General features: G+C 68.3%; 41 protein-coding genes, 1 tRNA gene, 1 pseudogene and 1 riboswitch (1 of these 44 only partly in view). Of the genes and pseudogenes, 14 read left to right on the forward strand and 29 right to left on the reverse strand.

The genetic code is table 11. The features are described from left to right. The 3 genes from LWW96_RS12210 to LWW96_RS12220 all read right to left on the reverse strand — a co-directional run. On the reverse strand, positions 1–127 hold the start of the coding sequence (locus tag LWW96_RS12210; protein ID WP_291487345.1) for a hypothetical protein. Its footprint begins 407 nt before the window's first position; the window shows 127 of its 534 coding nt (coding positions 1–127); it begins with the start codon at positions 125–127; the stop codon falls past the left edge of the window. A gap of 293 nt (positions 128–420) precedes the next feature. Beyond that, positions 421–1,380 carry a chemotaxis protein gene (locus tag LWW96_RS12215; RefSeq protein ID WP_291487347.1) on the reverse strand — a complete coding sequence of 320 codons (960 nt, stop codon included), beginning with the start codon at positions 1,378–1,380 and terminating at the stop codon, positions 421–423. Positions 1,381–1,548: 168 nt separating this feature from the next. Further along, positions 1,549–2,451 (reverse strand): LysR family transcriptional regulator, encoded by a 903-nt coding sequence (locus LWW96_RS12220; protein WP_291487349.1) that lies wholly within the window; start codon positions 2,449–2,451, stop codon positions 1,549–1,551. Positions 2,452–2,564: 113 nt separating this feature from the next. Between LWW96_RS12220 and LWW96_RS12225 the strand changes: the two genes are divergently transcribed. Continuing rightward, on the forward strand, positions 2,565–3,206 hold the full coding sequence (locus tag LWW96_RS12225; RefSeq protein WP_291487351.1) for an NAD(P)-dependent oxidoreductase: 642 nt from the start codon (positions 2,565–2,567) through the stop codon (positions 3,204–3,206). A gap of 12 nt (positions 3,207–3,218) precedes the next feature. On the opposite strand, the pseudogene LWW96_RS22215 reads toward LWW96_RS12225, so the two are convergent. From LWW96_RS22215 to LWW96_RS12250, 6 genes and pseudogenes are all read right to left on the reverse strand, one after another. After that, positions 3,219–3,302, reverse strand: a pseudogene (locus LWW96_RS22215) (hypothetical protein); the annotation flags it as partial. Between the two features lie 15 nt (positions 3,303–3,317). Then, the gene (locus LWW96_RS12230; RefSeq protein WP_291487353.1) at positions 3,318–4,598 is read right to left on the reverse strand and encodes a TRAP transporter large permease subunit; all 1,281 of its coding nucleotides are present in this window, start codon (positions 4,596–4,598) and stop codon (positions 3,318–3,320) included. 34 nt (positions 4,599–4,632) lie between these two features. After that, entirely contained in the window at positions 4,633–5,202 is a 570-nt protein-coding gene (locus LWW96_RS12235) for a TRAP transporter small permease (protein WP_291487355.1), read from the reverse strand. A gap of 26 nt (positions 5,203–5,228) precedes the next feature. After that, a complete protein-coding gene (locus tag LWW96_RS12240) occupies positions 5,229–6,458 on the reverse strand; it encodes a fumarylacetoacetate hydrolase family protein (protein ID WP_291487357.1) in 1,230 nt (409 codons plus the stop codon). 52 nt (positions 6,459–6,510) lie between these two features. Beyond that, a complete protein-coding gene (locus LWW96_RS12245; protein WP_291487359.1) occupies positions 6,511–8,292 on the reverse strand; it encodes an IlvD/Edd family dehydratase in 1,782 nt (593 codons plus the stop codon). 70 nt (positions 8,293–8,362) lie between these two features. After that, a complete protein-coding gene (locus LWW96_RS12250; RefSeq protein WP_291487360.1) occupies positions 8,363–9,379 on the reverse strand; it encodes a TRAP transporter substrate-binding protein in 1,017 nt (338 codons plus the stop codon). 154 nt (positions 9,380–9,533) lie between these two features. On the opposite strand from LWW96_RS12250, the gene LWW96_RS12255 reads away from it, so the two are divergent. The 4 genes from LWW96_RS12255 to LWW96_RS12270 all read left to right on the forward strand — a co-directional run bounded on the left by LWW96_RS12255 (position 9,534) and on the right by LWW96_RS12270 (position 12,880). Further along, positions 9,534–10,493, forward strand: coding sequence for a LysR family transcriptional regulator (locus LWW96_RS12255; RefSeq protein ID WP_291487362.1), 960 nt, complete (start codon positions 9,534–9,536; stop codon positions 10,491–10,493). 97 nt (positions 10,494–10,590) lie between these two features. Beyond that, positions 10,591–11,076 carry a hypothetical protein gene (locus LWW96_RS12260; RefSeq protein WP_291487365.1) on the forward strand — a complete coding sequence of 162 codons (486 nt, stop codon included), beginning with the start codon at positions 10,591–10,593 and terminating at the stop codon, positions 11,074–11,076. Positions 11,077–11,302: 226 nt separating this feature from the next. Next, positions 11,303–11,475: riboswitch (FMN riboswitch) on the forward strand. Between the two features lie 127 nt (positions 11,476–11,602). Further along, positions 11,603–12,151 carry a 6,7-dimethyl-8-ribityllumazine synthase gene (locus LWW96_RS12265; RefSeq protein WP_291487367.1) on the forward strand — a complete coding sequence of 183 codons (549 nt, stop codon included), beginning with the start codon at positions 11,603–11,605 and terminating at the stop codon, positions 12,149–12,151. Positions 12,152–12,427: 276 nt separating this feature from the next. Beyond that, the gene (locus LWW96_RS12270; protein WP_291487369.1) at positions 12,428–12,880 is read left to right on the forward strand and encodes a DUF305 domain-containing protein; all 453 of its coding nucleotides are present in this window, start codon (positions 12,428–12,430) and stop codon (positions 12,878–12,880) included. 85 nt (positions 12,881–12,965) lie between these two features. On the opposite strand, the gene LWW96_RS12275 is transcribed toward LWW96_RS12270, so the two are convergent. Beyond that, positions 12,966–14,237 (reverse strand): CaiB/BaiF CoA-transferase family protein, encoded by a 1,272-nt coding sequence (locus tag LWW96_RS12275; RefSeq protein ID WP_291487371.1) that lies wholly within the window; start codon positions 14,235–14,237, stop codon positions 12,966–12,968. Between the two features lie 219 nt (positions 14,238–14,456). Then, positions 14,457–15,665 carry an acyl-CoA dehydrogenase gene (locus LWW96_RS12280; RefSeq protein WP_291487373.1) on the reverse strand — a complete coding sequence of 403 codons (1,209 nt, stop codon included), beginning with the start codon at positions 15,663–15,665 and terminating at the stop codon, positions 14,457–14,459. Positions 15,666–15,864: 199 nt separating this feature from the next. On the opposite strand from LWW96_RS12280, the gene LWW96_RS12285 reads away from it, so the two are divergent. Both LWW96_RS12285 and LWW96_RS12290 read left to right on the forward strand, forming a co-directional pair. Then, entirely contained in the window at positions 15,865–16,803 is a 939-nt protein-coding gene (locus LWW96_RS12285) for a LysR family transcriptional regulator (RefSeq protein WP_291487375.1), read from the forward strand. Between the two features lie 97 nt (positions 16,804–16,900). Next, the gene (locus LWW96_RS12290) at positions 16,901–17,116 is read left to right on the forward strand and encodes a hypothetical protein (protein WP_291487377.1); all 216 of its coding nucleotides are present in this window, start codon (positions 16,901–16,903) and stop codon (positions 17,114–17,116) included. Between the two features lie 223 nt (positions 17,117–17,339). On the opposite strand, the gene LWW96_RS12295 is transcribed toward LWW96_RS12290, so the two are convergent. Continuing rightward, positions 17,340–17,424: transfer RNA gene (locus tag LWW96_RS12295), tRNA-Leu, on the reverse strand. Between the two features lie 40 nt (positions 17,425–17,464). Between LWW96_RS12295 and cysM the strand changes: the two genes are divergently transcribed. From cysM to LWW96_RS12310, 3 genes are all read left to right on the forward strand, one after another. After that, positions 17,465–18,367, forward strand: a complete 903-nt coding sequence (cysM, locus tag LWW96_RS12300) for a cysteine synthase CysM (RefSeq protein ID WP_291487379.1) — start codon at positions 17,465–17,467, stop codon at positions 18,365–18,367. An 81-nt stretch (positions 18,368–18,448) separates the two neighbouring features. Continuing rightward, on the forward strand, positions 18,449–19,021 hold the full coding sequence (locus LWW96_RS12305) for an NUDIX domain-containing protein (RefSeq protein WP_291487381.1): 573 nt from the start codon (positions 18,449–18,451) through the stop codon (positions 19,019–19,021). Between the two features lie 20 nt (positions 19,022–19,041). Next, the gene (locus tag LWW96_RS12310) at positions 19,042–19,269 is read left to right on the forward strand and encodes a sulfurtransferase TusA family protein (RefSeq protein WP_291487383.1); all 228 of its coding nucleotides are present in this window, start codon (positions 19,042–19,044) and stop codon (positions 19,267–19,269) included. Between the two features lie 144 nt (positions 19,270–19,413). Here LWW96_RS12310 and galU read toward each other — a convergent pair whose 3' ends face one another. Beyond that, on the reverse strand, positions 19,414–20,301 hold the full coding sequence (gene galU / locus LWW96_RS12315; RefSeq protein WP_291487385.1) for a UTP--glucose-1-phosphate uridylyltransferase GalU: 888 nt from the start codon (positions 20,299–20,301) through the stop codon (positions 19,414–19,416). An 89-nt stretch (positions 20,302–20,390) separates the two neighbouring features. Further along, entirely contained in the window at positions 20,391–23,297 is a 2,907-nt protein-coding gene (locus tag LWW96_RS12320) for a valine--tRNA ligase (protein ID WP_291487387.1), read from the reverse strand. A 315-nt stretch (positions 23,298–23,612) separates the two neighbouring features. Here LWW96_RS12320 and LWW96_RS12325 point away from each other — a divergent pair, with 315 nt between their 5' ends. Then, a complete protein-coding gene (locus LWW96_RS12325) occupies positions 23,613–25,343 on the forward strand; it encodes an ATP-binding cassette domain-containing protein (RefSeq protein ID WP_291487389.1) in 1,731 nt (576 codons plus the stop codon). A 149-nt stretch (positions 25,344–25,492) separates the two neighbouring features. Here LWW96_RS12325 and LWW96_RS12330 read toward each other — a convergent pair whose 3' ends face one another. From LWW96_RS12330 to hemC, 7 genes are all read right to left on the reverse strand, one after another. Next, positions 25,493–26,071: a YceI family protein gene (locus LWW96_RS12330; protein WP_291487391.1), complete on the reverse strand. Its 579-nt coding sequence runs from the start codon at positions 26,069–26,071 to the stop codon at positions 25,493–25,495. 134 nt (positions 26,072–26,205) lie between these two features. Further along, positions 26,206–26,781, reverse strand: a complete 576-nt coding sequence (locus LWW96_RS12335) for a YceI family protein (RefSeq protein ID WP_291487393.1) — start codon at positions 26,779–26,781, stop codon at positions 26,206–26,208. Between the two features lie 147 nt (positions 26,782–26,928). Beyond that, complete coding sequence (locus LWW96_RS12340; RefSeq protein ID WP_291487395.1) at positions 26,929–27,510, reverse strand: cytochrome b; 582 nt, start codon at positions 27,508–27,510, stop codon at positions 26,929–26,931. Positions 27,511–27,801: 291 nt separating this feature from the next. Continuing rightward, positions 27,802–29,079 carry a heme biosynthesis HemY N-terminal domain-containing protein gene (locus tag LWW96_RS12345; protein WP_291487397.1) on the reverse strand — a complete coding sequence of 426 codons (1,278 nt, stop codon included), beginning with the start codon at positions 29,077–29,079 and terminating at the stop codon, positions 27,802–27,804. A 13-nt stretch (positions 29,080–29,092) separates the two neighbouring features. Beyond that, on the reverse strand, positions 29,093–30,202 hold the full coding sequence (locus tag LWW96_RS12350) for a uroporphyrinogen-III C-methyltransferase (RefSeq protein ID WP_291487399.1): 1,110 nt from the start codon (positions 30,200–30,202) through the stop codon (positions 29,093–29,095). Continuing rightward, complete coding sequence (locus LWW96_RS12355) at positions 30,199–31,011, reverse strand: uroporphyrinogen-III synthase (RefSeq protein WP_291487401.1); 813 nt, start codon at positions 31,009–31,011, stop codon at positions 30,199–30,201. Before LWW96_RS12355 ends, LWW96_RS12350 begins: the two co-directional genes overlap by 4 nt. 24 nt (positions 31,012–31,035) lie before the next feature. Then, positions 31,036–31,989 (reverse strand): hydroxymethylbilane synthase, encoded by a 954-nt coding sequence (gene hemC / locus LWW96_RS12360; RefSeq protein ID WP_291487403.1) that lies wholly within the window; start codon positions 31,987–31,989, stop codon positions 31,036–31,038. 137 nt (positions 31,990–32,126) lie between these two features. On the opposite strand from hemC, the gene ppc reads away from it, so the two are divergent. Further along, the gene (gene ppc / locus LWW96_RS12365; protein WP_291487405.1) at positions 32,127–34,916 is read left to right on the forward strand and encodes a phosphoenolpyruvate carboxylase; all 2,790 of its coding nucleotides are present in this window, start codon (positions 32,127–32,129) and stop codon (positions 34,914–34,916) included. A 93-nt stretch (positions 34,917–35,009) separates the two neighbouring features. Here ppc and LWW96_RS12370 read toward each other — a convergent pair whose 3' ends face one another. The 3 genes from LWW96_RS12370 to LWW96_RS12380 form a co-directional block, all read right to left on the reverse strand. Continuing rightward, complete coding sequence (locus LWW96_RS12370; protein WP_291487407.1) at positions 35,010–35,438, reverse strand: hypothetical protein; 429 nt, start codon at positions 35,436–35,438, stop codon at positions 35,010–35,012. 104 nt (positions 35,439–35,542) lie between these two features. After that, positions 35,543–36,913 (reverse strand): AI-2E family transporter, encoded by a 1,371-nt coding sequence (locus tag LWW96_RS12375; RefSeq protein WP_291487409.1) that lies wholly within the window; start codon positions 36,911–36,913, stop codon positions 35,543–35,545. Between the two features lie 166 nt (positions 36,914–37,079). Beyond that, positions 37,080–38,315, reverse strand: a complete 1,236-nt coding sequence (locus tag LWW96_RS12380) for a spherulation-specific family 4 protein (protein ID WP_291487411.1) — start codon at positions 38,313–38,315, stop codon at positions 37,080–37,082. 143 nt (positions 38,316–38,458) lie between these two features. On the opposite strand from LWW96_RS12380, the gene LWW96_RS12385 reads away from it, so the two are divergent. Both LWW96_RS12385 and LWW96_RS12390 read left to right on the forward strand, forming a co-directional pair. Beyond that, on the forward strand, positions 38,459–39,205 hold the full coding sequence (locus LWW96_RS12385; RefSeq protein ID WP_291487414.1) for a hypothetical protein: 747 nt from the start codon (positions 38,459–38,461) through the stop codon (positions 39,203–39,205). Next, on the forward strand, positions 39,202–39,798 hold the full coding sequence (locus LWW96_RS12390) for a FlgO family outer membrane protein (RefSeq protein ID WP_291487415.1): 597 nt from the start codon (positions 39,202–39,204) through the stop codon (positions 39,796–39,798). Before LWW96_RS12385 ends, LWW96_RS12390 begins: the two co-directional genes overlap by 4 nt. Positions 39,799–39,999: 201 nt before the next feature. On the opposite strand, the gene flhC is transcribed toward LWW96_RS12390, so the two are convergent. The 5 genes from flhC to LWW96_RS12415 form a co-directional block, all read right to left on the reverse strand. Beyond that, entirely contained in the window at positions 40,000–40,572 is a 573-nt protein-coding gene (gene flhC, locus LWW96_RS12395) for a flagellar transcriptional regulator FlhC (RefSeq protein ID WP_291487417.1), read from the reverse strand. 62 nt (positions 40,573–40,634) lie between these two features. Further along, positions 40,635–40,961, reverse strand: a complete 327-nt coding sequence (gene flhD / locus LWW96_RS12400) for a flagellar transcriptional regulator FlhD (protein WP_056166924.1) — start codon at positions 40,959–40,961, stop codon at positions 40,635–40,637. Between the two features lie 350 nt (positions 40,962–41,311). Next, a complete protein-coding gene (locus LWW96_RS12405) occupies positions 41,312–42,217 on the reverse strand; it encodes a sulfurtransferase (RefSeq protein ID WP_291487422.1) in 906 nt (301 codons plus the stop codon). Between the two features lie 106 nt (positions 42,218–42,323). Continuing rightward, positions 42,324–43,235 (reverse strand): DMT family transporter, encoded by a 912-nt coding sequence (locus tag LWW96_RS12410; protein WP_291487424.1) that lies wholly within the window; start codon positions 43,233–43,235, stop codon positions 42,324–42,326. Positions 43,236–43,534: 299 nt separating this feature from the next. Continuing rightward, positions 43,535–44,125, reverse strand: a 591-nt coding sequence (locus LWW96_RS12415; protein WP_291487426.1) for an RHO alpha subunit C-terminal catalytic domain-containing protein, incomplete at its 5' end; no start/stop codon positions are given.

Here is a 44,125-nt window from a genome sequence, read left to right on the forward strand (position 1 = left end):
AGCCCGGCTGCTCGTACACCTGGTACGGCGCGGGCTCGTAGTAGGCGTCGCCCGGCACGGTGGCGCAACCTGTGACGGCGGTGCCCAGGGCCGCGATGGCGAGAAGGCGGGCGATAAGAGTGTTCATGCGGGTAAGACCTCGGCAGAGCGCGGGCTGTTCCAACCCGTGCGTAAAGCCCGCGAAAAGCACGCCGGCAGGGCGTTACATCTTTCTGGGCAGGCTGGTCTTCACTGTAGCGCCCCACCGGGCGTTTTGGTTGACCTGCAGGCCGATCGCCGCAGTAGGACAGCGCCCCGCGCGCATGCCGAACCGCCCCGTCTGGGGGGCGGCCACGCATGCAAATGCTATTAAATTAATAGCTGCTTGCGCTAGATGGATAAGGCCTGGGTGGCATTTGCAGGCCTGATCCAGCGGCCGGCTTACTTGGGCAGCACGCGGCGGATGGTGTCCGCCAGGTCTTCGGCGACAAACTTGGCCACGTAGCCATCGGCGCCCACGCTGCGCACATGGTCCTCGTTGGCCGAGCCCGACAGGGACGAGTGGATGACCACCGGCAGCCCCTGGAAGCGGGCGTCCTGCTTGATGTTGCGCGTGAGGGTGAAGCCGTCCATCTCGGGCATTTCCAGGTCGGTCAGCACCATGGCCACGCGGTCGAGCACGGTCTTGCCCTCGGCCTCGGCGCTCTTGGCGATGGCGTTGAGGCGGTCCCAGGCTTCCTTGCCGGATTTCACCATCTCGTACGGGGCGTTCAGCACCTTGAGCTCCTGCTCGATCAGCGAGCGGGCCACGAACGAGTCGTCGGCCGCCAGCACGATACAGCCGGGCTTGAGCTTGAGCTTGGCGCCCACCTTTTCCTCGGTGACTTCGTGGCCGTCCGAGGGGGACACCATCTGCAGGATGGCTTCCACATCCAGCACCTGGGCCAGCCGCGACTCGTCGGTGTTGCCATCCAGCCGGGCAATGCTGGTGACCAGCTTGCCCTTCGCGCCGCTGGTCTCGGCCGACAGCACCTGCTTCCAGTCCAGCCGCACGATGTCTTCCACCGATTCCACCGCGAAAGCCTGCGTGGTGCGGGCGTATTCCGTCACCAGCATGATGTTCAGGCCGGTCTGGGGCTTGCAGCCCACGATGGAGGGCAGGTCCAGCACGGGGATCACCTGCCCGCGCAGGTTGACCACCCCCAGCGAGTGGGGCATGGTGCCCGCGATGGGGGTGATGCTGGGCATCGCCACGATCTCGCGGATCTTGAACACGTTGATGCCAAACAGCTCGGACTTGCCCAGGGCGTTGTCCGTACCCAGGCGAAACAGCAGCAGCTCGAACTTGTTGGTGCTGGTGAGATTGGTCCGCTCGTCGATGTCCTGCTGCACTGCTTTCATGGTGAATCCTTCGCGCCTGAAAAAAAGATACGCGTGTTTACAAATTTTAGGTTGAGAACGCCGCGGACAGGGGTCTAAATTTTCAGGCAATACCCGAATCCCGCACTGCAACATGCCCGGCGTGGCGAAGTCGTCACAGCCCGGCTGGGCCGGTTTTGCGGGGTTTCATCAGTCCGTCACGCCCGGCAGCGCGCGCAAATAGCCCTGCAGGGCTGCGATGGCCTGCCGCACCTTGGCGGGCTGTGCATCCCGCTGCGGCGTCACGGCCCAGATGTCCAGCGTGCCGAAAGACCACTCAGGCAGCAGGCGTACCAGCCGCCCGGCCCGCAGCGCGTCGTGCGAATCCATGCTGCCCACCAGCGCCAGCCCCAGGCCGGCCTCGCACATCTGCTGGATGGACAGCTGGTTGTTGCTGGCAATGCGCGGCTCCACCCGCAGCGCGCGCGGCTCGCCAGCGGGGCTGCGCAGGTCGACCAGCAGGCCGCCGCTCTCGCGCGCAAAGCCCAGCCAGCTGTGGGCCAGCAGCGCATCGGGGTCGCGGGGCAGGCCGTGCGCATCCACCCAGCCCGGCGATGCGCACAGGTACCACTGCATGCCGCCCAGCCGCCGCGCGGCCCAGGTGGAATCCGGGAGCCGCCCGTAGCGCACGGCCAGGTCGATGCGGGCGTTGATGAGGTCGATGGGCGCATCGTCCACCAGCAGCCGCAGGCGCAGCGCCGGGTGCGCCGCCAGCAGTTCCCCCAGCGCGGGTGCAATGTGGCGCGCAAAGCCCACGGTGGCGGACAGGCGCAGCTCGCCGCTGGGCGCATCGCGCGAGGCCGCCAGCTCCGCCCGCGCCTGCTCGGCCGCCGCCCACATCGCGGCGCAGCGCGCGTGGTAGCGCTGGCCCGCCTCGGTGAGCGCCAGCTTGCGGGTGGAGCGGTGCAGCAGCGTCACGCCGCCGTCGCGCTCCAGCTGGCGCACGTGCTGGCTCACCGCCGAAGTGCTCATGCCCAGGGCGCGCGCGGCGCCGCTCATCGATCCGTGCTGTACCACGGCGGCCAGCACGGCCATGCGTTTGAGGTCATCCATGGGGTCGATTGTGAAGCACCACTTCAAAGAAAAGGTGTTTTCAGGCCTCTACCGGGCGGTTTGACAAGCTCCTATTCTCACTGCATCGCAACTTCAACCCCAAGGACCTCGGTATGAACATCGCCCTGATTGGCGCCACCGGCTTCGTCGGCTCCGCCGTGCTCAACGAACTGCTGCAACGCGGCCACCGCGTCACGGTGCTGGCCCGCAACCCGGCCAAGCTGGCGCCCCGCGAGGGCCTGACGGTGGTGGCCGCCGACGCACAGGACGCCGCCCAGGTGGCCCGGGCCGCCGCGGGCCACGACGCGGTGGTCAGCGCTTACAACCCTGGCTGGACGGTGCCGGACATCCACGACCAGTTTCTGAAAGGCACGCGCGCCATCATCGACGGCAGCAAGGCCGCCGGAGTGCGCCGCTTCCTGATGGTGGGCGGCGCGGGCAGCCTGTTCGTGGCGCCCGGCGTGCAGCTGGTGGACACGCCCCAGTTCCCGGCCGAATGGAAGCAAGGGGCGCTCGCCGCCCGCGAGGCGCTGAACTGGATCCGCACCGAGAACGCGCTGGACTGGACCTTCCTCTCGCCCCCTATCCTGCTGCAGCCTGGCGAGCGCACGGGCCAGTACCGCCTGGGCGACGAAGCACCGCTGATGAACGGCGAACAGCCCGGCAGCATCAGCGTGGCCGACCTGGCCGTGGCCATCGTGGACGAGCTGGAAACGCCGCGCCACGTGCAAAAGCGCTTCACGGTGGCGAACTGAGGCATTGCTGCTTCACCGGAGTCCCCTGCCGCGCGGCGGAGGACTCCTGTTTTGATAGCTGCTTGCGCTTGCTGCGCAAGCGCTACAGGCCAAAAAGACCTGAAATGCGGGTCAGCCGGTGAACCACCGCATCGGCACCAGCACGATGGACGGGAACAGCACCATCAGGAACATCACCGCAAACTGCGCCACCATGAACGGGATGACGCCCCGCGTCACGTCGTCCATGCGCATCTTGCCCACGCCCGCCACCACGTTCAGAACGGTGCCCACGGGCGGGGTGATGAGCCCGATGGCGTTGTTGATGATGAACAGCACGCCGAAGTAGACCGGGTCGATGCCCGCGGCCTTGACCACCGGCATCAGCACGGGCGTGAGGATGAGGATGGTGGGCGTCATGTCCATGGCCGTGCCCACGGCCATCACCAGCACCATGATGGCGACGAGCAGCAGCGTGGGGTGTTCCATCAGCGGCTTGAGCAGGGCCACCAGTTGGCGCGGAATGTCCGCCACGGTGATGAGCCAGGCACTGACCATGGCGGCCGCCACCAGGAACATGATCACCGCCGTGGTTTTGGCGGCGCTGGTGAACACCTCGGCCAGTTGGCGCCAGTGCAGCTCGCGGTAAACCACCGTGGCAACGAACAGGGCATAGACGGCGGCCACGGCCGCTGCCTCGGTGGGCGTGAAGACGCCCATCTTCAGGCCCACGATCACGATGACCGGCAGGAACAGCGCCCAGGTCGATTCCTTGAGCGCTTGCAGCTTCTCGGCCGTGGAGGCCCTGGGCGGAGGCGTGACGTTTTCGCGCTGGGAGACCCAGTACCAGGTGACCGCGATGGACAGCCCCATCAGCAGCCCGGGCACGATGCCCGCCAAAAACAGCTTGCTGATCGACACGTTGGCCGCCACGCCAAACACCACGAAGCCGATGGAGGGCGGGATGACTGGCGCGATGATGCCGGCCGAAGCAATCAGCCCGCCGGCGCGCGCCTTGTCATGCCCGGCCTTCACCATCATGGGCAGCAGCAGGGCCGCCAATGCCGCGGTATCGGCGACGGCAGAGCCCGACAGTGCCGCCAGCATGCATGCGGCCAGGATGGCCACGAAGCCCAGCCCGCCGCGCCGGTGCCCCACCAGCGTGAGTGCGAGCCTGACGATGCGCTGCGACAGCCCGCCCACATTCATGATCTCGCCCGCCAGCATGAAGAAGGGCACGGCCAGCAGCGGAAAGCTGTCCGCGCCATTGATGACGTTCTGCGCCAGGATCTGGGCATCAAACAGGTCCAGGTGCCACATGAGGGCGACGCCGGACACCAGCAGCGCGTAGGCAATCGGCACGCCGATGGCCATGGCGGCGAGCAGGGAGCCGAGGAAGATGAAGACGGTCATGGGAGCGCGCTCCAGAGGATTGCGATGGGTTGCGTCATGGGCGGGAGGCCGGAGGTGCAGAGGCCGCGTGCGGCAGCTGGCTGCCCACCGCCGCCAGCTCTTCGGATTCGGAGATCTGCACCAGCGCGCTGTCCGGCATCTGCCCCGACACGATGCGCCACAGGTCCAGCGCCAGCAGCAGCCCGGCCGCCACCGCAAACACCACGCCGGACGCGTAGAAGAGGGCCATGGACGCGCCCGTCACCGGCGCATCCACGTCCCAGTTGATGCGCGTCTGCGCCAGCGCGCCGCTGAACAGCAGCCAGGTGCACCACAGCATCAGTAGGTAGCTCAGGGCCAGGCAGATGCGCTGGCCCAGCGGCGGCAGGCGCGCGAGCAAAAAGTCCGTGCCCAGGTGGCCCCGCTCGCGCACCGCCACGATGGCGCCCAGGAAGGTGATCCACACGAACAGCCAGCGCGAGACCTCCTCGCTAATGGCGATGCCCGAGTTGAAGGCATAGCGCAGCACCACATTGCCGAACACCATGGCCACCATCACGGCCAGCGCCAGGGCGATGAGCAGGTTGATCCAGCGGCAGCCGCGGTCGATGAGGGCATTGAGCATCGTTGTCTCCTGTTTTTCTTTTTCACTCAGAGTGCGGTGCCCTGCAGCAGCCCGCGCTGCGCCAGGTTGGCCATGAAGGCGCGCAGGCCAAAGCGCCAGGGTGCTGCCGCCTCGCTGTGCGCCACGCGGTTGTGCAGCCCGCCCAGCCAGGCGCTCTGGATGGATACCAGGTCGCCCACTTGGTGGGTGAAGCCGCCACCGGGCTGGTCGCGGTCTTCAATGGGGGCGAACAGTGTGCCCAGGAACAGCATGAACCCATCCGGGTACTGGTGCGCGGCCAGCGTCTGCGCCACCAGGTCGGTGGGGTCGCGGCTGATGCTGGCCATGGTGTTGATGCCGCGCAGCTCAAAGCCGTCGGCGCCCGCCACGCGCAGGTGCACCGTCTCATTGCGCACCTGCTCCAGCCCGAAGCTGCCGTCGAACAGGCGGATGAACGGGCCCAGGGCGCACGAGGCGTTGTTGTCCTTGGCCTTGCCCAGCAGCAGGGCGCTGCGGCCCTCGATGTCGCGCAGGTTCACGTCGTTGCCCAGCGTGGCGCCCACGATCTGGCCCCGGCTGTTCACGGCCAGCACCACCTCGGGCTCGGGGTTGTTCCAGGCCGAATCGGAGCGGATGCCGATGTCGTCGCCGCAGCCCACCGAGGCCAGCACCGGCGCCTTGGTGAACACCTCGGCGTCGGGGCCGATGCCCACCTCCAGGTATTGCGACCACAGGCCTTTGTCCTGCAGCAGCGCCTTCAGGCGCATGGCCTCGGGCGATCCGGGGCGGATGTCCGCCAGGTTCTCGCCGATGAGGCCGATGACCTGGCTGCGCAGGCCCTGCGCGCGGGTGGCATCGCCGCGCGCCTGTTCCTCGATCACGCGCTCGATCAGGCTGGCCGCAAAGGTCACGCCCGCGGCCTTGACCACCTGCAGGTCGCACGGGGCCAGCAGCCAGGGGCTCGCAGTGTCGCGCGCGCCGGGCTGGCTGTTGGCCAGCAGGTCTTCCACGCTGCACAGGTACTGGCCGGTGGCTGCACGCGCGGCCTCGGCGGGCGCCAGTGTGTCGAGCAAGGTGCTCATGGTGGGGTAATGCGCGCTCAGGTCGAACACACCTTCGGGCCGCAGTGCCACCACGGCGGGACCAGGGACCGCGCCCTGCGGCGCCCATGCGCGGCCCACCAGCGTGCCCTGCAGGCCGTCGTCGGGGAGTACTTGTAAGGCGGCCTGGGGCGCACGGGCCCTTTCGGCAACTGCCGCTGCCGTCATGTTGTTCATGGAGAGTCCTTCAGAAAGTCCGGGCAGGCGTCAGTCGCCCGCCCGTTTGTTGTCAGTGGTTGTGGCGCGGCGTCTTTTCGGAAATGCGCTGGAAGCCCAGCGCAAAGTCCAGCGTGGCGCCATCGGCCAGTTGCCCCGTTTTCTCGCGGTACAGGGCCTCCCACGGCGACTGGCTGGCGGGCACCGGCGGTGCGGGCAGGTCGCGCTTGCGGCGCGCGATTTCTTCGGGGGCGACCAGCGCATCGCAGCGCCCGGTGTTCAGGTCGATGCGGACGGTGTCGCCGCTTTGCAGCCAGGCGAGGCCGCCGCCCACCGCACTCTCGGGCGATGCGTTGAGGATGGACGGGCTGTCCGCCGTGCCCGACTGGCGCCCGTCGCCCAGCGTGGGCAAGGTGTTGATGCCGCGCCGGATCAGCGCGTCGGGCGGCTGCATGTTCACCACTTCGGCCGAGCCCGGCCAGCCGATGGGGCCCGCGCCGCGCATCACCAGGATGCAGCCTTCGTCGATGTTCAGAGCCGGATCGTTGATGCGCGCGTGGTAGTCGTCCGCACCCTCGAACACCACGGCACGGGATTCAAAGATGCCCTCCTGCCCCGGCCGGCTCAGGTAGCGCTGGCGGAAGGCCTCGGAGATGACCGAGGTCTTCATGATCCCGAAGTCGAACAGGTTGCCGCTGAGCACCATAAATCCCGCCTTGTGCATCAGCGGGTTGCTGAAGGGGCGGATCACCTCGCGGTCATGGGTCTCGCGGCCTTGCAGGTTCTCGCCCACCGTCTTGCCGGTCACGCTGGCGCAATCGGCGTGCAGCTTGCCTGCCTGCTGCAGCTCCCACATCAGCGCGGGCACGCCACCAGCGCGGAAGAAGCGCTCGCCCAGGAACTGGCCCGCAGGCTGCATGTTCAGCAGCAGGGGCAGGTCATAGGCGTGGTCGGTCCAGTCTTGTGCATCGAGCTGCACGCCCGCGTGCCGCGCCATGGCCATGATGTGTACCTGCGCGTTGCTGCTGCCGCCAGCCACGCTGACGACCGACAGCGCGTTCAGGAAACTCTCCCGCGTCAGGATGCGCGAGGGGCGCAAATCTTCGTACGCCATCTCCACAATGCGCCGCCCGGTTTCGTAGGCCATCTGGCCACGCTCGCGGTACGGTGCGGGGATGGCGGCGCAGCCCGGCAGCGACAGGCCCAGCGCTTCGGCCACGGCGTTCATGGTGGAGGCCGTGCCCATGGTGTTGCAGTGCCCGGCCGAGGGCGCGCTGTTGCAGGCGCGCTGCAGAAATTCTTCTTCGTCAATCTCGCCCGCCGCGAGCTGACGGCGGCTGCGCCAGATCACGGTGCCCGAGCCCACCAGCTGCCCCTCGTGCCAACCATCCAGCATCGGCCCACCCGAGAGCACGATGGCCGGGATGTCCACCGTGGACGCGGCCATGACGCCCGCGGGCGTGGTCTTGTCGCAGCCCGTGGTCAGCACCACCGCGTCGATGGGGTAGCCGTACAGGATCTCCACCAGGCCCAGGTAGGCGAGGTTGCGGTCCAGCGCGGCCGTGGGGCGGCGGCAGTTTTCAAAGATGGGGTGAACGGGGAACTCCATCGGGATGCCACCCGCATCGCGGATGCCGTCGCGCACGCGGCGCGCCAGGTCCAGGTGGATGCGGTTGCAGGGCGACAGGTCGCTACCCGTTTGCGCAATGCCGATGATGGGCCGGCCCGAGCGCAGTTCTTCGGGCGTGAGCCCGTAGTTCATGAACCGCTCCAGATACAGCGCGGTCATGTCCGAGCGTTCGGGCGCGGCAAACCATTCGCGGGAGCGGAAGGGGCGGCGGGGTGTTTTTGTCATGAGGTCGGGGCGTCGCAATAGAGAGGCCGGGCGCAGCCGGACGCTGCGCCCTGGGGAACGAACCAGTGGCTTACTTCCCCCGCGCCTTCGCCAGCTCGCCCATCAGCTCGCTGGTGGTCTCTTCACCAAACTCCTTGCCGTACTTGGCCAGCACGGGCTGCAGCTTGGTGCGCAGCTTGGCCTGCTCGGCGGCGGGCAGCTCGGTGATCTGCATGCCGGCCTTCTTCAGCTCGCCCAGGGCGGTTTCGCTGAAGGCGCGGATGGTCTTGCGCTCGAACACCGTGGCCTCGCGGGCGGCCTCCTGCACGATCTTCTTCTCGTCGGCCGAGAGGCCGTCCCAGGTCTTCTTGGAGATGAGCAGCACCCAGGCGCTGTACATGTGGCGCGACAGCACCAGGTGCTTTTGCACCTCATAGAACTTGCTGGCCAGGATGGTGGCGGGCGGGTTCTCCTGGCCGTCCACGGCCTTTTGTTCCATGGCGGTGTACAGCTCGGTGAACGGCATGGGCGTGGCGTTGGTGCCCAGCGCGTTGAAGGTGTCCAGGAACAAGGGGCTCTGGATCACGCGCAGCTTCAGGCCCGCCAGATCGTCGGCCGTGTTGATGGGTCGGCGCGAGTTGGTCACATGGCGGAAGCCGTTTTCCCAAAAGCCCAGGCCGATCAGGCCCTTGTCGGGCAGCATGGCCAGCAGCTTCTGGCCGAAGGGGCCATCGAGCACCGCGTCGGCTTCTGCCTCGTTGTTGAAGGTGAGCGGCAGGTTCAGCACGCCAAAGGGCTTGATCAGCGACATCAGCGTGGACGAATCGGGAATCGTCATCTCCAGCGTGCCGCCGCGCAGGGCCGAGGTCATGCTCACGTCGTTGCCCAACGCGCCGCTGGCAAACAGCTTGGCGTTCATCTTGCCGCCGCTCTTGGCCTGCAGGCGCTCGGCAAAGTGGCGCACGGCCTGGGCCTGCGGGTGGTCGTCGCTCAGGCCGATGCCGACCTTGAAGGTGTGTTCCTTAACTTGGGCCGCGACGGGCGCGGTGAGGGCGGCCAGCAGCGTGGCGCCGAGCGCCAAGGATTTGGCGAGGGTCTTGAATTGCATGGTGTCTTGTCTCCGTTGGAATGGCCAGGCCCCGGCTGGGGCTCGCAGGCGCATGCAGCTTTTGTGGCAAGCCGTCATGGACGCAGCGCGAAGGTTAGGTTTCGCGCCCTGCCGGGTCCACTGAATGTTTTGCGACAATCCATTCCAAACGCTTATGAGTCCAGACGAATTTCCGGGTAAACCCTTGTCTTTGGCGCAGGCCTGTGCGCGGCTGCGCTTTCGGCATTTGCAGTTTCTGGACATCCTGGGCCGCACGCGCAACCTGCGGCTCACGGCCGAGCAGATGCATGTCACGCAGCCTGCGGCCACCAAGATCCTGATGGACATCGAGGAGATCCTGGAGGCGCGTTTGTTCGACCGTCTTTCGCGCGGCATGCGGCCCAACGAGCTGGGGCTTTTCACGCTGCGCTACGCCAGTGCGGCGCTGGATGGGCAGCGCAAGTTTGTGGACGAGTTCAATGCCCTCAAGCAGGGCGGCCACGGCCATGTGACGGTGGGCGCCATCACCGGCTCGGCCGCGCATGTGCTGGTGGCCTCGGTGGTGGAGATCCAGCGCCTGCGGCCGCTCTTGGTGCTCAAGATCCTGGAGCAGAGCAGCGACCAGCTCATCGCCTGGCTGGCCGAGCGCAGGATCGACCTGATGATCGGCCGCTTTACCAGCGAGGACCAGCGCAGCCAGTTCCGCTACGAGCACCTGTCGGCCGAACCCATGTCGGTGGTGGCCGGGCCGCACCACCCGCTGCGCGGCGCGGCCGACCTGTCGCTGACCGAGCTGGCGCACTGGGCGTGGATTCTGTACCCGCCTTCCACGGCCGTGCGCAAGGTGTCGGACGACCTGTTTGGCGGCGCGGGCCTGTCGCTGACGGCGGGCGTGGTGGAGACGCCCTCGTTCCTGTTCGCGCTGGAGTTGATGAACACCACGCCCATGCTGTCGCTGCAGCCCTCGGCGCTGGTCGAAAAGTATGTGCGCCGCGGCCTGCTCGCCCGCATCCCCGTGGGCTGGCCCGACCGCATGCCGGGCTACGGCCTCATCACCCGCCTGGGCGAGCCGCCTACGCCGGCCGCGCAGGCCTTCATGGCGGTGCTGCGCGAGACGGCAGGCGTGGCGGGGTAATGCACTTCAATAACCAGCGGTTATTGAAGGACCGGCCGTGATACCCGTGCCGTTATGCTCTGCGCCCCTTTTTGCCCTGCCTTTCCCTGCCTTGCCCATGACCGATTCCCACGACACGCCCGACACCATTCAGGAACCCCGCCTTTGGAGCGACGGCCGCTGGACGGCGCGCGTCATCAAGAACGAGGAGGACGATGGCTGGGCCGTCTCGATGACCCTGCAGGGCGAGGCCGAGCCCGCGCTGGTGGGCCCCTGGACCATGGGGCGCGACAAGAAGAACCCCAAGCCGCTCGACGTGTCCGCCTTCCACACCCTGGTCAAGACGGCCAGCGAGGTGCTGCGCCGCCACGAGCAGCAGCTGCACGCGCAGCTGAACAAGAGCGTGCACATCACCTCGGCCGAGGGCCAGCGCCTGCGCGTGGCGCTGGCGATCGTGCCCGATGAAGAGGGCGCCACGGCCACGCTGAGCGCGCAGGACGAACTGGGCGAGCAGTTGGCCCGCGCATCCGCACCGCCCACCTTCAAGCTCACCCCCGCCAGTGCGGCGGCCTGGGCCGAGGGCGGGTTCCAGCGCGTGCGCTGAGCGGCCCGGCAGACCATCGAACACACCGTTCACGCTGAGCTTGTCGAAGCGCGGCCCAAGGCTTCGACAAACTGAGCCCGAACGGGTGGTTGGGGCGCTGCGGACAAAGGCGCGACGAGCACCCGAAGCAAAGCGCTCAGCCGCCCCCCAATCGCCTTGGTGACCCCGCTGACTTCGCGGCGCTCCTAAAATCCACCTGCCGGCCCTGGATGACCTCCAGGGCCGGCAGCGTTCTCAGGGCGGGGCGGAATTCCCCACCGGCGGTATTTGCGGGTTGTGAAAGACCCGCAAGAGCCCGCGAGCGCCTGGGGCGAGGTTCTTCGGAGCAGCGCCGCAGGGTCAGCAGATCTGGTGCGATGCCAGAGCCGACGGTCACAGTCCGGATGAAAGAGATCGCGAAACCCACGAGCCCCGGGCGGGTGCCGGCTGGTGGGCGCGCAGTTGCGCGCCCGCGGGCTGCGCCACCTGCCAGGGGCACGTGTTCGCGCGCGCCCTGATTCTGGTCTGACCTTTATGGAGGAACCCCATGAATCAGTTGTCTTCTGCTACTACTTCTTCTGTCTCTTCCCTGGCTCCCGTCGCCGCCCACCGCGGCGCCCGCGTGGCCATCATCAGCGCCAGCTGGCACCAGGACATCGTCTACCAGGCCCGCGACGCGGCCCTGGCCGAGTTCGACCGCCACGGCCTGCCGCCCGCGCAGGTGGCGCTGTTTGACGTGCCCGGCGCGTTCGAGATTCCACTGCTCGCGCGCAAGCTCGCGCGCAGCGGGCGCTATGACGCCATCGTGGCCTGCGCGCTGGTGGTCAACGGCGGCATCTACCGCCATGAGTTCGTCACCACCGCCGTCATCGACGGCCTGATGCGCGTGCAGCTCGACACCGAGGTGCCCGTGATGTCGGCCGTGCTCACGCCGCGCGACTTCCACGACCACGAGGACCATCTGCGCTTCTTCCGCGAGCACTTCGTGAAGAAGGGCGTCGAGGTGGCGCAGGCCTGCCTGCAGACCATGGCCTACCTGCGCAAGCTGGCCTCGCCCACGCTGGCCAAGGCTTCGGCCCAAGCCGAGCCGGCCTGACGGCGACTGCGAAGGTGCCCTGACTCCTGTCATTTTGCTATTAAAAGAGGAGCTGCTCGCAATGGCTGGTAAAGCGCTGTAGCGTATTTCAGCCGAGTTTTAAGCCCCGGCGACCTCCTGCGAGGGGGCATTCGCCCTTTCCTCGGCGCGGCTTCCTACACACACCTCGCTCCCGCCGGTGCAGCATCGTGTGCACGGCGGCCCGCCCGGCGCGCAGCTCACCCATGTGCGCCGCGCGGGGCGAGCCTGGCAGATCTGGAAAGGGGCAGCGCCACCATGCAGTCTTACGTTCGATTCGCGGCCATGATCGCCGTGTCTACCTTGGTGATGTTCGGCATGATGTACCTCAACACCTATGCGTGGGACCACCTCTACTTCAGTGAAACGCGTGCCTTCATGGCCCTGTACATGGGCGCAGGCATGGCCTTGGTGATGCTCGCCTTCATGCATGGCATGTACCCCAGCAGGCGGGCCAACATCGCCATCGTTGTGGTCAGCACAGGGGTGTTCTGTGGTGCGCTGTGGCTGCTACGCAGCCAGCAGACCGTGGACGAGGTCGCCTGGATGAAAGCCATGATCCCGCACCATTCCATCGCCATCCTGACCAGCGAGCGGGCTCATTTGTCGGACCCGCGTGTGCGTGCACTGGCGCAAAGCATCATCGACGCGCAACGGCGCGAGATCGGTGAGATGCAGTCCCTGGTCGAGGAGTTGGATGGCGCGAAATAAGGGCAGAGCCCGGTAGCGCCGGAGTGTGGGCGGACCTTCGGCATGGGCGGACCGGCATGGCCTGGCCGGGGATGTCCGTGGCTGACTACACCACCCCGCTCGCGCGCAACGCCGCAATGCGCGCCGCATCCAGCCCCATCTCTGCAAGCACTTCATCGGTGTGCTGGCCCAGGGCGGGTGGCGCGTTGCGCCGTACCGGCGGGGTGGCCGACAGCCGCAGCGGGCTGGCAACGCCGGTGATCTGCGCAACGCCGTCGCCGGCTTCGCCATCCTTCCAGCGCGGCAACGATACGGCCAGGCCGCGGGCCTGCACTTGCGCGTCGTCAAACGCCTGGGCGATGGTGTTGATGGGGCCGCAGGGCACGGCCTTGTCCTCCAGCAGCGCAATCCAGTCGGCGGTGGTGCGTGTGCGCGTCACCGCCTGCATGGCCGGGATCAGCTCGGCGCGGTGCTGCACGCGCAGGGTGTTGGTGGCAAAACGCGGGTCGTTGGCCCATTGTGGCTGGTGGGCCGCCGCGCAAAAGCGCTGGAACTGCCCGTCGTTGCCAATGGCCAGCAGCATGTTGCCGTCGGCCGTGGGGAAGTCCTGGTAGGGCGCCAGGCTGGGGTGGCTGTTGCCCATGCGGCCCGGGGCCTTGCCCGTGGCCAGGAAGCCGGCGGCCTGGTTGGCGAGCACGGCCATGCCCACGTCGAGCAGCGCCATGTCGATGTGCTGGCCCTGGCCGGTGCCGCTCACGGCGTTGTCGCGCACATGCAGCGCGGCCAGGATGGCGTTGCTGGCATACAGGCCGGTGAACAGGTCGATGACAGCCACGCCCACGCGCATGGGGCCGCCGCCGGGCTGGTGGTCGGCATGGCCGGTGATGCTCATCAGGCCCGTCATGGCCTGCACCATCAGGTCGTAGCCCGCGCGTTCGGCATACGGCCCGTCCTGCCCGAAGCCGGTGACGGAGCAGTAGATGAGGCGCGGGTTCAGCGCGCGCAGGCTTTCGTGGTCCAGGCCGTATTGCTTCAGGCCGCCGACCTTGAAGTTCTCCACCACGATGTCGGCCTGCTGCGCCATCTGCCGGATGAGTGCCTGGCCCTCGGGGGTGGCCATGTCGATGGTGACCGAGCGCTTGTTGCGGTTGCAGGCGGTGTAGTAGCTGGCCTGGTTCGTGTCGTTGCCCTCGGCGTCCTTCAGGAAGGGCGGGCCCCACTGGCGCGTGTCGTCGCCCACGCCGGGGCGCTCCACCTTGACCACGTCCGCACCCAGGTCGGCCAGGATTTGCGTGCACCAGGGGCCTGCGAGCACGCGGGAGAGGTCGAGCACCTTGATGCCCGCGAGGGCGCCTGGGTTGGGGGGGGAGGTGGTCATGGTGTTGATGAACTATGAATTTGATAGCTGCCAGCGCTTGTCCAATAAGCGCTGGCGGCCTAAAAAACTTGAAATGCGCGTGGAGGAGCCACTTGTCAACTCCCTCTCCCCTCGCGGGAGAGGGTTGGGGAGAGGGGGTGATGAGGCACACCGCATGCGCCGCTGCCCCCTCTCCCCCGGCCCCTCTCCCGCGAGGGGAGAGGGGAGTCGGGGCAGGGTTCAGTTGGCGAACGCGGCGATGCCCGTCTGCGCCCGGCCCAGGATCAGCGCGTGCACATCGTGCGTGCCTTCATACGTGTTCACCACTTCCAGGTTCACCAGGTGGCGGGCCACGCCGAACTCGTCGCTGATGCCGTTGCCGCCCATCATGTCGCGTGCCAAGCGGGCAATGTCCAGCGCCTTGCCGCAGCTGTTGCGCTTGATGATCGAGGTGCCTTCCACGCTGGCCGTGCCCGCGTCCTTCATGCGGCCAAACTGCAGGCAGGCCTGCAGGCCGATGGCGATCTCGGTCTGCATGTCGGCCAGCTTCTTCTGAATGAGCTGGTTGGCGGCCAGAGGGCGGCCAAACTGCTTGCGGTCCAGCGTGTACTGGCGGGCGGTGTGCCAGCAGAACTCGGCCGCGCCCAGCGCGCCCCAGGCGATGCCGTAGCGGGCGCTGTTCAGGCAGGTGAAGGGGCCTTTCAAGCCCTGCACTTCGGGGAAGGCGTTTTCTTCAGGCACGAACACGTCGTCCATCACGATCTCGCCGGTGATGGACGCGCGCAGGCCCACCTTGCCGTGGATGGCCGGGGCCGTCAGGCCCTTCCAGCCCTTTTCCAGCACGAAGCCGCGGATGGGGCCGACCACATCCTTGCCATCGCCGCCTTGGATGACTTCCTTGGCCCAGACCACGAACACGTCGGCCACGGGGCTGTTGGTGATCCACATCTTGCTGCCCTTGAGCTTGTAGCCGCCATCGACCTTGTAGGCGCGCGTGGCCATGCTGCCGGGGTCGGAGCCATGGTCGGGCTCGGTCAGGCCGAAGCAGCCGATCCACTCGCCCGTGGCCAGCTTGGGCAGGTATTTCTGCTTTTGCGCCTCGGTGCCGAATTCATGGATGGGCACCATCACCAACGAGCTTTGCACGCTGGCCATCGAGCGGTAGCCCGAATCCACGCGCTCCACCTCGCGGGCGATCAGGCCGTAGGCCACGTAGTTCAGGCCCGGGCCGCCGTACTGCTCGGGGATGGTGGGGCCCAGCAGGCCCAGTTCGCCCATCTCGCGGAAGATGGCCAGGTCGGTCTTTTCGTGGCGGAACATCTCCAGCACGCGCGGGGCCAGCTTGTCCTGGCAATAGGCGGCGGCGGCATCGCGCACGGCGCGCTCATCATCGCTCAGTTGCTGGTTCAGCAAAAAGGGGTCGTCCCATTGGAAGGCGGCGTGGGCCATGGCGGTATCTCCGAAAGAAAGGAAAGAAAGGAGGAACAGGCAATAAAAGAAGGAATTCGGGGCGCATCGTAGGCCGCTGCTGCAGGGGCGGCAAGCGACTTGTTCTCATCCAGAAATGCGTTTCTGGAATGTATGGAATACTGGTAATCCCAAAGACGGCGCCATAGGTCGCCGTTTTCAGATTCCTGATCAGCACAGCATGCGCCGCCACATCCCATCCACCCAGGCCCTGGCCTGTTTCGAGGTTGCCGCCCGGCACGAGAGCTACACCCGCGCCGCGCAGGAACTGTCGCTCACGCAAAGCGCCGTCTCGCGCCAGATCCAGGCGCTGGAGGAGTTTCTGGGCGTGCAGCTGTTTCGCCGCACCCGGCACGGCGTCGTGCTCACGCCCGCGGGCGCGCACTACGGCCGCCAGGTGGCCCGCTGGATGCAGGGGCTGGAGCGGGACACGCTGGACGTGATGGCCCACCAGGGCGAGGGCGGCACCCTGGCGCTGGCGGCGGTGCCGACGTTTGCCACGCGCTGGCTCATCCCGCGCCTTCCGCAGCTGGCCCGGCAGCACCCCGACATCGTGGTGCACATCGAGACGCAGACGCGCCCCTTCCTGTTTGCCGACACGGCCTTTGATGCCGCGCTGTACGCCGGCACGCCCGAGCAGGTCGCCAACTGGCCGGGCGTGCAGGCGCAGCTGCTCCTGCACGAAGAGGTGGTGCCCGTGTGCAGCCCGCGCCTGCTGGAGCAGGCCGCGCCCCGCGGCCGCGGCCGTGCGCACCAGCCGGTGGCGCCCGAGGCGCTGGCCGGACTGCCGCTGCTGCAGCAGAGCACGCGCCCCTACGGCTGGCGCCAGTGGTTCGACGCCATGGGGGTGGAAGCCCCCCGCGCGCTGGACGGGCCGCGCTATGAGCTGTTCTCCATGCTGTCCGTGGCTGCCACGCAGGGCATGGGCGTGGCGCTGATTCCGCCCATGCTCATCGAGGCGGAGCTGGCCAGCGGTGAACTGGTGGTGGCCTGTGCGCGGCCGCTGCGCGGCGAACGGGCGTACTACCTCATCAGCCCTGCGCAGGGCCAGCCGCCGGTGCTGGCCGCGTTCGCCAACTGGCTGCAGGCCGCCGCAGCCGAGTCGGCGCCTGCCGCGTGACCGGGGGGCTGCGCTTGCGCGAGGGTGGGGGCTGAACTATTCTGGGCCGGCCCGAGTCAGTCTGACACCATCCACCCTCCCTTCGAGAGAGCGCACCATGACGACTTACCACGCTCCGCATTTCGATCCCACGGTTGACGAGATCGAGACCCTCAAGCAACTGGAAATGGGCAAGGTCCTGACCGTGCCCCATGCCATCAAGGAACACGTTTCGGCCCGTTTGCTGGAGTGGGGCCACATCGCCAGGAGCCCCAGCGGCCAGCTCTCCATCACGCCCAGCGGGCGCCAGCTCATCCGGCGGCAAGACAACTGATCCCGCCGCGCCCCGGCCGCCTGTGCGGCGGCTCAGCAGAACACCATCGCCAGCAGCGCCGCGTCTTCGGCCAGATTCTCCAGCGCATACGCCGCGAGCCGGTAGGCCCACACCGTGGCGAGTGCGATCAGGTCTTGTGCGGTGGCGGTCATGGCGAAGGGGCGTGCCGGGCTGCAGGCGCCCACAAAAAAGGCCGGAAGCGGGAAGCTGCCAGCCTGATCTGTGGTGCCCGGGGCCGGAATCGAACCGGCACGCCTTGCGGCGGGGGATTTTGAGTCCCCTGCGTCTACCAATTTCACCACCCGGGCGGGAATTCGTGAAGCCGCGAATTATGGCACAGTAGGGCGCATGAACTATCCGACGATTGAAGACGCCGTGGGCCGCACCCCGCTGGTGGCGCTGCAGCGCATTGGCGCCCAGGACAACGCCGCGCGCGGCAATGTGGTGCTGGGCAAGCTGGAAGGCAACAACCCTGCAGGCTCGGTGAAAGACCGGCCTGCGCTGTCGATGATCCGCCGCGCCGAGGAGCGGGGCGACATCCGCCCTGGCGACACGCTGATTGAGGCCACGTCCGGCAACACCGGCATTGCGCTGGCCATGGCCGCTGCCATCAAGGGCTACCGCATGGTGCTGGTCATGCCCGAAGACCTCTCCATCGAGCGTGCGCAGACCATGAAGGCCTTTGGTGCCGAGCTGGTGCTGACGCCCAAGAGCGGCGGCATGGAACACGCCCGCGACCTGGCCGAGGCCATGCAAAAGCGCGGCGAAGGCAAGGTGCTGGACCAGTTCGCCAACCCCGACAACCCCCGCATCCACTACGAAACCACCGGCCCCGAACTCTGGGAGCAGACGGGCGGGCGCATCACCCACTTCGTGAGCGCCATGGGCACCACGGGCACCATCACGGGCGTTTCGCGCTTCCTGAAGGAAAAGAACCCGGCCATCCAGATCATTGGCGCGCAGCCCGAGGAAGGCTCGCGCATCCCGGGCATTCGCAAGTGGCCGCAGGAATACCTGCCCAAGATCTACGACGCCAGCACCGTGGACGAGCTGGTGTACGTGAGCCAGGACAATGCCGAAGACATGTGCCGCCGCCTGGCGCGCGAAGAAGGCATCTTTGCCGGCATTTCCGCCGCTGGCGCCTGCTGGGTGGCCCAGCAGATTGCCGCGCGCGAGAGCAACGCCACCATCGTCTTTGTGGTGTGCGACCGGGGCGACCGGTACCTGTCCACCGGCGTGTTCCCGGCCTGAGCGCGGGTTTTTTGCAAACAATAGGGCTCCGGCGCTGTATGGATAAGCGCTGGCAGCTATCAAAATAAGAGCGACAACAGCATGCACTACGAGACCCGCTTCTGCACGCACTGCGGCACGCCGCTGCAGTGGATCACCCAGGCCGAAGACGGGGGCGACAAGGCCCGGCTGCGCTGCCCGGCCTGCGGCTGGACGCACTGGAACAACCCCACGCCCGTGCTGGCGGCCATCGTGGAAGTGGACGGCAAGGTGCTGCTGGCGCGCAATGCGGCGTGGCCCGTGAAGATGTTTGCGCTGATCACCGGCTTCATGGAGGCCGGCGAGTCGCCGCAGGAAGGCATTGCCCGCGAGGTGAAGGAAGAAACCAACCTCGACGTGCAGTCCGCGACGCTGGTGGGCGCCTACGAGTTCCTGCGCATGAACCAGATCATCATTGCCTACCACGTGGTCGCCACGGGCGAGGTGCGCCTGTCGCCCGAGCTGGTGGACTACCGGATGTACGACCTGCACGAGCTCAAATGCTGGCCTGCTGGCACGGGCTACGCGCTGGCCGACTGGCTGCGCACCCGGGGGCACGAGCCGGTGTTCTTCACCGCCGAAGAAAACGAAGAGCGCCGCCGCGGCCTGAACCTGCCGCCCCAGGCAAAAGACTGAAACCGAAGACGACACCCACCATGGACATCCACAAAGAAATCGACACCCGGGGCCTGAACTGCCCTTTGCCCATCCTCAAGGCGAAAAAGGCGCTGTCCGACATGGACAGCGGCCAGCTGCTCAAGGTGGTGGCCACCGACAGTGGTTCGCTGCGCGACTTCCAGGCGTTTGCCAAGCAGACGGGCAACGAGCTGGTCGAGCAGCAGACCGTGGGGGATGAGTTCATCCACGTGCTGCGGCGACGCTAAGCCGCGTGGGTATCTCCGCCCGGAGCTCACGCAGCGCTGGCGACGGTCTGCGATAAAAAAAATCCTCCTCCGCGCGGGCGGAAGGAGGATTTCGCATTTTTGCAGGGCGGTGCGCATTGCACCCGCCCCAAGCTCTCCCGGAACTTACAGCGCCAGCCCCTTGAGGTATTCGCGGAAGTGCGCGCCCACCTGCGGGTGCTGCAGCGCCAGCTCCACCGTGGCTTCCAAGAAGCCTTCCTTGCTGCCGCAGTCGTAGCGCTTGCCCTCGTATTCAAACGCATACACGGTCTCGTGCTGCATCAGGCGCGCGATGGCGTCGGTGAGCTGGATCTCGCCGCCCACGCCACGGGGCTGGTTGCGGATCTCTTGGAAGATGCGGGGCGTGAGCACGTAGCGCCCGGCCACGCCCATGCGGGAGGGCGCTTTTTCGGGCGCCGGTTTTTCCACGATTTCGTCAATGCGGATCAGTCCGTCGCTGGCGCTTTCACCCTTCACGATGCCATAGCGGCGCGTGTGCTCCTGCGGCACTTCCTGCACCGCCAACAGCGAGCGGCCCTGTTTGGCGAAGGCGGCGGTCATCTGCGCCATCACGCCGGGGCCGCCCGTGTTGCCCACCATCAGGTCGTCGGCCAGCAGCACGGCAAAGGGCTCGTTGCCCACCAGCGGTTCGGCGCACAGCACGGCGTGGCCCAGGCCCAGGCTGCGGGGCTGGCGCACGAACAGGCAGTTCATGTCGTCGGGCGCCACATTGCGCACCAGCGCCAGCATTTCCTGCTTGCCGGCGTTTTCCAGCTCATTTTCCAGCTCGTAGGCGGTGTCGAAGTGGTCTTCAATGGCGCGCTTGCTGCGGCCGGTGACGAACACCATGTCGCGGATGCCGGCCTCGTAGGCTTCTTCCACGGCGTACTGGATGAGGGGCTTGTCCACCACGGGCAGCATTTCCTTGGGCGAAGCTTTGGTGGCGGGCAAGAAGCGGGTACCCAGGCCCGCAACGGGGAACACGGCTTTGCGGACGGCGGTGGCAACGGTCATGAGGATCTTTCTAGACGAACAAAACGGGCGGGGGCTCGGTCACCCAGGGACGAGGCGCACCGCATCTACCAGAAAGTATGGCGGCTGTTTCAGCCCAGTCGTGTCAGCTGATCGCGCAATCTGCCGAGGGTCGCGGTGAAGTCGGCCACCCGTTTCTTCTCCTGCTCCAGCACGGCGGCGGGGGCCTTGGCCACAAACGCTTCGTTGGAGAGCTTGCCGTTGGCCTTGGCGATTTCGCCTTCAATGCGGGCGATTTCCTTGGCCAGGCGGGCCTTTTCGGCCGCCACGTCGATCTCCATGAACAGGCACATGCGCGCTTCGCCCACCACGGCCACCGGCGCGGCCTGCGCCGCGGCGGCCCAGGCGGCCTCGTCGTCAAACACCTTGACTTCGCTCAGCTTGGCCAGGGCTTGCAGCACCGGCGCCACGCCCCGCATGAAGTCGGCATCGCCCACCACGTACAGGGGCAGGCGGGTGGAGGGAGACACGTTCATCTCGCCGCGCAGCGCACGGCAGGTGTCCACCAGGCCCTTCACGCGGCCCATGTAGGCGATCGCCGCCTCGTCGATCTTCTCGGGCTGTGCCTCGGGGTAGCGGGCGATGCTGACCGACGCCCCTTGGATGCCGGCCACGGGCGCCACTACTTGCCATAGGGCTTCGGTGATGAACGGAATGATGGGGTGCGCCAGGCGCAGGATGGCTTCGAGCGTGCGGATCAGCGTGCGGCGTGTGGCGCGCTGTTGTGCTTCCGTTCCGTTCTGGATCTGCACCTTCGCGATCTCCAGGTACCAGTCGCAGTACTCGTTCCAGACAAAGTCGTAGATCGTGTTGGCCACGTTGTCCAGGCGGTACTCTTCAAAGCCCTTGGCGACTTCGGCCTCGGTCTTTTGCAGCAGTGAGCTGATCCAGCGGTCGGCCTGACTGAATTGCATGTAGCCATGCATCGCGCCGCCGGGCTGGCACTCTTCCTTGGTGTGCTCCTTCAGGCCGCAGTCCTGGCCCTCGCAGTTCATCAGCACGAAGCGGCTGGCGTTCCAGAGCTTGTTGCAGAAGTTGCGGTAGCCCTCGCAGCGCTTGCTGTCAAAGTTGATGCTGCGGCCCAGCGATGCCAGCGCGGCAAACGTGAAGCGCAGCGCATCGGCGCCGTAGGCTGGAATGCCTTCGGGGAATTCCTTTTGCGTGTTCTTGCGCACAGTGGGCGCGGTCTCGGGCTTGCGCAGGCCGGTGGTGCGCTTGTCGAGCAGGGGCTCCAGCGCAATGCCGTCGATCAGGTCCACCGGGTCCAGCACGTTGCCTTCGGATTTGGACATCTTCTTGCCCTGCGCGTCGCGCACCAGGCCGTGGATGTACACATGCTTGAACGGCACGCGGCCCGTGAAGTGCGTGGTCATCATGATCATCCGGGCGACCCAGAAGAAGATGATGTCGTAGCCCGTCACCAGCACGGTGCTGGGCAGGTACAGGTTGAAGTCGTCGGTGGCGCTGTTGCCCTGGTGGGGCCAGCCCATGGTGCTGAAGGGCACGAGCGCGGACGAGTACCAGGTGTCGAGCACGTCCTCGTCACGGCGCAGCTTTTTGCCCGGTGCCTTGGCCTGCGCCTCGGCTTCCGTGCGGGCCACGATCACGTTGCCTTCTTCGTCGTACCACGCCGGGATCTGGTGGCCCCACCACAGCTGGCGGCTGATGCACCAGTCCTGGATGTTGTTCATCCACTGGTTGTAGGTGTTCACCCAGTTCTCGGGCACAAAGGTCACTTCGCCGCTGGCCACGGCATCAATGGCTTTTTGCGCAATGCTCTTGCCGGTGGGGTCGCCCGTACCTTCGCGAGCCACCTTGCTCATCGCCACGAACCACTGGTCGGTCAGCATGGGCTCGATCACCTGGCCGGTGCGGGTACAGATCGGCACCATGAGCTTGTGCTTCTTCACCTCGACCAGCGCGCCGAGGGCTTCCAGGTCGGCCACCACAGCCTTGCGGGCCACGAAGCGGTCCATGCCCTGGTACTTGGCGGGCGCGTTCTCGTTGATGGTGGCTTGCAGCGTCAGCACCACGATCATGGGCAGCTTGTGGCGCTGGCCCACGGCGTAGTCGTTCTGGTCGTGCGCGGGGGTGACCTTGACCACGCCCGTGCCGAATTCCTTGTCCACATACTCGTCGGCAATCACCGGGATCTGGCGGTCGCACAGCGGCAGGTCGACCATCTTGCCGATCAGGTGCGTGTAGCGTGCATCTTCGGGGTGCACCATCAGCGCCACGTCGCCCAGCATGGTTTCAGGCCGGGTGGTGGCCACCGTCAGGCTGCCCGATCCGTCGGCCAGCGGGTAGGCGATGTGCCACAGCGAGCCGTCTTTTTCTTCGCTCTCGACTTCCAGGTCGGACACAGCGGACTGCAGCTTCGGGTCCCAGTTCACCAGGCGCTTGCCGCGGTAGATCAGGCCTTGCTCGTACAGCTTCACGAAGGTGTCGGTCACCACGGCGCTGAGCTTGTCGTCCATGGTGAAGTATTCGCGGCTCCAGTCCACGCTGTCGCCCATGCGGCGCATCTGCGTGGTGATGGTGTTGCCGGACTTTTCCTTCCACTCCCACACCTTGCTCACGAAGTTCTTGCGCGCCTCGGGCGGGGTGGGGCCCATGTCGTAGCGGCTGATGCCTTGCTCCTGCAACTGGCGCTCCACCACGATCTGCGTGGCGATGCCCGCGTGGTCGGTGCCAGGCACCCACACCGTGTTGAAGCCGCGCATGCGGTGGTAGCGCGTGAGGCTGTCCATGATCGTCTGGTTGAACGCATGGCCCATGTGCAGCGTGCCCGTCACGTTGGGGGGCGGCAGCTGGATGGCGAAGGACGGCTCGCCCGCTTGCGGGGCGCCGGTGCCGCGGTGGCCCGCCTTGCCATACCCGCGCGCCTCCCATTCGGGGCCCCAGTGGGCTTCCAGCGCTGCAGGTTCAAAGGACTTGGACAGGCTTTCGAGGCCCGGTTGTGCAATGGTGTCGCTCATGGCGGAATGGCAAAGGAAAACGGCATCCCGAAGGATGCCGTCAGGTTGACTGGAGGCGGGATCGAAGGATTTTACCGGCCTGCTCTCCCTTGCTGCCAAAGCCCCGGCGCGAAGCTCCCTGGCGGCGCCGGGCGCAGCGCCGCCGCCCGGCCTGGCCGTGGCCCGCGGTTGTGCAGTAGACTGCGCCTCCATCGCTTTTTTCCGCTTCCCCTCGGAGGCTCGACTCCCATGCGCCTGTAAGCCCCTTTCAAGCCGTTCCTTCTGGAGCCCTTCACTGGCCCGGAGGTTTGTTGGTCTTGTCTGGAGTGCATTGGCATGGCGATTCCCCACCGGAGCGCGGCTGCCCAGGGCAGTGTTGGCGCGTCCTCCTTTTCCTCTTCTTTTTCTTCTTCGTTCTCTTCTGCCGGCCCTGCCGCAGGGGCTGCCCTCGTGAACTTTCACGGCGTTGGCTGGGGCCCCCTCGGGGCGGCACCGCTGTGGTCACAGCCGCTGGACGTGGCCATCGGGCCGGGCGTCACCGGCGTGGTCGGTGCCAATGGCAGCGGCAAGAGCGTTTTCCTCCAACTGGCGGCCGGCAGCCGCCAGCCTTCCTGCGGGGTGGTGCTGCGCCGTGGCGTGTGCCGTGGCGTTGGCCAGGAGCCCGGTGCGGGCGTCGGCGCCACGGTGGCCGACTTGGCGGGCCAGGGGCCGGCCTGGGGTGCGCTGGTGCGGTTGCAGGCCGGGCGCGGAGCTCCCGAGGACCTGCTGCTGGCGGAGGGCTGCTGGGACCTGCCGCAGCGCTGGGCGCAGGCGGCATCGGCCTGGGGGCTGGCAGGCCTGCCGCCGGAGCATCCAGCGGGGCAGCTGAGTGCGGGCGAACGCATGCGCGTGGCGCTGGCGGGGGCTTTTCTTTCCGGCGCGGACCTGCTGGTGCTGGACGAGCCGACCAACCACCTCGACCGCCCCGCGCGGCGTTGCCTGGCGCAGGCGCTGGCCGCGTGGAAGGGGGCCGCGCTGGTCGCCAGCCACGACCGGGAACTGCTGGCCGGCGTGGACAGCCTCGTGGAACTGTCGGCGGCGGGCGCGCAGCGCTACGGTGGCGGCTGGGCGTTGTACCAGCGCCAGCGCGCGGCGGAAGCGGCAGCCGCGCAGGCGGCGCTGGAGCATGCACGCACGGAGCGGGAGCGGGGCCTGCGCGCGTTGCAGCGCGAGCACGACGCCCAGTTGCGCCGCGCGGCACGCGGGCACGAAGCCGGGCGCACGGCCAACCAGGCGGCCTTGCTGCTGGACCGCAAAAAGAACAACGCAGAGGCCCACGCGGGCCGCGAGCGCGAGCGTCAGCAGCAGGAGCGCCAGCGGCTGGAGGACGCCGTGCGTGGCGCCGCATCACGCACGGCGCCGCCCCCAGAGGCCGCGCTGGTGCTGCCGCAAAGCCGGGTTGAGGCGGGCAAGCAGGTGCTCGCCTTCGAGCGGGTGCGCGCCCCCCGCGCCCCGTTGGAGCGGGCGCCGCTGGACGGCGTGTGGAGCGGGCCGGTGCGCGTGGCGGTGGTGGGGCCCAATGGTTGCGGCAAGAGCACCTTGCTGCGCCTGATCGCGACGCCCGAGACGGCCGCGGCGGGCAGGGTGCGGCGCAGCGTCCGGGCGGCCTGGCTGGACCCGCACGACCCTGCGCTGCTGCCCGCGCAGCTCAGTGTGGTGGAGCGGTTGCAGGCGCTGGGTTGCCGCTGGCCGGAGGCACGCTTGCGCACGCACCTGGCCCAGTTGGGTTTGGGAAGCGCCAGGGTGGGCCGCCCGGCGGGTGTGCTCAGCGGCGGCGAGCGCATGAAAGCGGCGCTGGCCTGCGCGCTGTGGGCTGGCGAGCCGGCGCAAATGCTGCTGCTGGACGAGCCCACCAACCACCTGGACGGGGACGCCACGCAGGCCTTGCAGGACGCGCTGGCGGCCTTTACCGGGGCGGTGATCGTGGTGTCCCACGATCTGGCCTTCCTGCGGGCCGTGCAGCCCACGGTGGTGTGGGCCTGGCGTCCCGCGGGCTGGGACCTGGACGCCTCGCTGGACGCGGCATGAGCGTGTGGCGCCTGGCGGCGCCCTGGCGGAGAGGCCCGGCGCGCTCGGCCCGGCAAAAACAAAGCCGCCCGCTGCGCCAGGGCAGGGGCGGCTGAGTGCCGTGGGCCGGCCCAGCGATGGGCGGCCGCCAGCGGTCTGGCACCGATGGCTTACTGCTTCACGGCTTCCACCTGGACCACCAGGCGCACGTTCTTGGGGAAGCCCCATTCCACGCCGTAGTTCATGCCCCACTGGGTGCGGTCGATGGTGGCCTCAAAATCGCCGCCGCAGACTTCGCGCTTGAGCATGGGGCTGTCGTAGCAGTTGAACTGCGTGGCCTTGAGCGTGACGGGGGCGGTCTTGCCCAGCAGCGTGAGCTGGCCGGCCACTTCGCTCACCTTGTCGCCGTTGAACACGAGCTTGTCCGAGACGAACTTGATGGTGGGGTACTTGGCGGCGTCGAACAGGTCGGCGCTTTGCAGGTGCTTGTCGAAGGCGGGCGTGCCGGAGTTCACCGAAGTCGTGTCGATGGAGATCTCCACCTTGCCCGTCTTGGCCGCGCGGTCGAACTCCACGGCGCCTTGCTTCTTGTCGAAGCGGGCACGGTTCGTGGTCGTGCCGAAGTGGCCGATCTCGAAGGTCACGAAGGTGTGCGTGGGATCGATGGCGTAGTTGGCGGCCTGGGCGGCACCGGCGGTCAGGGTGGCGGCGGCTGCCACGGCGAGCAGGGAGAACAGGGACTTGCGCATGGGTGAAAAACTCCTGGTTGGGGGAAAAAGGAAAAGAGATCAGCGGTTCGGTTCGGGATGGCACGACGATCTGGCGTCGCGCCACCTGGGGCGGCCGCGCAAGGGCCGCCCTGCCGTGAGGGCGGTGCCCTGCGTCAGAGCTTCGGAACCCCGGTGAGTGCGAGCTTGAACTTGACCGTCACGTCATCGGCCACCATCGAGGTGTCGGCCCATTCGTTCTCGCCAATCTTGAAGGCCAGCCGCTTGATCGGCAGCGTGCCCGTGGCCGTGGTGGTGGCGCCGCTCTGGGCCAGCGCCACCGGCACCACGACGTTCTGGGTGTTGCCCTTGATGGTGAGCTTGCCCGCCACCTCGAACTTGCCGCCGCCCAGCGCCTTGATGCTGGACGACTCGAACTGGGCCTGCGGAAACTTCGGCACGTTGAACCAGGCGGGCTTGGGCAGTTCGGCGTCGGTTTCGCGCGATCCCAGCGTGGCGCTGCCGGTGTCCACGGTGAAGGTGATCTTGCTGGTGGCCAGCTTGGCCGGGTCGAACGCCACCTGGGCGCTGAACTTGGAAAAGTGCCCATCCAGCGGCACGCCCATCTGGCGCGCGGTGAACTGCACCTCGCTCTGGGCGGGCACCAGCTGTTGCTGGGCCATGGCCGCCTGGGCGCTCAGGGCCACGGCGGCCACCAGCAGGGTGCGGGACAGGGGGGTAGACAGGTTCATGCAAAAACTCCGTTCAAAAGACTGAAAGCGAAAGCCGTCATCAGCGTCAGCGGTCCCAGGCCCGGCGCACGCAGCGCCTGAAGCTGACGGGGCCGATGCACCACGGTGCGAAGGCGCATGGCGGCTCGGGAGGGGGCGGCTTTGCGGCTACGGCAGCATGCGTGCCACCAGCCCGTCGCGGTCCACCCACTGGTGCTTGAGCGCGCCGGCGATGTGCAGCAGCACCAGGCCTGCCATGGCAAACGCCGTGATCTCATGCCAGGGCTTGATGGCTTCGGCCAGGGCCTTGCTGACCGGCACGAAGTCCGGCAGCTGCCACAGGCCCAGGAAGACGATGGGAAACCCGGCCGCCGAGCTGTAGGCCCAGCCGATGAGGGGCACGGCAAAGAACAGCACGTACAGCAGCCCGTGGGTGGCGTGGTGCGCCAGCTTCTGCCAGGCCGGCATGGCCCGCTCGATGGCGGGTGGCAGGGCGGGGGGGCGGTGCGTGACGCGCCACAGCAGGCGCAGCGCGGACAGGGCGAGCAGCGTGACGCCCGCCCATTTGTGCCAGTTGTAGAGCTTGAGCCGCTGCGGTGAGAAAGGAAGGTCGGCCATGTACACGCCAACGGCAAAGATGCCCACCAGGGCCAGGCCGAGCACCCAGTGCAGCAGCATGGCGGTGCGGGTGTAGCGACGGGCCGGGGTGTCGGCGGTGGGTGTGGCGGGAAGGGGAACGAAGGCGGTCATGGGCAGTGCGGGGCATCAGGGGCGGGCCATGCAGGCGTCCGCCACGGCTGCAGTGCAGTGTAGAAAGCGCAGGACGGCCGGCGTTTCAGGCAGATTGATGCCATGATTCAAAAATGTTGAATCGATAGCGGGTGGCCGCTCAAAGTTCCCCAACGATGGGGCGTTTTTTGTGGCGGGCGGGCGGCTCCAGGGGGCCGATGGAGACGCAACCCGCGTTGCGGGGGAGGCAGACGGCGGGCAGACCACCCAGCCGGCGGGCGGTGGCCGGGCAAGGCCGGCCCGGGCGGACCGTTACTGCCCGAGGGCAGCCTTCTTCCAGGCGTCGGCGGCGGTGGGGGTGTCGCCGCGTTGCTCGGCCAGTTCGGCGAGGTGGCGCCAGGCGCTGGCGCGCAGGCCGGTGTCGGACAGCTGCAGGGCGGCCTGTGTCAACAATTGTTGTGCCTTGCCCCACAGCTGGCGCTTGAGGCAGGCCATGCCCGCCAGGTACTGCAGGCGCGCGTCGCGCGGGTTGCCCTGCTGGGCGGATTCAATGCGGGCCAGCCAGGCGGCATCCACCGCGTCCAGCCCGGCCTCCAGGGCGCGCACCAGCTTCAGGGCGTGGTGCTCGGCCAGCAGGTCGGGCATGTCGACCAGGCGCTCCCACACCGGCAGCAGCCAGGCCCGCACCTGGGTGGCGTCTCCACCCAACGCGGCCAGCCGCTGTGCCGCGTGGATCGCCAGCTCGGGCATGTTGCGCTCGGCTGGCTCCAGGGCCAGCCAGATCTGCTGCAGCTGGGCCGTGTCGTGCGCATTGTTGATCAGCTCGGAGGCCAAGCCGCGCACGATGCTCTGGGCGGCTGCCGCAGAAAACGCGCGGTGCTTGCCCAGCAGGCGGGCCGTGTCCAGGGCCTCCTGCGTCTGGTGGCCCAGCCGGGTGGCCTTGAGCTTGATGCGCAGGGCCAGCGTGCGCCGGGCGGCGCCTTGCGGCAGGGCCGCCAGACGGTCCAGGGCCGCGGCCGCGTCGCGGTCGTCCAGCGACCAGCGCGCCGCGCGCATCTGCGCGCCTTCGCGCAGTTCCTGTTCGCTGACCGTGCCGCGGGCGGGGGCCTCCGAAAGCGCCTCGTTCAGATGGGTTTCCCGGGTGGCGCGGTCCTGCAGGGCATGCGAGGCCTCGGCCGCGATCATGTGGGACAGGGCGCGCAGCTGCCGCCCGTGGGGCACGCCCTCGCCCGCGGCTTCCAGCGCTTGCTCCTGGGACAGCGCCGCCTCGGCCGACTTGCGCGAGCGGATGAAGCGCCCGCCCAGCATGTGGGTCAGGGCATCCATCAGGGCCGCATGCATGGCGCGCTCCTTTTGCTGCTGGCGCCAGCGGCGCGCCTGGCGCGGCAGTTCCAGCAAGGCCGCCAGCGCGCGCAGCGCGGCGTGCAGCGTGACGAAGCCGCCCACCAGCAGCAGCACCACCATGTTCAGCGACAGGTCGATGCGGTAGGGCGGCCAGTAGAGGGTGACGGTGCCCTGGTTGTTGCCCGCAAACAGCGCGGCCGCCACGGCCACGCCAAACAACGCCAAGAGCCAAAGTGCAGCGCGCATGGTGCCTCGGCCTTCAGCGGCCCGCGGCCGCAGTGGCCAGGGCAGACAAGGTTTCATCCAGGCGCGGCAGCTCGGCGGTCTTCATGTGGGCCTGGGCCTGCTGCAGCATGCTGGCGGCGTTCTGGGTGCGGCGCGATGCCGGGTCGAAGTACTTGTTCAGGGCGGCCGTGGCGGCGCCCAGGTCGGCACGGGCGGATTCGAACTGGCGGGCCAGCACGCCCAGGCGCGCGTTGAGCAGCTTGAGCTTGAGGTTCTCGCGCAGGAAGAAGGTCTGGTCGGGCGCCAGCAGAATGGCCTCGGGCTGGTCGATGCGGCTGACCCGCACCAGGTTGCGGGCCTCGTCGCGCACCACCTCCCAGCCGCGTTGCAGCGCCGCCTGCCACCAGGCCAGGCCTTCGGCGGGGGCGGGCGCACCGCCCGGGGCGGCAGGGGCTGCGGCGAGGCGGCGCGTGGCCGCGGCCTGGGCCACGGCATTCACCACGGGCAGCTCGTCCACCTGGCGGACCAGGTCGTCCAGGCGGGCCAGCAGCCCGGCCGTGTCAGTGACCGTGGCGCGGGTCAGCCGGTCCAGGTCGCGGCCAATGGCGCGCTGCACCGGCGCCAGCCGGGGCTGGGCGGCGCGTTCGATGCGCTGGTTGGCGCTCTTGAGCGCAGCCACCAGCGGCTCCAGGCTGCCGGTGAGCTGGGCCTGCTGCTGTGCCAGGCGCACGGCGGATTCAATGTCCACCACCAGGTTCTCGTCGCGCGAACGCGACAGGCTTTGCATGAGCTCTTCCAGCTGGCTGCGCTGCAGCGCGACCTCGCTCACCCGGGCCTCGGCCACGGACAGGCGGGCGGCCGTCTCCCGAACCAGTTCTTCGGCCTGGCGGGCCATGGCCCGGGCTTCGATGGCCTGGGCGCCGGTGTCGGCCGATTGCCGCGCGAGCTGTTCCTGGATGGTGCCGAGCTTGTGCCACAGCAGCCCGCTGCTGGCGAGCGCGGCGGCGGCCACGGCGCCCAGCACCAGCGTCAGGCCGCGGCCGCCGCCGGCACCACGGGCCGCCGGCGCTGCGGCTGCCTCGGAGGCAGCACCGGGGGCGGCGGCGGAAGCGGGGGGCAGGTCGTTGGCAGGCGCAGAACTCATGCGCCCGATTCTATCGAGGCCACCACGTCGTCCAGCGCGGGGCGGCATTCCCGCACGTCCCCGAACCCGGCGGCGCGCGCCGCTTCAGCGATGCGCGGGTGCGTGGCCAGCGCATGGGCGCGCCCCCAGTCCTGGCCGGGCAGAGCCTCTGCCAGGTGGGCAACAGCTTCCGAGCTGCTCAGCAGCCAGAGGGAGCCGTCGCGCGCCGCCTGTTGCGCCAGCGCCACCTCGTCGGCACGCCAGCGCGGTGCGCCGCGTTGGTACGCCGCCACAAACTCCGCCTGCCCGCCGGCGGCCTCGATCTGCCGCGCCAGCCAGTCGCGGCCGGTGCCCTGGGCCGGGCCGGGTTCGGTGCCGGAGCTGCCGCGCACGATCAGCACCCGGTCGCCGGGCTGCACCTGCGCGCCCACCTGGCGCCACAGGGCTTCCGAGTCAAACTGCGGCGCGTCCGGCGCCGGGCTGTCGATGCGGTCTGCCGGCACCCCGGCTTGCTCCAAGGCACGCGCGGTGCCGGGGCCCGGCGCCCATGCTCTTGTTTTGATAGCTGCTTGCGCTTTACCCATAAGCGCTGGAGCCGGATTTTCTTCAAAAAAATGGAGCGCCGCGTTGCCGCTGACAAACATCACCGCCCGGTACGCGTCCAGCCGGGCGCGGGCCTGGGCCAGGGCCGCTTGCGCCGCGGGATCGGAGCAGGGACCGATGGCAATGAGCGGCAGCGCCACGGCGTGCAGGCCGCGCGCACGCAGCTGCTGCACCCAGGGGGCGGCCTCGCGTTCGGGCCGCGTGACGATCACGCGGGGCAGGGGCATGGCAACCAGGCCCGGGGGCGGGTTTCAGGGTTGCGCGGACCCGGTTGGGCCCACGCCTTGCGCACCGCCATCGCGCAGCTGCCGGGCCACGGCTTCGCCCAGGGCCTCCGCCTGCGCCAGGTTTTGCACGGCGTCGTTGCCCTGTGCACGCACCAGGGGCAGGCGGCCCTGCGGGTCGCCCCAGGCGGCGTGCAGTTGCAGGGCGCCATCGCGCAGCGTGCCGTGAGCGGCCAGCGGCATGGAGCAGCTGCCGCCCATGGCGCGGCTGACGGCGCGCTCGGCCGCCACCGTGAGCCAGGTGGGCGGGTGCGCCAGCGGCGCCAGCGCTTCGATCAGGTCCTGCCGGTCGCTGCGCACCTCAATGCCCAGCGCGCCCTGGCCTGCCGCCGGCAGCATGGAGCCGGACTCGAAGGTCGTGCGGATGCGCGCGCCCAGCCCCAGGCGCTTGAGGCCCGCGGCGGCCAGCACGATGGCGTCGTACTGCCCCTCGTCCAGCTTGCGCAGGCGCGTGTCGAGGTTGCCGCGCAGCGGCTCGATCTTCAGGTCGGGTCGCAGGGCCTGCAGCAGCACCTGGCGGCGCAGGCTGGAGGTGCCGACCACGGCGCCCTGGGGCAGGTCTTCCAGCGCGGCGTAGCGCGGGGACACGAAGGCGTCGCGCGGGTCTTCGCGCTCCATCACGCAGGCCAGGGCAAAGCCCTCGGGCAGCTCCATGGGCACGTCCTTGAGCGAGTGCACGGCGATGTCGGCGCGGCCCTCTTCCAGTGCCACTTCCAGCTCTTTCACGAACAGGCCCTTGCCACCCACCTTGGACAGCGAGCGGTCCAGGATCTGGTCGCCCTGGGTGGTCATGCCCAGCAGCTCCACCGTGTGGCCGCGCGCCTGCAGCAGCGCTTTCACGTGTTCGGCCTGCCACAGCGCCAGCCGGCTTTCGCGGGTGGCGATGACGATGCGCAGGGGGGCGTTTTTTTGCGTGGTCAAGTTCGTAACCTGTTTGTAATCTTTCAGCGGCGGGCGATGCTAGCATGCGCCCGCACTGGGGTTGGTGCGCCCCGGAGGGATGCGAGGGGACGCGCGGGCGCCGTGCCACTTTACCCACCTCCGGAGATCCGCGCACCATGAAACGATCCGACAAGGACCAGCCCCTCATCGACGACATCCGCCTGCTCGGGCGCATTCTGGGCGATGTGATCCGCGAGCAGGAAGGCGTGGCCGCCTATGAACTGGTGGAGCAGGTGCGCAAGCTCTCCGTGGCCTTCCGCCGCGACGCCGACCAGGAGGCCGACCGCGCGCTCAAGAAGCTGCTCAAGTCCCTGTCGGGCGACCAGACGGTGAGCGTGATCCGCGCCTTCACCTACTTCAGCCACCTGGCCAACCTGGCCGAAGACCGCCACCACATCCGCCGCCGCGCCGTGCACGAGCGCGCGGGCGACACGCAAGAGGGCAGCATCGAAGTGGCCCTGTCGCGCCTGCGCTGGGCCGGCATTGCGCCCAAGACCATCTCGCAGACCCTGGCCGGCAGCTACGTGGCCCCCGTGCTCACCGCCCACCCCACCGAGGTGCAGCGCAAGAGCATTCTGGATGCCGAGCGCGACATCGCCCAGCTGCTGGCTGCGCGCGACGACATCCAGGTGCGCGCCCAGCTCTACAACAGCGCCAAGGACGCGCTCACCCCGCGCGAGCTGGCCGCCAACGAGGCGCAGCTGCGCGCCCGCGTGGCCCAGCTGTGGCAGACGCGCCTTTTGCGCTACAGCAAGCTCACCGTGGCCGACGAGATCGAGAACGCGCTGTCGTACTACGAAGCCACCTTCCTGCGCGAGATCCCCAAGATCTACGCCGACCTGGAAACCGAGCTGGGCCAGTACCCCGTGCACAGCTTCTTGCGCATGGGCCAATGGATCGGCGGCGACCGTGACGGCAACCCCAACGTCACTGCGCAGACCCTGCAATACGCCCTGGGCCGCCAGGCCGAAGTGGCCTTGCGCCACTACCTCACCGAAGTCCACTACCTGGGGGGCGAGCTGTCGCTGTCGGCCCGCCTGGTGCAGGTGTCGGCCGAGATGGAAGCCCTGGCCCAGCGCTCCCCTGACACCAGCGAACACCGCGTGGACGAGCCCTACCGCCGCGCCCTGACCGGCATCTATGCGCGCCTGGCCGCATCGCTGAAGGAGCTGACCGGCGGCGAAGCCGCGCGCCATGCCGTGGCCCCGCAAAACGCCTATGCCAGCGCCGAAGAGTTCCTGGCCGACCTGCGCGTGATTGAGGCCTCGCTCAAGTCGCACCACGGCGAGTCGCTGGCGCAAGAGCGCCTGCACCCCCTCATCCGCGCCGTGCAGGTGTTTGGCTTTCACCTGGCCACGGTGGACCTGCGCCAAAGCTCCGACAAGCACGAGGAAGTGGTGAGCGAACTGCTGGCCACCGCACGCATCGAGCCGCACTACGCCGGCCTGCAAGAGGCCGCCAAGCGCGCGCTGCTCATCAAGCTGCTGAACGACGCCCGCCCGCTGCGCGTGGTGGGCGCCGAGTACTCCGCCCACACGCAGGGCGAACTGGCCATCTTCGAGACCGCCCGGGTGATGCGCGAGCGCTTCGGGCACGACGCCATCCGCCATTACATCATCAGCCACACCGAGACGGTGAGCGACCTGCTGGAAGTGCTGCTGCTGCAAAAGGAAGTGGGGCTGCTGACGGGCACGCTGGACGCCCCCGCCAGGAACCACCTCATCGTGGTGCCGCTGTTCGAGACCATCGAAGACCTGCGCAATGCCGCGCCCATCATGCGCGAGTTCTACAGCCTGCCTGGCGTGGCCGCGCTGGTGCAGCGCAGCGGCGGCGAGCAGGACATCATGCTCGGCTACAGCGACAGTAACAAGGACGGCGGCATCTTCACCAGCAACTGGGAGCTGTACCGCGCCGAGATCGCGCTGGTGGAGCTGTTTGACGAACTCGCCACCCTGCACGGCATCCAGCTGCGCATGTTCCACGGCCGCGGCGGCACCGTGGGCCGCGGCGGTGGCCCCAGCTACCAGGCCATCCTGGCCCAGCCGCCCGGCACCGTGCGCGGCCAGATCCGCCTGACGGAGCAGGGCGAAGTCATCGCATCCAAATACGCCAACCCCGAGATCGGCCGCCGCAACCTCGAAACCCTGGTCGCCGCCACGCTCGAGGCCACGCTGCTGCAGCCCACCAAGCCCGCCACCAAGGCTTTTCTGGACGCCGCGGCGCAGCTCTCGCAGGCCAGCATGGGCGCCTACCGCGCGCTGGTGTACGAGACGCCCGGCTTCACCGACTACTTCTTCAGCGCCACCCCCATCCGCGAGATCGCCGAACTGAACATCGGCTCGCGCCCCGCCAGCCGCAAGGCCAGCCAGAAGATCGAAGACCTGCGCGCCATTCCCTGGGGCTTCAGCTGGGGCCAGTGCCGCCTCACGCTGCCCGGCTGGTTCGGCTTTGGCGCGGCCGTGGAGACGTTCATCAACACCGAGGGCAAGGACCCCAAGGCCCAGCTCGCCCTGCTGCAGAAGATGTACCGCCAATGGCCCTTCTTCCGCACCCTGCTGTCCAACATGGACATGGTGCTGGCCAAGAGCGACCTGGCCCTGGCCTCACGCTACAGCGAACTGGTGACGGACACCCGCCTGCGCAAGAAGGTTTTCACCGCCATCGAGGCCGAATGGCACCGCACCGCCGACGCTCTGACCCGCATCACGGGCGACAAGCAGCGCCTGGCGCACAACACGGCGCTGGCCCGCTCCATCAAGCACCGCTTTCCCTACATTGACCCGCTGCACCACCTGCAGGTGGAGCTGGTGCGCCGCTGGCGCGCGGGGCAGGGGGATGAGCGGGTGCAGACCGGGATTCATATTTCGATCAACGGGATTGCGGCGGGGTTGCGGAATACCGGTTGATTGAGGTGCGCGCAAAAGGAGTGCCATGGCACCCTTTGGCGCTGCGCGGAGCCAGGAGTGGCGCGCAGCGCGGCGCCCGCCTGAGCCCTTGGTCTAGGGCTGCTCGCTCTCCAGGGACTCCAGGGTGGCCTGCGCATGGGGGTAGCCGTTGTCCCTGGCCTTCCTGGCCCAATAGATGGCTTTGGGGTAGTTGTTCTCGTGGCGGTAGATCTGGGCCAGGTTGTATTGCGAAAACGCGTGGCCCAGTTCGCCGGCCCTCAACAGCCACTCCCGCGCCTGCTTCGGGTCGTTGGCGGTGGTACGGTAGTACGAATACACGTTGAAGGCGGCCCTGCCGTCACCGTTTCTGGCCAGGGCCTGCTGGCGCGCCAGTTCGGTTGCCGACAGGGTGGGAATGCCGGCGACGAACACCTCGGGGTCGTGCCGGACGCCCGTCTCTGGCGCCGGGCTCGGAAAATGGGGAATAGAGGTGCACGAGACCATGCTCCACGCGGCAAGTGATGCGATCAGGAGGGGTCTCATGACTTCTCGGGGGGCTGCTGGACCATGGGCCAGTCTACCCCTCTGAGGGAGTGCCGCAGAGGTCGTCGCACCCGGCGTGGACAGGCCTGCGCCGGTCGGTGGCTTCAATCCCCCAGCAGTTCGCCCACCGCCTTCAGGTCTTCCACGCGGTCGCAGATGGCCTTCACCGCCATCATGACGGGGATGCCCAGCAGCAGGCCCCACAGGCCCCACAGCCAGCCCCAGGCGAGCACGCTGACGAACACGGCCACCGGGCTCATGCTGCTGGTGCGGCTGGTGAGCCAGGGGGTGAGCAGGTTGCCCACCAGGGTGTGGATGACCAGCGATGCCCCGCCGATGGCCAGGGCCATGTCCAGCGTGCCGAACTGCAGGAAGGCCACCAGGGCCGAGGCGCCGGTGACGATGGCAGAGCCGATGTACGGCGCCAGGTTCAGCACCCCCGCGGCCACGCCCCATACGGCGGCGTTCTGCAGGCCCAGGGCCCAATAGGCTGCGCCGGTGGCCACGCCCACCAGCACGCTGGTGAGCACCTGCACCAGCAGGTAGCGCTGGATGTTGTTGGTGATGTCTTCCAGCACGTGGATGGTGACCTTGCGCCGCTCCAGGCTGGTGCCGGCGATGCGCAGCAGCTTGTCGCGGAACAGGTTGCCCGAGGCCAGGGCAAAGAAGGTCAGGAACACCACCACGGTGAGCTGCCCCAAGGCGGACATGAGGCCCATGGTGCCGCTCCACAGGTAGTCGCGGATGTTGAAGGGCGGGCGCTCGACCACCACGCGCTGCACGCCGCGCCGGGTGGGGCTGGCGGCGGTGTTCTCGTTGGCGGCCTGCTCGATCTGGCTGGCAGCTTTCTGCACCGTGTCCAGCGGGCTGGCCGCGCCCGTGCGGGCGCGCAGGTTGTCGCGCACCTTCTTGGCGGCCATGGGCAGTGAGTCCACGAGCTGCGAGGCCCCGTCGCTCAGCGACCAGGCCGCGCTGGCCAGGCCGACCACGATGGCGATGAGCAGCACGCCCGCGCCCAGCCAGCGCGGCACATGGCAGCGCCGCAGCAGCTCCACGATGGGGCGCAGGGCGGTGGTGAGCAGCAGGCTGAGCATGATGGGGATGAACACGGCGCTGGCCCAGTGCAGCAGGGCCACGCCCGCGAACAAGGCCAGCAGTGCCAGGGAGAGGTTGCGCACGTCCACGGGCATGTGGAGCATGAGCGGGCCGTTGAAGGGCGCGTTGGCCGCGGGGGCGCTGCCATGCGGGTGCGCGGGGGCGGGCGGGTTTCCGGAGCTGCCGGGATCCCCCGGGGCGGGCCGGGTGGCGGCGGCTTCGGCAGCGTCGGCGGCCAGGCCTGCCGCAGAGGCGGCGGGCGCGGCGGGCGCCGCAGGGGCCAGGGACGGGCGGGCGCTGGTGTCTGCAGCCGCGCCGTCTGGCCGGGGCGGCTCGGCGGTGGGGGCGGGCGGGGGCGCGGGGGTGGGCTCGGGCATCATGCGCCGATTGTGATGGGATTGGCCCCCGCCCGCGTGTAGGTCGGTCGGGCCTGCCGCGTGTCGGCGCAAGGAGGGGCGGGGCCATCGGCCCGGGCCGCCGCCGGGTGCCGCAGGGGGCGTGCGGGTGGTGCCAGCGTGGCGAGGCGCGGGGCCCCGCCCGGCGGCATCAGCACATCGGCAGCGGGCGCTGCGTGTTGAGAGCGTCCACCGTGCCCAGCAGCTGCGGCCAGTAGGTGGGCAGCGAGGACCACGAGGCGCCGACGGCCAGGTTGGTGGCGTAGACCAGCCCGGTGTTCAGGCGGGGGCGGTTGGCGTGCTTGACGGCGGACTGCATGTCCGTGCAGGTGCTGGCGGTGTGCACCAGCATGCCCTGGGCGGTGTTGTCCTTGGCGTAGACCCAGGTGCTGGCAGGCTGGGGGTCGACGGCCTGGTAGGCGGCGGCATTGCCGGCATAGGTGACCAGGGTGTCGGCCACGCCTGCGTAGGCGGCCACGGGGTAGGTGCCGGGGTTGCCGATCACCGTGGGGGCGTTGGGCGGGGTGGCGGCCTTGCTCATGCCCGAGGCCAGGGCCTTGACGTAGTTGTAGATGTCCTGAAAGTACGCCAGCCGCGCGCTGTCGGTGGCCATGCCGTCCAGGAAGAAGCCGTCGAGCTGGTCGGGGTACAGGCGGATGTAGTTGTCGATGGTGGCCTTCACGTCGGCCACCGAGCGCGAACCACCGCTGCCTGACGTGGCCACGTAGCCGATGACCTTGTTGGTGGTGCCGGCCACGGCCTTGAAGTCCTGGATGGCCTTGAGCAGGTCGCTGTCGGCCTTGGAGGTGGCGGTGAGCACACCGTCGCTGGCGCTGGCCACGGCGGTGATCTGCACGTCCGGATAGCTGGCTGCGCCGCTGGTGAGCGTGGCCCACGGCGACGACGTGCCGCTGGCGCTGAAGTACGCGGGCACCAGCACCTGCAGGTTCTTGTGCGTGGGCCGCACGTAGTAGGTGAGGCTGTCGCCGGCCGTGTTGGCGCTGCTGGTGGCCGTGGCGCTGACCTGGAAGGTGGCGCTGGGCGGCAGGCTGCTCACCGTGAGCGTGGAGCTGGCTACGCCGGCGACCGTGGTGGGCGCCACGGGCGACAGCGTGGCTGCCGCGGCGGGGCTGACGGTGAAGGTGGCCACGGTGCCATTGGGGGCGGCGCTGCCGTTGACCGCGACATTGGCGGCCAGCGGCTCGGAGGCCCCAGGCTCCAGCACGTTCTCGGTGGGCTGCACGAAATGCAGCGCAATGGGCGCCGAGGCGGGCGGTGGCGGAGGCGGAGCGCTGGAGTGGTTGTCCGTTGCGCCGCCGCAGCCCGCCAGAGCCGCGGTCAGCGCCATCAGGGACGCAAGGTGGAGGTTGCTGGTCGTGGTGCGCATGGTGGTCGCGGAAGGTGGGATGGAAATGCGCTGATTGTGAAGGCTTGCCCCGGCGCTTCCAAGGGCCGAAAGCGCGGCTTTGCACCGGAAAGACGGCCCTGTTGCGCCGATTGCGGCGGCCCGGCGCCGATACCATGGCCCACATGCCATCCCTCCTCCACCGCATTGCGGCCGCCGCCGCTGCAGCCGCCCTGCTGGGCGCCGCGACGCTGCTGGCCGGCTGCGGCACGCTGGACGTGCCACGCGCCGACAACTACCCCGCCACCGGCCAGAAAAAGGCCCGTGCCGTGCACCATTGGGATGTGCTGGCCGGCGACGTGGCCGGCCGCGTGGCGGAAAAGATCGCCTCCTGGCCCGAGGGCGAGTACCCGCTGTATGTCACCGTGCCGGACAACTCCAGCTTCAACCAGGGTTTTCTCAAGCTGCTCAAGGTGCACCTGCTGAACCGGGGTGTGGCCGTGTCCACGGTGCCCACGGCGGTGGAGCTGGAAGTGCAGACGCAGCTGGTGCAGCACGAATCCGGCTCCCCGCGCGGCTTGCCCGTGCCCATGGCCGGCACCATCATCGGCACCGGCGTGGGGGTGTGGCGCGACTGGGCGGTGCATTATTCCGACCGCACCCTGCTGCCCGGCGTGGCCACGGCCCTCGGCGTGGGTGCCGGGGTGGCGCTGGACATGGCCCAGCTCTACACCCAGGGCGCCGCCGCGGGCGGGCCCACGCGCACCGAGGTGCTGATCACTTCCACGCTCAAGTCGCACGACCGGTACCTTGCCGGCACGGCCGACCTGTACTACATCGAGCGGGCCGATGCGGTGCTCTACCAGCCCGCGCTGCCGCCCGCACCAGCCCCGGCAACGCCCGTGAAGACGTGGCGGGTAGTGGCGCCATGAAGACGACGGCAGTGAAGCACGCACCGCGCATGGGCGCGCTGCGAACCAGCGTCTGCTGGGCGGGTGCGGCGCTGGCGCTGGCAGCCCTGTCGGGCTGCGAGACCGTCAGCCCCATGCACAGCTACTACTACGGCGAGCGGCCCGGCGCATCGAGCAGCAACCTCATCGAGGTGAACGAGCGTGCCGCCGACGCGCTGCTGCAGACCGCGCCGCTGGATGCCAGCAAGGCGGTACTGGTGGCCACGCTGGTCCCTGTGGACCGGCTGGCCGAATCGTCGCGGCTGGGGCGGATGTTCTCCGAGCAGATCGCCGCCCGCCTGGTGCAGCGCGGCCTGCGCGTGACCGAGGTGAAGCTGCGCGACAGCCTGCTGCTGGCGCGCGACCAGGGCGAGCTGCTGCTCTCGCGCGAGGTGCGCGAAGTGAGCCAGGCGCAGGAGGCGCAGGCCGTGGTGGTGGGCACCTATGCCGTGTCCAGCACGGTGGTGTACATCAACCTCAAGCTGGTGAACCCCGTGGGCAACACCGTGGTGGCGGCGCACAACTATGCGGTGCCCATGGATGACAACGTGCGGGCGTTGCTGGCGGGAAGATAGGTGGCATCCCCCTGAGCGGCTTCGCCGCTTCCCCCTTCTCTCGAACTGCTGCGCAGTTCGGGAAGGGGGACGCCGCCAGCGCGGCGGGGCGGCCCTTGCGCGGCGGCCTTGGCAGGGCGTCGTCCATTTTTTGGGGTCGGGATGGAACAGGCTCTCACGCCCATCCGGTGGGCGCAAGAAGCTATCAAATTGATAGCTAAATCAGTGCAGCATCAGTGCGCCGGCGGTCTTGCTCTTGCCGGCCCGTGCGGGCGGGTTGCACAGGCCGCAGGTGTAGTGGCGGTTCTCGTACAGCTCGGTCACGAACTGGCCGCCGCACTGGCTGCACTTGGTGCGCGTGAGCATGCCTGCGTCCACGAACTTGACCAGGCGCCACGCGCGGGTGAAGGACAGCAGCGGTTCGATCTCGGCAGTGGTCACCTGTTCGGTGTACAGGCGGTAGGCCTTGGTCAGCAGTTCCACCGAGTCCAGGTCCACGCCCTTGGACAGGTACTCGTAGATGTTCAGGAACAGCGAGCTGTGGATGTTCTCCTGCCAGGTCAGGAACCAGTCGGTGGAGAAGGGCAGTTGCCCCTTGGACGGCGACTTGCCGGCGATTTCCTTGTACAGGCGGATCAGCCGCTCGTACGACAGCGTGGTCTCCGATTCCAGCACCTGCATGCGGGCACCCATCTGGATCAGCATGGCGGCGCGCTCGATCTGCTTGGATTCGTTCAGCACGCTCTTGGCGGGGGCCTTGGGGGTTGCGGCAGCGGTGGTGGTCGTGGAGGACATGGCGGGCTTTCGGCGAAGAAAGGAGACGGAGGCGGGCTACGGGGCGCTGCGGCGGGGCCGGGTCAGAGCACTTCGGAGACGCGGCTGGCCATCAGGATGTTGGCGTGCAGCGTGTTGGTGGCTTCGTTGCCCACCTTCTTGGCCGAGTGGTTGGTGAGCAGGCTCCACACCAGGTTGTCGTCCACGCGGAAGCTGCAAAGAAGGGTGTTGCGGGACGCCAGTTTCATCACTTGCGCCGCCGACAGCGATGCCAGAATGTCGGCAGACTCTTCGTTCATGCCCAGACGGAACACGGCTTCCGCCTTGTCCTGGCGAATCAGGGTCTGGGCCAGCATCAGGTAGGTGAGGTTGGCTTCGCGGATTTCGGCGAGGATTTGTTCGTTGGTCATGGCGGCTTCCTTGGTTTCCAGTTCCGGGTCTTGCGTTGCCTGCGCTGTGCAGGTGTTGCGTGATCCGTTGAAATGGATTGTGAAACCGCCCCAATCGGAAATTAAGTCGGGGTTTGGATGTGCAGCGTGTCTGGTTTTCTGTCCGGCGGTGTAGGAATTTGCCTGACACGCGGATGAGGCGCCGTCCCGCACGCCCCTGTGAAACCGTTGCTGCGCCGCGGGCGGGTGCCCCGCCATTTCTGCTCATGGTTTTGATAGCACCCGCAAAACCCTCTTTTTTGCGGTTTTGCCACGCGGGGGGCCGTGGTGGAGGGCGTGGCAGGGTGGGTTGGGGCTGCGCCCCCGTGGGCTCAGCCTTTTTCGACCGGGCGGGACGGGTCGGAGCACCATTCGCTCCAACTGCCCGCAAACAGGGCGGTAGCGCCCAGCCCGGCGATCTCCATTGCCAGCAGGTTGGGCACCGCGCTCACGCCGCTGCCGCACTGGTGCACCACGGTGGCCGGATCGCGTCCGGCCAGCAGGGCTTCAAACTCCGCCCGCAGCACGGGGGCGGGCTTGAAGCGGCCGTCGGCCGCGATGTTGTCGGCGAAAGGGCGGTTCAGCGCGCCCGGAATGTGGCCTGCCACCGGGTCCATGGGCTCCACCTCGCCGCGGTAGCGGGCGCCGGCGCGCGCGTCGATCACGGTCTGGCCCGGCTGGCCCAGGCCGGCCAGCACATCCTGCACGGTGGCGAGCCGCCGCAGGGGTGCGCCGAGCTGGAAGTTGGACTGGAAGTGCGCCGGCTCCTCGCCGCTGCGCACGGCGCCGCCAGCGGCCTGCCAGGCCTGCAGCCCCCCGTCGAGCACGGCCACGGCATCGTGCCCGGCCCATTGGAGCATCCACCACAGGCGCCCGCAGTAGTTGGCGCCCTGGCGGTCATACACGACGGCCTGCATGCCGTTGGTGAACCCAACGCTGGACAGCCACATGGCGAACCGCTCGCGGCTGGGCAGCGGATGGCGTCCGCCCGATGCGGGCTTGTCGGCCTCCTGGGCGACGAGTGTGCCGCTGGCGCCCGCAACGCCGTGCCGGGCGCTCAGGTCGTTGTTCAGGTCGGCAAACACCGCGCCGGGGATGTGGGCCTGCGCGTACTGCTGCGCGCCCAGTGACGGCTGGAGCAGGTCGCAGCTGCAGTCAAACACCATCAGCGGCGCGCCGCTGGCCATCAGGGACTGCAGTTCGGTGGCGGAAATGAGGGTGGTGTAGGCGGTGGTCATCGTCGGGGCCTGGTGAGCAGTGGGTGCTGGGGGTGAAGAGTGTTGCGGAGCTCCATTGTGTGCGCTGGTGCCGGCTTGGCTGTAGGCGCAGGCCCGCAAGAAGGTGTCAATGTTCTTCCGCCGGGGTGCCGGGCGCGGCGCGGGCGCGCAGGATGGTGGCCACGATGCCGCTGCCCACGATGAGCGTCATGCCCAGCCACGCGATTGGCGGGAGCTGGTCGCCAAACAGCAGCACGCTGTAGAGGGCGGCGAACACGATGCCCGAGTACTGCAGGTTGGCCACCACCAGGGTGCCGCGCTGCGTCTTGGCGCTGGCGTAGGCGCGCGTCATGCACAGCTGGCCGCCCGCGGCCAGCACGCCGATGGGCAGCAGCCACAGGGCCGGCCAGCCCGGCCAGTCCGACAGCCCGGTGAACAGCAAGGCCCCGCCGCCCGCCACGGCCGAGCCCACCGCAAAGTAGAAAACGGTGCGCGATTCCGGCTCGCCCAGCCGCGACAGCGCCACCACCTGCATGTAGGCAAATGCTGCCGTGAGGCCCGACATGAGTCCGATCATTCCCGCGAAGGCCTGGTGCTGGTCGAGGCTGGGCCGCAGCATGAGCACCACGCCCACGAAGCCGGTCAGCACCGTGAGCACCAGCGGGCCCTGCAGCGCCGGCCGGGGCGCCGCTGCCGAGGGGCGCCAGGCCAGCAGCGTGCCACCCACCAGGAAGGCGGCAATCCACACGCTGCTCATGTAGTTGAGGGTCATCGCCGTGGCCAGCGGCAGGTGCGCAATGGCAAAGAACCACGCCCCTAGCGATACCACGCCCACCAGGCTGCGCCAGGCATGCATGCCCGGGTACTGCGTGGCCAGGGTGATCTTTTGCGAGCGCGCCAGCAGCCACAGGATGGCCATCCCGATCAGGCCGCGGTAGCACACCAGTTCTGCCGAGTTGAAATGGGCCGATGCGATCTTGACGCACACCCCCATGCTGGCAAAAAGGAATGCGGCCAACACCATCCACAGGGCTTGCATCGGGTTGCGGTCTTTCGTGAGGGGGCCGCTGCGCGCGCGCAGGCGCCGGGCGGACGTTGAAAGAAAAATAGCTGCCAGCGCCCATGGGTGGAGCGCTGGCAGCTATTGTAATGAGAGCAGTTAGAGCAATCGCCGCGAATCGCCAGTGTTTACCTTGCTGTTCGAGTGTTCACTGACCGACGGCGCCGGATGCGGGTCGCGGTCCTGAATAACTGGCGCGACCTGAGCCAGTGCCCCCGCGCAAGGGCCGCCCCGCCGCGCTGGGGCGTCCCCCCCAAGGGGGGATGGCGCGAAGCGACTCAGGGGGGATTCCCCATGGTCTCGCGGTACCACTCGTGGAAGTGCTGCATGCCGTCTTCCATGGGGCTCTGGTAGGGGCCGACCTCGTTGTCGCCGCGCTCCAGCAGGGCCTTGCGGCCCGCGTCCATGCGTTCGCCGATCTCGTCGTCCTCGATGCAGGTCTCCATGTAGGCGGCCTGCTGGGCTTCGACGAACTCGCGCTCGAACGCGGTGATTTCCTCGGGGTAGTAGAACTCCACCATGTTCAGCGTCTTGGTGGTGCTGATCGGGTGCAGCGTGGAGACGGTGAGCACGTGCGGGTACCACTCGACCATGATGTGCGGGTAGTAGGTGAGCCAGATCGCGCCCCGCTCGGGCAGCTTGCCGTCGCGGTACTTGAGCAGCACGTCATGCCACTTGCGGTACACATCGGAGCCGGGCTTGCCGAACGTGGAGGCCACGCCCACCGTCTGCACCGAGTAGTGCTTGCTGAATTCCCAGCGCAGGTCGTCGCAGGTGACGAAATTGCCCAAGCCGGGGTGGAACGGGCCGACGTGGTAGTCCTCCAGATAGACCTCGATGAAGGTCTTCCAGTTGTAGTTGCACTCGTG

Source organism: Acidovorax sp. (assembly GCF_021287135.1).
Classification (GTDB): domain Bacteria; phylum Pseudomonadota; class Gammaproteobacteria; order Burkholderiales; family Burkholderiaceae_C; genus Acidovorax.

Bases quoted from the DNA above. Each gene is read 5' to 3' on its own strand.
- flhC (WP_291487417.1), bottom strand. From the start codon at position 40,572: ATGTCCTCCACGACCACCACCGCTGCCGCAACCCCCAAGGCCCCCGCC.
- LWW96_RS12215 (WP_291487347.1), bottom strand. From the start codon at position 1,380: ATGAAAGCAGTGCAGCAGGACATCGACGAGCGGACCAATCTCACCAGC.
- LWW96_RS12405 (WP_291487422.1), bottom strand. From the start codon at position 42,217: ATGACCACCGCCTACACCACCCTCATTTCCGCCACCGAACTGCAGTCC.
- ppc (WP_291487405.1), top strand. From the start codon at position 32,127: ATGAAACGATCCGACAAGGACCAGCCCCTCATCGACGACATCCGCCTG.
- LWW96_RS12255 (WP_291487362.1), top strand. From the start codon at position 9,534: ATGAGTCCAGACGAATTTCCGGGTAAACCCTTGTCTTTGGCGCAGGCC.
- LWW96_RS12260 (WP_291487365.1), top strand. From the start codon at position 10,591: ATGACCGATTCCCACGACACGCCCGACACCATTCAGGAACCCCGCCTT.
- LWW96_RS12345 (WP_291487397.1), bottom strand. From the start codon at position 29,079: ATGCGCGCTGCACTTTGGCTCTTGGCGTTGTTTGGCGTGGCCGTGGCG.
- LWW96_RS12235 (WP_291487355.1), bottom strand. From the start codon at position 5,202: ATGCTCAATGCCCTCATCGACCGCGGCTGCCGCTGGATCAACCTGCTC.
- LWW96_RS12305 (WP_291487381.1), top strand. From the start codon at position 18,449: ATGCACTACGAGACCCGCTTCTGCACGCACTGCGGCACGCCGCTGCAG.
- LWW96_RS12330 (WP_291487391.1), bottom strand. From the start codon at position 26,071: ATGCGCAAGTCCCTGTTCTCCCTGCTCGCCGTGGCAGCCGCCGCCACC.
- LWW96_RS12385 (WP_291487414.1), top strand. From the start codon at position 38,459: ATGCCATCCCTCCTCCACCGCATTGCGGCCGCCGCCGCTGCAGCCGCC.
- LWW96_RS12375 (WP_291487409.1), bottom strand. From the start codon at position 36,913: ATGATGCCCGAGCCCACCCCCGCGCCCCCGCCCGCCCCCACCGCCGAG.
- LWW96_RS12280 (WP_291487373.1), bottom strand. From the start codon at position 15,665: ATGGCCCACGCCGCCTTCCAATGGGACGACCCCTTTTTGCTGAACCAG.
- galU (WP_291487385.1), bottom strand. From the start codon at position 20,301: ATGACCGTTGCCACCGCCGTCCGCAAAGCCGTGTTCCCCGTTGCGGGC.
- LWW96_RS12370 (WP_291487407.1), bottom strand. From the start codon at position 35,438: ATGAGACCCCTCCTGATCGCATCACTTGCCGCGTGGAGCATGGTCTCG.
- flhD (WP_056166924.1), bottom strand. From the start codon at position 40,961: ATGACCAACGAACAAATCCTCGCCGAAATCCGCGAAGCCAACCTCACC.
- LWW96_RS12285 (WP_291487375.1), top strand. From the start codon at position 15,865: ATGCGCCGCCACATCCCATCCACCCAGGCCCTGGCCTGTTTCGAGGTT.
- LWW96_RS12275 (WP_291487371.1), bottom strand. From the start codon at position 14,237: ATGACCACCTCCCCCCCCAACCCAGGCGCCCTCGCGGGCATCAAGGTG.
- LWW96_RS12320 (WP_291487387.1), bottom strand. From the start codon at position 23,297: ATGAGCGACACCATTGCACAACCGGGCCTCGAAAGCCTGTCCAAGTCC.
- LWW96_RS12325 (WP_291487389.1), top strand. From the start codon at position 23,613: ATGGCGATTCCCCACCGGAGCGCGGCTGCCCAGGGCAGTGTTGGCGCG.
- LWW96_RS12410 (WP_291487424.1), bottom strand. From the start codon at position 43,235: ATGCAAGCCCTGTGGATGGTGTTGGCCGCATTCCTTTTTGCCAGCATG.
- LWW96_RS12245 (WP_291487359.1), bottom strand. From the start codon at position 8,292: ATGACAAAAACACCCCGCCGCCCCTTCCGCTCCCGCGAATGGTTTGCC.
- LWW96_RS12390 (WP_291487415.1), top strand. From the start codon at position 39,202: ATGAAGACGACGGCAGTGAAGCACGCACCGCGCATGGGCGCGCTGCGA.
- LWW96_RS12270 (WP_291487369.1), top strand. From the start codon at position 12,428: ATGCAGTCTTACGTTCGATTCGCGGCCATGATCGCCGTGTCTACCTTG.
- LWW96_RS12380 (WP_291487411.1), bottom strand. From the start codon at position 38,315: ATGCGCACCACGACCAGCAACCTCCACCTTGCGTCCCTGATGGCGCTG.
- LWW96_RS12230 (WP_291487353.1), bottom strand. From the start codon at position 4,598: ATGACCGTCTTCATCTTCCTCGGCTCCCTGCTCGCCGCCATGGCCATC.
- LWW96_RS12240 (WP_291487357.1), bottom strand. From the start codon at position 6,458: ATGAACAACATGACGGCAGCGGCAGTTGCCGAAAGGGCCCGTGCGCCC.
- LWW96_RS12250 (WP_291487360.1), bottom strand. From the start codon at position 9,379: ATGCAATTCAAGACCCTCGCCAAATCCTTGGCGCTCGGCGCCACGCTG.
- LWW96_RS12220 (WP_291487349.1), bottom strand. From the start codon at position 2,451: ATGGATGACCTCAAACGCATGGCCGTGCTGGCCGCCGTGGTACAGCAC.
- LWW96_RS12350 (WP_291487399.1), bottom strand. From the start codon at position 30,202: ATGAGTTCTGCGCCTGCCAACGACCTGCCCCCCGCTTCCGCCGCCGCC.
- LWW96_RS12265 (WP_291487367.1), top strand. From the start codon at position 11,603: ATGAATCAGTTGTCTTCTGCTACTACTTCTTCTGTCTCTTCCCTGGCT.
- LWW96_RS12290 (WP_291487377.1), top strand. From the start codon at position 16,901: ATGACGACTTACCACGCTCCGCATTTCGATCCCACGGTTGACGAGATC.
- LWW96_RS12310 (WP_291487383.1), top strand. From the start codon at position 19,042: ATGGACATCCACAAAGAAATCGACACCCGGGGCCTGAACTGCCCTTTG.
- LWW96_RS12340 (WP_291487395.1), bottom strand. From the start codon at position 27,510: ATGACCGCCTTCGTTCCCCTTCCCGCCACACCCACCGCCGACACCCCG.
- cysM (WP_291487379.1), top strand. From the start codon at position 17,465: ATGAACTATCCGACGATTGAAGACGCCGTGGGCCGCACCCCGCTGGTG.
- LWW96_RS12225 (WP_291487351.1), top strand. From the start codon at position 2,565: ATGAACATCGCCCTGATTGGCGCCACCGGCTTCGTCGGCTCCGCCGTG.
- LWW96_RS12355 (WP_291487401.1), bottom strand. From the start codon at position 31,011: ATGCCCCTGCCCCGCGTGATCGTCACGCGGCCCGAACGCGAGGCCGCC.
- LWW96_RS12335 (WP_291487393.1), bottom strand. From the start codon at position 26,781: ATGAACCTGTCTACCCCCCTGTCCCGCACCCTGCTGGTGGCCGCCGTG.